This is a genomic window from uncultured Paraglaciecola sp. (assembly GCF_913020055.1).
In the GTDB taxonomy this organism is placed as follows: domain Bacteria; phylum Pseudomonadota; class Gammaproteobacteria; order Enterobacterales; family Alteromonadaceae; genus Paraglaciecola.
In genome coordinates, this window is record NZ_CAJWCF010000001.1 from 1 (window position 1) to 57,671 (window position 57,671).

Genomic DNA, 57,671 nt, shown 5'->3' on the forward strand with positions numbered 1-57,671 from the left:
ATTGTTGCTGCCACGTTAAAAAGCTTGCTTCTGGCATGTTCATGACTATGTCTGCCCATACAGTGTGTTTGTATATATAGCATAGTTCAGTCCTGAGTTATCTGCACAGGCATGAAAAACAATGATAATTGTAGTCCATAGAATATTTGTTTATCACTATCCCAAGTGTCCCCATCAATCTGACGGGCTTTGACAAACCCTTCTACCCGCATATTATTTGTGTTGATACCTGCGCCTAAACCAGCGTAGCCATCCACTCTATTATTTTCTAGCGAATCATAAAAATGATCATCATCTTTAGAATCATCTACAATAATTTCAAATGCATCAAAACCCGCCTCAATATAAACAAAAACTTTATCGTAAACGCCTAGTCTTACACCTGTATCTAATGACAAAAACTCACGCATGATCCCAGTATCATCTAAAACTTCAGCGTAATTAAGTGACGAGATAAACTCTCCTTTGACCAAGCTGTGAGCAGGACCAAATGCAGCAGTTGCTCCAAAACCGCTAATAGAATCTGTTCCATTAAATTCTCGTTTTACGAAAACGTTGAATGGTTGGTTGGCATAACTAAACGAACTGAAGAATATGACACCTAAGAGAATGATTTTAAACATGGTTGTTTTCTAATGAATTTTACAAGAATGAGAAGTATCCTATCCGGGCTTTCCTTAATCAAATATGAATTAATTTTATTCAGCGTACAAAATGTTCGCTTTAGGTGTCTGCCCCTTATCCTGCTATGATCTAAGCCTAACTATATTAGGGTAAAAAAATGCATAAGGTTTTCTTCAAGGGTCGCATTGAAGTGCGAGAAAAGTATCAACGTTTTGGTTATAACACCAACAGACAAGTGAAATTGGGCAGTGCAAATTCGCCTTTAACACTAGTGGTCAATTCAATTCAACGTAAAGAAGAAATTGAACAAATGCTGCTAGAAAATTCACTTGTTGCCAACATCGAAATAAATGAACAAGAACCAGAAAATACGCTTGAGTTAGACGTTTTTTTAAATAAACCAAAGACACAAACTTCGGCACTGAAGCCTAATCGGAATGCCCCTTGTATTTGTGGCAGTGGGAAAAAAGTCAAAAAGTGTTGCGGTATCAAAGTGCTATAGGATAGATATTTAGCCATAGAATGTTAGTGTTACTTAAAATAAGAAGCCAAAAATTGATTGTTCTGGACTTTATAAGGTAGGAAATGAGCGTATTAAATAAAGGTAAAATGTCTAAGCTTAAAGCCTCTGCATTTTGTATCACCTTGGTACTGGTCCTATTTTATGATTATTTCCCTAAGCGCACTATAGATTTACACCCCCAGCTAACCGAATATATTGACGAATCGATAGATTCAACTGTGGGTGGGAAGTCTGAATTAACCTGGTTAGATAAAGAAAACCTGCACTGGGTGTGTGAACTAAAAGCTGGCGCTCCTTATCCCTATTGTGGAATTTCACTCGCATGGTCTAATCAACCATTTAAGCAATTAGACTTTTCAAACTATGGAGAGCTACAAGTTGACTTAGAATATAATGGCCAAGCCAAGTACATTAGGATTTTTCTACGTAACTATTATCCTTTGCCAAACCTGCAGGATGTTATTGGTAAAGCAAAATTTAATAGTATGTCTAAGGCCGTCTAAGATTTTAAACAAGTGACTAATATCCCATTTGATCAACTAAGAGTGGCTGACTGGTGGATAGACGATAATCAAATTCCTCCCGAAGAAACCAAACCTGATTTAGATAAAGTTGTTGCGGTGGGCATAGACATTCCCTATCCAAATACTTTAGGAAAACACGAGTTTAAATTACATTCATTAAAAGTTGTTGGGGAAGTATTATCAAAAGAATCACTTTACCTAGCCATTATTGTTTTTTGGGCGATTCTCCTATTGGCAGACATGTTCATAACCCACATAAAAATGCGAGAGAAGTCACACCTTGATGAAAAACAGCTTAAAAAATTAGCTGCAAAAAGTGCTATTTATCAAGATAAAGCAGAACATGACAAGTTAACTGGCATTCTAAATCGCGAAGGATTAAGCAGAATAGTAGATGAGCTGCACTCAACACAACTTTTGCAGCAGTACACTTTATTAGTTCTCGATCTTGATTTTTTCAAGAAAATTAATGATGCACACGGGCATGCCATTGGCGATCAAGTATTGCAAGAAACGGCTAAAGCGCTAATAAGTTGTGTTCGTTCTTACGATATTGTATCTCGTTGGGGAGGAGAAGAGTTTGTTATTCTGTTTAACTGTATGGATACATCCAACATTCTAAAGTTTGCTGAAAAAGTACGAAAATCAATTGAATCCACCTCTTTTTTGAATGGCAAACTTGGCAAAATCACAGTCAGTGTGGGCGCCACAAGTTTGGCTAGGTCTGAATTGTTTGAACAGGCTTTTGTGCGCGCTGATAAGGCCATGTATGAAGCAAAAGAAAAAGGCAGAAATAGGTCAGTGGTTATTTTATAACTAAATCATCATTCACTTTTAGTCTAACAAGACGATTGTAATTAGCTAAAATATGCTGGCTTATGTTTAATACCGTTCAGCGTAAAAAATCACCCACTCACACAACAACCAAAACACGAAGCTTAATTGGTGGATTACGAGTACTAGACCAACAACTAGAACCGATTAATGCTCAGGTATTAATATCTCTATACTAACTTACAGTGTAATGTACATAACAAGTTATGCGCTAAAACAGAGGAACATAATATTCCTAATATATTAGTAGTTTTCATGCTGGTGTTTGTATCGTTACCAGCACTTGCTAAGCAAGAACTCAAGATTGCAACATCAATAACAACTAGTTCTCAGCGCGCTGCGTTTTACAATTTAGTTCGAGCGTTTGAAAACGACCACCCTGATTCTAAAATCACCATTACCTCCTATACAAGCGAAATATACAAAGCAAAATTTCCACAAATGTTAATAGCAAATCAATTCGATATTTTGTATTGGCATGCAGGTGAGCGCCTATTTGAATATATTGAACAGAACAAAGTTTCACCAATAAACGATATTTTATCTGCAAAAAAAATGGCTAGCATCTTTGATAAGGTAATTATTGATTCCATTTCTTTTGAACAACGCGCTTATGCATTACCAATATCTTATTACCAACTAGGCTTCTACTACTACAAACCTCTGTTTTCCAAACTCGGCCTAACAGAACCGAATACCTGGGACGAATTCATATTGGTTTGTGAAACTCTAAAACAGAATAACGTAACACCTATTTTTATAGGTACTCAAAGTAATTGGCCTGCCACTGCATGGTTTGACTATTTAAATCTGCGTCTAAATGGAATCGAATTTCATAGGAGCCTAGTTCAGGGTAAAGCCTCTTATTTGGATAAAAGGATCTACGACGTATTAGACAAACTTAAAGATCTGAGTAAAGAAGAATACTTTATTCAAGATCATCAGGATCTGGATTGGAAACAAGGTCTACCGTTATTATTTAGAGGTCTTACAGGTATGTCTATGTTGGGCAATTATGCTATTCAAAATATGCCTGTAAAAATAAAAGACCGTATTGGATTTTTTAAATTTCCGATGTTTAATGACCAAACCACTTATTATGAAGAGGCACCCTTGGATGTATTAATTCTGCCAATCACATCTAAACATTCAAAATTGGCAAAATCATTCATTCGATATGTAGCTAAAAGTGCTATACAAGAAAAATTCAACACTCGATTGGGCACATTATCTCCTCACAAAGGTGCACAACAAAACAACTCCAGTTTAGTTCAGGAGGCCTACAACACAATTGCCAATGCAAAAGGTACGACCCAGTTTTTCGACCGCGATAGTAAACAAGATTATGCAGACCAAATCATGCCACTTATTGATGAATTTATGCTGACGTTAAACATCAATGACAGTCAGAAAGCATTAGAAAAAGTCAGGATTGCTTTATTCTCCTCGCAACCTAGTAACAAATATTAAATAAAATTTAAGGGATACCAATGGATAAATTCATGCAAGCTGCAATAGAAGAAGCTCAAATAGGCTTAGCTGAAGGTGGGATTCCTATAGGTTCAGTCATCGTGCATAACAACAACATTATCGGACGCGGCCACAATCGTCGAGTACAAAACGGCAGTCCGATTTTACATGGCGAAATGGACGCATTTGAAAACGCTGGTCGTCAATCAGCGCAGACATATCGCGAGTCAATTATCTACACAACATTATCACCCTGTGCAATGTGTTCTGGGGCAATTATTTTGTATGGAATAGGCCAGGTAGTAATTGGAGAAAATCACACTTTTATGGGTGAAGAAGCGTTACTTAAATCCAAAAACATTACTATCGAAGTATTACAAAACCAACAGTGTATCGACTTAATGCAGAACTTTATCAGTGCAAGCCCCCAGCTGTGGAATGAAGATATTGGTGAATAAAGGTTAGAAATAACAACCTCAAAGAACAAAATCTTTAACTAAATGTTAAAAATACCATACATACAGTTTGATTTACTTTACTCTTGCGTTACTAATAAAGAGGGAATGTTATGAATATGTCTTTTAGAGAAAAAAGTATTTGGATTTCATTAATCAGTACTTTAGTAGTTTTTGGTGATTATTTTTTTAATATAATATCTTTAGTTGGTATGCCTGAAGAACTCGCGAAAACAATAGCGCTAGAACTATCTATCCGTGCGCTCTTTCTTATCATTTCAATCGAGATAATATTTCAAGGTTTGCTAGCAGTGAGCAATCACAAAGCAGCTAAATTTGGTACCGATGAAAGAGATAAGCTGTTTGAATATAGAGGTAACAATATTGGTTATGCTGTATTGGTGATTGGTGTGTTTCTGACATTAGGAAGTATTGTGGTTTTGGAAATAAATCCAAGTTTAATTGAGCAATTTAAAGTGATGAAAATTCCTCTTTTCACAGCGCATGTTTTGTTATTCAGTTTTATTTTTTCTGAAGTAATTAGGTTTTCTTCTCAACTGTATTATTACAGAAGTAGTCACTAACTTGGCTACTCTTCCTATTAAAAACAAAATCAGAGAACTTCGTTTTTTTGCTGATGAAATGACTCAACAAGAGCTAGCAGAACTAGTCGGTGTTACACGGCAAACAATTATGGCCATTGAAAAATGTAAGTACTCACCAACTCTAGAAATTGCCTTCAAAATTGCCGAAGTATTTGGGCAATCTATTGATGAAGTGTTTCAATACCATTCAGTTTAATACTCTAAATTTTCTATGTTTAGAGCGACTATTGGTTTATCAAATTCCAGGCAAAAAAATACCGCATGTCATGCGGTATTTTTTACACGGCTTAGAAGAAGATGTAATCGCTTACTTACTTGCCAGTCCAGTCTACCTTGTATAAATCACGTCTTCTGTCGAGGTAATTTCTGACTGAACCTTCATTTCTAAGTTGGGTTAATCGGTCTAAATCCAAGTCAACAATTAATGTCATTTCAGTATTTGGTGTGGTTTCTGACACGATTGCATCATGTGGAAAAGCAAAGTCAGAAGGTGAAAAAACAGCCGATTGTCCATACTGAATATCAACATTATCCACCTTAGGAAGATTACCCACACTGCCCGCAATAGCCACATAACATTCATTTTCGATTGCCCTAGCCTGCGCGCAAATTCGCACTCTAAGGTAGCCATTTTTAGTGTCTGTCCAGAAAGGAATAAACAACACCTGTATTTCTTGTTCTGCTAGAATTCTACCCAATTCTGGGAATTCAACATCATAACAAATCAGAATACCTATCTTGCCAAAATCTGTATCGAAGGCTTGCAGTTTGTCGCAACCTTGCATGATGCAATCCTTCTTTTCATGAGGAGTTGGGTGCAACTTATATTGGCTGTCAATTTGACCATCTCGATGGCATAGATAACTAATGTTATACAACTCGTCATCCTCAACAACCGGCATTGAACCCACTATGACATTAATATTATATGACACAGCCAGTCGAGACATCTCAGTTAATATTTCTTCGCTATAAATCGCTAAGTTCCAAATAGCATCGATTGAGGTTTCTGCCGGTTTGATCCCCATAAGCGGCGCATTAAAAAACTCTGGAAAAAGTGCCACGTCACATTTGTAATCAGATAGGGCATCAATGAAATATTCGGCTTGTTGCAATAGTTCAGCGACATCATGAAAATAGCGCATTTGCCATTGTACACAACCAATTCGCGCAGTATTTCTGTGTCCACCAAACAGTTTAGGGGATTCAGAATTATAATAAATATTATGCCATTGCAGCAAAGTAGCATAACCTTTCGAGGCTTCATCTTCTGGAAGATAAGCCTTAAGTATTTGTTTAACCTCGAATCCATTTGATATTTGAAAGCTTAAGATTGGGTCGTATAAATCTTTAGACTTAACCGCTTCTATATATTCATAGGGTGTCATAGTATCTGCGTGTTTAGCGTAGTTTGGGATCCGTCCACCAGCCATAATCGATTTTAGGTTAAGATTTTTACACAGCTCTTTTCTTGCTTCATATAAACGTCGACCCAATCTTAAACCTTGATATTCTGGCGATACAAATACATCTACACCATACAACACGTCACCCTTGGGATCATGAGTACCTAGGCATCCCCAGTAATCTCATCGTAGGTATGTTTATCACCAAATTTATCATAATCAACTATGACTGAAATCGCTGCTGCGATGACCTTGCCTTTGTCCTCAATACAAATCTGTCCCTCAGGAAAAGTATTAAGCTGGGCCTGATAATTTTTTTGCGGCCAAGCTCCACCTACTTGAGCATAAACGACATCCATTAGCTCTTTCACATCATCATAATCTTCGAGAGTAAGGTATCTCAACTCAAAAATATGTGTGGGGTCATCAATGCTAGGAGCCGGATTGGTTTCTCTATCTTGCATAACTACTTCTCTAAAATATTGGTTGTAACGCACTTAATTAAGTGGGATTTGGACTATCTGAACTGGATGTTTACTGTGACATTAAAAACTTGCAATAAGATACACCAAAAAACTTAATAATCTAATAAAATGACTAGGGCTTAATTACCTTTTATCGATACCATATACACAATGAGATTAGCCAGTAAGGAGATTTAAGTGGTCAGTCAAGAACAACGAGAAAATGCATTTTTATGGCTCCTTGATACGCTTAAAGAAGGTCAAATAGCAGTACCTATTATTGCCAGAGATTTCAGCTCTGAGGATTGGGCCTTTGTATTTGAAGGTTTACCTAAAGACCTTCGGTTTGAATTGTGGCAAACACTTGGTGAAGAAAAAAAGTCTCCAATATTAGCCGCGATGCGCGACGACTCGCGCGAACAACTTATGTCGTTGTTATCCAATCAACATATTGAAGACGTTGCGCTTGCCAGTACCACAGAACACTTAGTTGAAATACTTGATGCATTACCCAACCGGGTAGCAAAGGGATTAATTAAAAAACTAAGTGCCCAAGAATCAGGCTTAATCGAAGAAGCACTTAACTACTCTGATGCACAACTAGGCCGTTATGTTAATCATGATGTATATACGGCCAATAAAAACGTGTCTGTAGGGGCGCTACTCAAAGAGTTGAAAATAGTCGGCCTGCCCGCCTATACAGATAGTATTTTAGTCGTAGATGATACAGAGCACTATTTAGGTCAAGTCGACATTAACCAATTGTTTACCAGTAACGAAGACACACCTCTGATACAAGTTGCAGAATTTTCGGACCATGTTTTAGCTGCAGATTTAGAACTGTTTGAAGCGTCGGAGGCGGTAAAAAGTAGTGGTCGTTCAATGTTACCTGTCATCACCAAAGAAGGCCGACTCCTCGGTCGTTTCTCGGTTAAAGACGCCATTGATGTTTACCAAGAGTATTATGAAACTCAGTTATCACATATGGGCCGTGTTAGCGACGAAGACTTATTTGCACCAGTATTCACCAGTTCAAGGCGTAGAGCAGTTTGGTTGGGTATCAATCTACTTACAGCATTTGCTGCTTCTATTGTCATCGGCATCTTCGATGAAGTTGTTGCCCAAGTAGTCGCGTTGGCTGTTCTTATGCCAATTGTAGCAAGTATGGGCGGCATAACCGGTAGTCAAACTCTAACGCTAACCATAAGAGGGTTAGCTACCGGGCAATTGGCCACATCCAATCTAAGAGCGCTAGGCAATAAAGAAGTATTAGTGGCGTTTTTTAATGGCTTACTCTGGGCTTTAGTTGTCTCTGCCGTGACTTCATTGTGGTTTGATAACCCATGGCTGTCAGCCATTATTGCAGCAGCATTAATTATCAACATGCTTATCGCCGCAATATCAGGAATACTTATTCCTGTAATGCTCGATAAGATGGGCATCGACCCGGCTCTTGCTGGCTCAGTGATATTAACAACAGTAACTGATGTAGTTGGCTTTTTTGTGTTTTTAGGCTCAGCATCACTATTATTGATTTAATAGTGATTAAACTTTCTAGCCAGCACAATTGTTGTTGATTATAATCCGCCGCTCCAACCCTTTTGATAGAAAGTAAATAGCTATGCCAAGAACTAAAAAGTGGACCATTGATGACTCGGAACATATCTACCGAGTAAAACGTTGGGGCGCTGGTTATTTTGAAATTGGTCAAAATGGTAATTTGCATATTACCCCCGACCCGTCAAATACCAACATACGAATTGACTTCAAGGCAGTGTTAGAAGAAATCCAACAAGAAGGCATTCAATTTCCAGTAGTGGTGAGATTTCACGATATTCTGCGTTCGCAAGTAGCCTTATTAAATAAAACGTTTCAAGAAACGGTTAAAGAAGCTGAATATAACGGCGAATATATGGGTGTTTACCCCGTTAAAGTCAATCAAATGCGAGAAGTGGTAGAAGAAATAGTTGATGCTGGGTCGCCGTTCAATTATGGCTTAGAAGCCGGTTCAAAAGCAGAACTACTGGCAGTTATGGCACTTAACACTAATACAGACTCTCTTACCATTTTAAACGGATATAAAGATCAAGAATTTATGCGCTTAGCGCTGTTAAGTCGTAAATTGGGTAGCAAAACTATTGTTGTTATTGAGAAGTTTTCTGAGTTAATCCTGCTAGTAAAAACGGCTAAAGAACTGGGCGTAGAGCCAATAGTTGGTATACGTTCTAAAATGACGGTCAAAGGTCGTGGCAAGTGGGAAAGTTCAGGCGGTGACAGAGCAAAGTTTGGTTTAACCATCAGTGAAATGATCAATGCTGCCCGTTATCTTGAAGAACACGGCATGGCCCATTGTTTGAAACTATTACATTTTCATATTGGCAGTCAATTGACCGACATCCGTGCGGTAAAAGAATCCATCACAGAGGGGGCTATGATCTACTCTGAGTTGCACCGAATGGGCTTCAAATTAGAATACGTTGATGTAGGCGGTGGCTTAGGCATTGATTATGACGGTAGTCAGTCAACTAATGACTCTTCGCGCAATTATAGTATGCAAGAGTACGTAGCTGATATTGTTTACGGCATGAAGCAGGTGTGTGATTTAGAAGACGTGCCTCACCCTACCTTAGTCAGTGAAAGTGGCAGAGCTATTACGGCACATCATAGTTGTGTGGTAACACAAGTAGTTGGAGAAATAAAAGCACATGGAGCAGGTATAGCAACAGATGTTGCAGATGGGGAACATATCTTAGTTAGCGATATGCGAGAACTAACAGACATCATTGATAAACAAAATAACTTACAAGAAATATTTAACGACGCATCACAATTTAAAGAACAAGCATTAAATGCCTTTAAGTTACGGGTAATTTCACTCGAAGAACTGGCCAAAATTGAGACCCTGTACTGGTCAGTGATGGAAAAAGTACAACTTCGCCTCAAAGACGCTGAGTTTGTACCCGAAGAAATGCAAGAATTAGACTTTGCGTTATCTTCGCAGTATCTATGCAACTTTTCAGTATTTCAATCTGCGGCTGACACTTGGGCTATAGACCAAATATTGCCCGTAGTCCCGTTAACCCGTATGAATGAAAAACCAGCCATAAACTGTTCGCTGGTAGATATAACCTGTGATAGCGATGGCAAACTAGATCAGTTTATTAGCGAACATGGCACTTCAGACATTGTACCTATGCATAATTTAAAACCGGATGAAGACTACTTTTTAGGTTTGTTTTTGACTGGCGCTTACCAAGATGTCATGGGCGACATGCACAATTTGTTCGGTCGGTTAAACGAAGTGCATATATTCAGCCATGACGATGAGCCACAAGGCTTTTATATCGAAGAAGTAGTAAACGGCTCTTCTGTCGATGATGTACTATCGATCATGCAATATCACCCAAGCTCAATGGCCAAAAGCGTTAAGAAAATGATCGATGGTCGTGTTGCCCAAGGTCAAATGAAACCCAGAGAAGGGGTAAAATGGACGGACTTCTATGAAGATTGCTTGAAGGGTTATACCTACCTAAAAACCTCATAATTGAGTTAGTTGATAATAACCCCTGTTTTTAATGAGCCAGCAACTAAGCTGGCTTGTTCTAAATGTTTGAAGCATCTCTCCCAAAAATCTGGTGTAAACTCATTAATTAAATTCGACTCAGCATTCATTAACATCACATAACCTACGCCATATTCAGGTGAAAATGCGATATCTGCACGATAGCCCTGCACCCAACCACCATGATAGTTAAGAGTATGTCCGTTAAAGTCATAGATACGCCAACCCAAGCCGTAATGGGCATCTGACAAAAATTTACGCCACTGGCGTCGATACACTTCTTTTTTACTTTTAGTCAGCGCAGTCGTCACCTGAGTAATCAACTCAGGAGAAACAATTTCTGGCGCCTCTCCCAGCAGTGCACGCATCCAAATAACCATATCCCGCATGCTGGCATTTACCCCTGCTGCTGGGGAATATTTATAATAATCATCACGTACTTTAGTCGTTCGCCATCTATTTTTTGAGATCGCCACATGGGGTTTTGCCCACTTATCAGAAGACTGTAACCCCACTTTCCCAACGCTTGCATGGGGCATATTAAGTGGTTCAATAATTGTATGTGTTAAGGCCTGCCCGAAAGATGAATGATGTTGCTGAAAGTATCCATCTACTACGGCAAATAAGGCGTTTTGATAAGTATAACATTGTCCAGGCTGGCACAGAGTTTTAAGGTCAGAAAGCATAGTAAGCACTCGCTTCACTGAATAATTGGCCTCGATCAAGTTGTCGTAAGCATTAGGCGTATATCCACTGGTTTGGCCTATTACATGCTGCAAGACTAGATCGCCTTTTTTGCCTTTTGTAGTAGAAAACTCTGGCACTAATTGCGCGACAGGCACTTGCCAGTCTAGTTGATTTTGCGCCACGTATTTGGCCATTAACATTGAGGTAAACGTTTTAGATACCGACGCCAAACGGAATACTGTATCTACCGCTATAGGGTTGCCTGATTTACTCTCTTTGCCATACAAAACCACCGAAGCTGGTTTACCTTTTTCAATATATGCAAAGGTATAACCTGGCAAATTTTGTTTTTTCGCCTTTACTTGAATATCGTTCGCAAAGTCTGTCAGCCACTTATCAGCAGCCAAGCTTTGCTCACTGCACAAAATAAAAAACAGTATAAAACTTAAGAAAAACTTAAACATGTAACAGATGAAGTTGCATAGACTTGGTTAATATTCCCAATAAGCTCAAAGTTAAATAAACAAAAGAAGTCACATTATTCCTATTTTTTGATTGAATCGGGTAGGTTACATTTAGCACTAATCGACCTCATTATCCTATTTGTTTGTACCGAGAATCAACAACCATCAAATCTTGTTTGTTTAACGTACAGATTATCAACTATTGACTACCGCTTTTGTCGCACTAAATTGATAGAAGTCGTTAGAATAACAATAACGATGGCATTAAAGCACATAATAATGAATACAAATTATCAACAAGCTCGGTTAACAAGAGATCCTCGATTTGACGGCACTTTTTTTATCGCTGTTAAAACAACCAAAATTTTTTGTCGGTCAATATGCCCTGCTAATCCTCCACTTGAAAAAAATGTCGAATACTTTCAGCTCGCGCAACAGGCTATGACCGCGGGTTACCGGCCTTGTTTACGTTGTCGGCCCGACAGCGCACCACAATCCTATGCATGGCAAGGAGTGAATACTACAGTTCAACGAGCAATGCGTTTACTCAGGCAATACAGAGAACTTAGCATCGAAGAAATAGCCGAAAAGTTAGGTATAACAACCCGTTATTTCCGGAAGTTATTTCAGCAGCATTTAGGTTTAAGCCCAAAACAATATCAACTATTTGATAAAGTCTTATTTGCTAAACAATTACTCCACCAAAGTGACTTACCGATTGAACATATTGCCCATGCCAGTGGTTTTGCTAGTGCCAGACGTTTACAACATAATTTCAAAAAAGTGACAGGATTAACCCCCCAACAAATAAAGCAAGGCACGCGTAATCAGAATCAACTTATTTGCCTGACGTTATCTTTCCGCCCCCCTTTTAATTGGCAACATATGCAAGCTTTCTTAGCTTTGAGAGCCATTCAAGGGGTCGAGAGTGTCACAGAGAATAGTTATTCTAGGACATTTATTATTGGATTAGACAAAGGATGGTTTAGGATTTCCCCTATCCCGGATAAACATTATTTGCAGGTGGAGATAAGACTAACCAATATTGAAAACTTGACGACTGTATTAAATAACATCGAACGAGTCTTTGATCTCAGTGCTGATACCGCTTCAATACAGGCACAATTGATAAAAAGTGGTATACCAAAAGACAATATGCTGAAAGGTTTAAGAATACCTGGTGTATGGGATACATTTGAAGCTGGCTGTCGAGCCATTCTTGGCCAGCAAATATCCGTTAAAGCGGCAATTAACTTATTGTCATTGCTAACTAAGGAATTAGGAGAAACCGAAGGTGAGAAATATTACTTCCCAACAGCTCAAGCCATAATTAATAGTGACCTTAGTTTTCTAAAAATACCTAATAGCCGCAAACAAACCTTGCGCCTGTTCGCACAACATCATATCGAAAACACTGATTCTTCTTTAGATGATTGGCTAAATATAAAGGGCATAGGACCTTGGACTATTGCCTATGCAAAAATGCGGGGTTTATCGTCTCCTGATATTTGGCTTAATACCGATTTGATAATTAAAAAACAACTGGAAAAATTTGCGGTCGATGCTGAACTAGCAAGTCCTTGGCGAAGCTACTTAACCTTTCAACTTTGGAGTATGACGTGACTAATAATAATGATTGTGTCGAATACTTAGAATCTGCTTTTGGCACAATAGAAGTGTGTGCCGGGCAAGCAGGAATTACATCTATAGGTTTTGTGCAAGATAGATTGAAAACAACCAACAAGTGTTTCAATACGCAACAAGCCGTTAGCCAGTTAGAAGAATATTTTGCAGGAAATAGGGTGCAATTTGATTTGAATTTAAACGCCGCTGGCACCGAATTTCAGCAACAAGTATGGCAACAACTAATGACCATACCTTATGGGCATACATGCAGTTATGCTGATATTGCAAAAGCAATTAATAATCCAAAGGCAGTAAGGGCGGTAGGTGCAGCAAATGGCCGCAATCCACTTACTATTGTGGTGCCCTGTCATCGTGTTATCGGCAGTAATGGCAAGTTAACTGGTTATGCTTGGGGTACATCAATCAAAGCAGGTTTGTTGGAACTGGAACAGAGCGTTGTGTAGTCAAACACTCTATTTTGGTCAGTCAGATTCAATCAACTGCATCCTAACCATGTTTCTACCATCTCGTTTAGCGGAAAATAACGCGTCATCTGCGGCGGTAATAACTTCAGACAAAGTACGTGGCGTGGCGGTAAAAGACACACCAAAACTACCAGTAATTTGAATGGATGTGGTGCCAGTGGTGATAGTCATAGCTGCTAGTTTTTTACATAATTCCTGACATAATTCGACTGCTTCATGTGGTCCAGTATCTTGCATCAATAGGAGAAATTCTTCTCCGCCCCAGCGACCTAAAATATCAGTGTCACGGATATTGCTTTGCAACATTTGAGCAACTTGACGCAAAACTATATCACCGGCTTTCCTGCCGTGAGTTTCATTAATCGGTTTAAAGTTATCTAAATCAATTAAAACCAAACTGACTGATTTTTTCTCATACATCAGTTCTTCAAATTTTAAGGTGATATTACTTCGATTAGCCAGTTCGGTCAGGATGTCAATTTGTTTGATTTTTTGAATGTCTTTTTTAAAGTAATACAACAAGTTGTATATCAATAAGAACAACCCAAATATGACGGCTAATAAGGTCACGATACTGATAATAAAACCACGACTTATCTCAGTTTGCCTAGATTGAAGTGGTGTGATGATGTACAAAGTCCAGTCAAATGGCTGAATATTTAGTTCTGCAATAAGGGCTTCTTGACCGTTAATTTGTAATAGTAAATTATTCAGAGATGCCTGTTGTTGCTTAGGATTTAGTGCTTGGAACCATGGCAGATCGGCAAGATTTTTGAATGTTACTCCTTTAATGAGTAACTCGGGGTCAGAAGTGAGGGTGATATCTTTATTTTGGTCAACAAAGATAAAATCATATCCGTAGGTTTTTTTGTATTCACTAAACACTTGAGTAAACGCCTTGAGGCTTTTTCCTACACCAAATACTCCAAGAAATTTATTTTCGTCATCGTAAATTTTTAAATCGATATAAAACTGAGGATTTTGCCACTGTCCAATATCTGCCATTGCATCTTCGGGTTGGGCTTTATATCTGAAATACCAGTCCACTTTTCCCTCGGTTAACTCGATTTTTTTTCCTTCTGAATCATATTGAGTACGACTAATCTCACTAGCAATAAAAAAGTTTAATGAAAATTCTGAGTTTAAACGTTTAAGGGTCGTGAATATTTGGTCTTCATTATCCACTGGGTTGCGCATTAGGTCTTGAAGTTCTTTGGCTTTAGCCAATGTCTGTGAAATATGCAAAGGTTGCATAAGCTGTTCAACAATCAATTGTAATGCGGGAGAATGGGATTGTTGTTGCGCTCTGCTTTGCTCTGCAACTATATTCGAAACGCTTATGTGGACTAAGGTGACAATAGATACCACAACCACAGCAAACAACATTAAGATACTTCGATGTAACGTACGAAAAATATTCACGGCAACCCTGCTCTAAATTTTATCTAACCTGTTTTCCGACAAAAAATGCCAAAACGGAAACAGGCCCTATCATAACGGAGAATTGCCTATAGAGTAATCAAGCATAGTGATTATTTTGCTTAATTGATTACAAACTGACAATAATTACCTATGTAGAATATCCATTCTAATATTTTATACCCCTGCCTTAAGTATTCACCCTTTATCGATTGCTAAAAGGATTGACATAACAAGGTATTTTTCAAATAAAGTTTATTCAAACACTATTACTGACACACAACTACTGACAGTAGATTAGCAAATAAGTAGAATGTATGAATGTTCAGCATGTTGCGTCAATTTATGGCAGCCACCTCACCTTTCAAGGAAATTGAATGACTTTTTCAGTAGTAGTTTTAGCGGCAGGCAAAGGCACTAGAATGAAATCTTCTTTGCCTAAAGTATTACACCCAGTTGGTGGTAAACCTATGGTTCAACATATCATCGATACCGTGAATAAATTAGGCGCCACAAATATACATTTAGTATACGGCCACGGACGAGAGCAACTACAAAATCAACTGAGCCATAATGACTTATCTTGGTGTCTCCAAGATCAACAATTGGGTACCGGTCATGCAGTTCAACAAGCCGCTCCGCATATTCAAGATAATGAAGACGTGTTGATATTGGTAGGTGATGCGCCGTTGATTAAAGAGTCAACATTGCAACAATTAATAGCAGTGAAGAAAGATGCCGACCTCGCTTTGCTTACCGTAGAACTAGAAGACCCTATTGGCATGGGCCGAATCATCAGGCAAGGTGAACAAGTCACGGCCATTGTTGAACACAAAGACGCATCAGAACAACAGCAACAAATCAAAGAAACCAATACCGGCATGATGATTATGGGCGGAAAAGATCTCAAACGTTGGCTAGCGGCGTTAAACAATAACAACGCCCAGGGTGAATTTTACTTAACTGACGTAATCGAGATGGCAGCCAAAGAAGGCAAGTCTATCCATGCTTCGCAGCCCAGTTCCGCCATCGAGGTGGAAGGGATTAATAATCGAGCCCAACTTTCGTCAATCGAACGAGCCTACCAAGCTGAAAAAGCCACAGAGTTAATGATGCATGGCGTATCCCTTCTAGATCCATCACGCTTTGATTTAAGAGGTGAGATGGAAGTTGGCCAAGATATTACCATTGACGTGAATGTCATCATTCAAGGCAAAGTGAAAATTGGTTCAAACACTTCTATTGGCGCAAATTGCACGCTTATCGATTGTGAAATTGCTGAAAATGCCGTTATCCATGCCAATTCCATAATTGAACAAGCTAAAGTAGGCGAAAATTGTAGTGTGGGCCCCTATGCTAGATTGCGCCCAGGCTCTGTGATGAAAGAGAAATCACGGGTGGGTAACTTTGTCGAAATGAAAAAAACCACATTAGGTAAGGGTTCAAAAGCTAACCATCTTAGTTACCTTGGCGATACCGAAGTAGGCGAAGGTGCCAACATAGGTGCAGGCACCATTACTTGTAATTACGATGGCGTGAATAAATTCAAAACCATCATTGGTGATGGCGCTTTTATTGGTTCAAACAGCGCGTTGGTAGCTCCTGCGAATATTGGTGCTAACGCTACTGTTGGAGCTGGCTCTGTTGTGACCAAAGAAGTCAATGATAATGAATTGGCGATAGCCAGAGCGAAACAAAGAAACGTAAGTAATTGGCAAAGACCGAGTAAAAAATAACTTAAGCCTAAGTGTTGTTCAACTTGGAATTAAATTACAGAAAAGACGTACGTTTTATTAGTCCAATAAATCCTGTCTGTTCAAGCTAATTATCTAGTTTGTATTGTGATGTAAATCACTCACAAAAATGCTGAGTACTAAAATAAAAAACCCCGTGAGACATTGTCTCACGGGGTTTTTATTTGAAGCTATTTATATTGGTCTATAACTGACGCTGAAGGGCAAACTCTGTCTATATGCGTGACCATACTTACAGTGAGAGCCTCAGAACGTTATTCAACACCTACTACTGCTTCAGAGGTTGAGAAATTATAAGGAGACACCGCATTGTCTGTATCAAGCGAGTCACCATCAACATAAGACTCAAAGTCATCAGAGAATACTTCTGTTGTGCCCGCTGTATCAGAGTAAATTGCAAAGTTATCAACAGAAACTATACCCGTGGCTTCCCTTGTGCCTCCGTTATCACCAAACCGAATCGATACGTGAGTCAAGCCACCAATAGAACTGTTGTCTGGCGTAAAGCCATCAGTCGTCAAACGAACCCCGTCAATCTCAACTTTCACTAGTGGATTCACTTCTAAGTTACCGTCAGGATATTCCCAAGTCACCACAACATTCATAAATTGGTCGAGAACAACCGTAGCGGCAGACGTATCAATGTCACTCGGACTACGCACACTAAAACTGTCATCTTTGATACGCAGGTCTAAAATAGCACCATCATTATTGGTAGCCGAGTTAAACAGTGTAATGAAAGCGTCACCATTACCAAGATCGTCATCCAAACGTTTTATCGCGACTTCAAATCGACCTGCGGCTAAAGGACCACCGTCACCGAGGGCATAACGTAACTCACCCGTATCAGAGTCTAGTGTGTCAGTAATTGCTGCAAATTTATTACCATCTGTTCCAGGACCGCCCACAGAACCAATCGTTTCTATTGTCGCTTCCGATGTATTTGAGTGATATGGAGATGCCGCATTGTCAGTATCTAGTGACTCGCCATCAGCATAAGATTCAAAGTCATCAGAAAACACTTCCGTTGTGCCAGCGGTATCAGAGAAAATAATTAAGTCATCAATAGTAAACTTAGCAGTAGCGTCAGTTACGGCGCTATTCCCACCCAATCTAAACGATACGTGGGTGACACCACCAAATGAATTGTTATCAGGCGTAAACCCTTCAGCGTCAAAACTAACACCATCCACTTCAACTGTTACTAAAGGATTAAGCGCAGTATCGCCACCTGGGTATTCCCAAGTAATCACTACATCCATGAACGTATCTAACACTACCGTAGCGGCAGAAGTATCAACATCACCTGGACTACGAACACCAAAACTGTCGTCTCTTATACGAAGGTCTAGAATTGCACCATCATTGTTTGTGTTTTCGTTAAACAATGTGATAAATGCATCTGCACTGCCAAGTTCATCGTCAAGACGCTTGACCATTACTTCGGTTCTACCAGTAGCAAGAGGACTACCATCACCCAGTGCATAGCGCAATTCACCAGTGTCTGAATCAAGCGTATCAACAATCACTGCTACATTGTTTGCACCGGTATTAACCACTACTGTACCTGTAATTGTGATTGACACTTCAGCTGTAGAGCCATCAAACGATTCAATCGTAAAGGTATCTGTTTCGCGCTCACCTACAACAAGTGCTGCAATAGTTGAGTTGTTGGTATCGAGGGTATAAGTCCAAGAACCATCTTCCAAAATGTCTAGCGTACCGTATGTACCCGTTAAGGCTGACTGTAAAACAAAAGCTTCACCATCATCTGGGTCAAGCACACTTACTGCGCCTGTTGAGGTAGTTTCATTACTCGCAATAGCGCCTGTTAAACCAAAGAATACTGCTGGCGTAGGTTCAACCGAACCATCACCCACATCAAACACAACCACCTCAGAATAGACAGATTCACCGTAAAGGCTGTTATCTCCGTCTAAGGTTTCACCTTCATTATAACTTTCAAAGTCATCTGCAAATACACTTGCCGTACCAGCAGTATCTGAATACACCATAATGTTATCTACAAAGAAATTACCAAAAGGAATCGTTCTGTCGTTATCACCGAACCTGAATTGAACCCTTTGGATACCGTCAACAAACCACTGGTCTAAGTTTTCAAAATCAGAATCTACTACTGCTGCAGTTGAGAAGGCACCACCGAAAAGCACTTCACCATCAAGAGTAATGGTTATTTGCTCAGAGGCGTCTAAATCCCATACAATTTCCACATTATAGAATTGTTCTTCGACGAATGGTGCAGTAAGCATGTCACCCGGGTAAGCGTCGCTATCTGTGTTTCGAACAAAGAATCTTGGCTCAATTGGATTGCCTTGAATACGCAAATCGACTAATGATTCACTCGAGCTACCTGAGGATCCATATAGGGTAATATAAGCGTCTTTAACGTTTCCATCACTTCCAAGCGAATTTTCTTTAGAGAAAGACGCACTTAGCTTACCTTGCCGTAAGTTATCTACGTCAATTCGTATCTCACCTGTATCACCACCTATGTCTGAAATTTTTACGACTTGTGTCAGTGCTGCAACACGAACTTCAATTTCAGCTGTAGTGCCATCGATTGATGTAATGGTCACTGAATCGTTGACCGAGTTTCCTAATTCAAGGCTCACAACAGCCTCGTTTGTTACGTCTACTGTGTATGACCAATTTCCGTCAGCAGCGATGCTAAAAGTACCATAGTCGAGGGCTACATCAGTTTGAATAACAATAGCGTCTTCTTCAAAGTTTGGATCGGTAACCGCTACTGAGCTGGTTAATGGGCCGGTTGCAGTGTTTTGAATGGTACCGCTCAATACGCCTTCAATAATGGCAGCTACTGGATCATTGTTATAACCAACCGCCGCACCAATAGCGTCAAGCAAAGATTCATTTACATCACCGGCGACTGCTGAAGTAGTTTGCAGGTTGGTTTGTGCCAACTCAAATGCATCCAAAATAGTATCCGTAAATGAACCATCCGCTAAATCTTCAGCGATATCAGCGATCACTGTCGCTATATTCTTAGCTATATCATCAGCATTTAGCTGTGAGATAAGAGCTAGAGCAGAACCATATCTATCCGCATTTTCGGCACCATCAGCCCCAAGAACATCAACACCTACTAAGGTAGGGAGCACTTCTGTTGTATCAAAGCGTATGCCAAATCTTAGATTGATCGCTTGTGCCTCGGTTGCGAAATTATTTAAATTTGCACCAGAAGCTTGCACTGCCATTTCAGTCAAGGGTGAAACAACATAGGATGGGCCTGGTGTTTCCGAATCACCTTCTACCACATTCAATACAGCCCGCAACTCCGGTGCATCTAATGTGTCGCCAGTTGATTCATCGGTATAGGTTCCGCCAGTACAAGAAACTAAACCAACCCCCTCAAAATGAACATCGCTAAATATCATTGCGCCTGTTGTGTCTGACGTCGCACTTGCTTGCGCGGGAGCAGCTGCAGCGCCGCTATCATCGACCGCGAAAAGCTCACAGCTTGCACCGCTAACTGGCCTTTTCACTACATTGGCGGTAACGTCTAGTGTTGGGAGTACAACAGTTGTTGATGCACCAAGCCCTTGCATGAAACCAGCTTGGTCAGTATAAAACGCAGAGCCAGTTATAATTGAACCTTCGTCCGCTTCGGTAATAGTATAAGAAGTGCTGGTCGCAATATCCTCAGCTGTGCCGTTTGTATTTTTTGACCATAAATAACTCACCGTTCTATCGACAATACCGTCAGGGTCGCTTAGCGATAAAGTTAATGTTACTCCAGCTAGAAAATCGCTACCCAAGATTTCAATGGTTCCGTTACTATTACCTTCCAACTTACTAGTGTCATCGCTGCCACACCCAGATAAGGCTGTCACAACGACTATGGGTATTAGTGATTTCTTAAACATGCTTTCAACTCCTGAAACTTTTACTTATAAAATGGTCTTAAATAGCAAACCAATCGGTAAATGTATCTATAATGCAAACCAAATTGGTATGGCAGAAAAGTAGTTTGTTAACTTTTTTGGTATTACCAATATATTATTTAAAGCAAATTTAACTTTTAAAAAAACTGGTTGCCAGTATCGAAGGGCTCAGCAGCAAGGCTACTGACTAAATGCAAAACGCGATAACTATTAGGCTAATAACACTTTAAGCCTTGCAGTTTAATGTCACCAAAAACAAAATATTACCAATGCCCAGCAAATCCAACCTTTCTAATTGATTACAGGTCAGCTTAATAATTAAAGAGCAATTTTGACTCATCTAAGACACCGCAGTCCGGCGATCTCACTTATGATTGGCAAACTTCCATGGTGGCAGTTGCTCAGTTTCTTGGTCGGCTTGGCAGAGTTGCTCTAGAAAATACATTACATAATTGAATGACGTCAGGCATTTTTCTTTAGCGGTTTTGATGATGTGAAAGAGTATGGTGCTGGCTTATACATCTTTGGTTGTTTGCCTAAACAGCCAATTTTTGCGGCCAATTACGAAGAATTTAACAACAAAGACTTAATCAACTTGTCAGTGGCTTTTAATGTGAACAAACAAATGATTTACATTATTAACAGGCGATAAGCCTTGGTTGTTTTAAAAATGTTAATAAAATTAAAGGCTTGGAAACCTTCACCAGTGTAATACCAATTTCAATCGAAAACATAACCAATTAGAACTAAATTGAAAGAATTTGGTCTGAACTGCGTACTTTCGCAAAAAATCAAAAAAAGATAGTATTGCGTCAAACACTCATAATCCAATTTACCGTCCTAAAAGGTTCTAAACTATGTTTTCAACATTACCAAGGTTGTTATTTAGTATCCTATTAAGCTTACATTGCCTAAGTACGGGCGCGAACCAGCTTAACCCTAAAGCAGCTCCTGGAATTAATTTCGATCTTCTCGATTGGAATCTAACCGTGCCTACCGATGCTAATAACGATGGGAAAATCGACACCATACCGGAAGCGTTTCTCGCAAAAGGTTTTTCCTACGAACCCTATTTTTATACCGCTGCTGATGGTGGAATGGTTTTCACCTCCTTTGTAGAAGGTCCAAAAACCTCTAAAAACACAAAGTATACCCGCTCTGAACTACGCGAAATGTTAAGACGCGGAAATAATCGTATAAAGACTCAAGGCGTAAACAAAAATAACTGGGTGTTTAGTAGTGTTAGAGGCAAAGAACAAAGAAAAGCAGGTGGTGTAGATGGGCGTCTTGAAGCAACATTGGCGGTCAACAATGTCACCATTACAGGCAACCCTAAACAATTGGGTAGAGTGATTGTTGGGCAAATACATGCCAAAGACGATGAGCCCGCTAGAATTTATTACCGAAAGTTGCCCAACAATACCAAAGGTTCAATTTACTTAGCCCATGAGCCGCGTGGCGGTGATGATCAATACTACGAATTTGTTGGCTCCCGAGCCAGTAATGCCAAAGACCCAGAAGATGGTGTCGCTCTTGATGAAAAATTCAGTTATGTCATCGACGTAAAGGGAGATATTTTGACTGTGACATTAATCAGAGAAGGGAAAGACGACATTACTCATGTTGTAGATATGAAAGACAGTGGTTACCACAAAAGAGATCAATACATGTATTTTAAAGCCGGTGTCTACAATCAAAATAGTACGGGCCAGCCCGAAGATTACGCTCAAGCTACGTTTTACCGTTTAGTTAATACCCATAACGGTTACAACCACTAAACTAAATATTGCTTAAACTTGCCGTTGAAAGTCATTTCAAAACTTTAACTTGCATTTCGTAAGATTAAATCTAGAATAAGTTTCAAATCGAAACTTATTCTAGATTAATGCAAAAACGAAATACCCAACAAAGACGACGCGCTATAGTAGAACAACTGAATCGCTGTGGCGAAGTGGCGGTTGACGAGTTGTCTAAGTTGTTTTCCACTTCAGAAGTCACCATTCGCAAAGATTTTGCCGCACTTGAAAACAGTGGTTTATTACTCAGAAAATTTGGCGGAGCGATTTTACTGCCAACTGGTTCCTCAGAGTTATCTAGTGAAAAAGTATCCATTCGCAAAAAGGCGATTGCAGCTATGGCTGCTTCTCTGATTAAAGACCACAATCGAATAATCATAGACAGCGGCAGCACTACAGCAGCATTATTACCAGAGATAACCGCTAAGGCAGGACTGCTAGTGATGACTAATTCACTGCAAGTAGCCAATTATTTACTTGAGCAGGAAAATGAACACAAAGTATTAATGACTGGCGGTACATGGGATACTCAGTCCCATTCTTTCCAAGGAAAAATGGCCGAGTTTGTGCTCCAAGAATACAATTTTGATCAAGCATTTATAGGTGCTGCGGGATTAGATCCACAAAAAGGTACGACTACTTTCAATGAATTGACACAGCTGAGCCAAGTGATGGCAAAGGTATCAAATCAAGTAATTGTTATGGCGGAATCTGAAAAATTACAACGTAAGATACCAAATGTAGAGTTGCCATGGAGCGCAATTTCGGTTCTAGTAACCGATGATCAAATACCAGTAGATGTAAAACAACAAATTGAACAACATGGCGTAGACGTTATCTGTGCCAAAACAACAGAGATTGGAGCTTAATATGTGTGGGATTGTAGGGGCGATTGCCGAACGTAATGTAGTTGAAATATTGTTAGAGGGATTACGACGCTTAGAATATCGTGGATACGACTCTTCCGGGGTTGCCCTTTTAGATAACCAAGGTAATCTCACACGTACCAGAAGAATTGGCAAAGTAAAAGAGCTCGCAGAAGCGTTAAAAAATCAGCCTATTAAAGGTGCTACAGGCATCGCCCATACACGCTGGGCAACACACGGTGGCGTAACTGAAGCCAATGCCCACCCACACTTTTCATCTGAACGTATTGCTGTAGTTCACAACGGCATTATCGAAAACTACCAAACATTACGCCAAGAACTGACTCAAGCCGGTTATGGTTTTAGCTCAGACACCGATACCGAAACCATTGCCCATCAGGTCCACTTAGAACTAGATAAATGCGGAGATTTACTTAAAGCCGTACAAAACGCTGTGACTAAGTTTCACGGCGCATATGGCACAGTAATCATGGATAAAGATGATCCAGAACGTATTATTGTCGCGCGATCTGGTAGCCCATTAGTCATCGGTTTAGGCATAGGTGAAAACTTTATTGCCTCAGATCAAATGGCGTTGTTACCTGTTACCCGTCGTTTTATGTTTTTGGAAGAAGGTGATGTAGCCGAAATTTCCCGTACTAGCATTAAAGTTTATGACGAAACTGGCGCACCAGTAGAAAGGGAAGTTGTCGAGTCTGATGTTGAGCACGATGCCGGTGACAAAGGCGGTTATCGCCATTACATGCTAAAAGAAATCCACGAACAGCCAAGTGTTATCCGCAACACATTACAAGGCCGTTTAAGTGAAACCGGCATAAGCCCAAATATATTTGGCCATGGTGCAGACGAAATTTTAGCCGGTATCAAACATGTGCAAATAATCGCATGTGGCACCAGCTACCATTCAGGTATGACCGCACGTTACTGGTTGGAACAATATGCCAATGTATCCTGTAACGTAGAAATTGCTTCAGAATTTCGTTACAGAAAATCCTTTGTGCACCCCAACAGTTTAATCGTCACCATCTCACAATCCGGTGAAACAGCAGACACACTCGCCGCACTTAGGCTTGCCAAGCAGCAAGGTTACTCTGCCAGTTTAACTATCTGTAACGTACCTGGTTCATCATTAGTAAGAGAATCTGACTTAGCCTTTATGACCCTAGCCGGTGCAGAAATTGGTGTTGCCTCAACTAAAGCATTCACCACTCAACTTACTGGATTTTTAATGTTGACCTTAGCCCTTGGTCAACACAATGACATGAGTCAAACAGACCACGACGATATTGTTAAAGCATTACATAGCTTACCGGCTAAGTTAGAAGAAACACTGCAGTTAACCGCAGGAATTAAAGAACTTGCGAAAGAGTTTGCCGATAAACATCACAGCTTATTTTTAGGTAGAGGCGATCAGTACCCTATCGCCATGGAAGGAGCCTTAAAGCTCAAAGAAATTTCCTATATCCATGCTGAAGCCTATGCATCTGGTGAACTTAAACACGGTCCATTGGCACTGATTGACGACGAAATGCCAGTCATAGTGGTTGCACCCAATAATGAATTGCTAGAAAAACTGAAATCAAACGTTGAAGAAGTACGCGCTCGTGGAGGCATTATGTATGTCTTCGCTGATAAAGATGCGCATTTTAAAAGTGACGACACGATGCGTGTTATTAATGTGCCTCATTGCGAAGCTGCGGTAGCGCCCATCGTCTATACCTTGCCCCTACAGTTACTGTCATATTACGTAGCAGTGATCAAAGGCACAGATGTTGATCAGCCTAGGAATTTGGCGAAAAGTGTGACTGTGGAATAGTCATTGGCGTATTAAAAACGTAGATGTAAAGCGACAATAAAGTATCATACTAAACAATAAAGTATCATACTTTACAAAATAGTATCATACTATTAAGGCTTGAGTTATCCTGAAAAAAGTCAGAATAACTCGAGCCGTAAAATGAAAGATTTTCTTGTTCCTGCCTCTAGAGTAATTGTTGAATTAATAAAGCCGGCTATTATCAAACGTCTAACTATCGAAAAACGAGGGCAAGGCTCCGGTAAGTATTACAAGCCCTTTCTTACAGTTAGAGATGTTCCTAGCAAAGGTAGAGTTCACAGACGACCCGCATTAACTCATGGCCGAATCGTTCACCTCTTATCAGATTTAGAGCTTGCATATTCCGGCCCAACGTGAACACCTATTCCGGACGAACGTGAACACCTATTCTGTTTGATCGTGAACACTGAATCCGGCCCCAACGTGAACACTTTTCGGGTCATCACCGGAATGAGTGTTCACGTTCAAACGGAATGACTTTCCCTGCATTGATTTTGTAACTGCTAACCTATTTCCTTTTGTTTGAGGAGCAGGTTATGCCAGCACAGAGATTATCAATGCGTAAATTAAGAGATATATTGAGGCTGAAGCTGCAATCTGACCTCAGCATTCGTCAAATTAACCGGAGTCTGCGAATAAGCGTAGGCTTGGTGTCTAAAACAGTAAAAAACGCGCAAGTGCTAGGACTTGATTGGCCTGCTGTAGAAGCACTGGATGAGCGCGGTTTAGCTGACTTATTTTACCCTAAAGCGGATACAAGGCTGGCTGATCAGCGTGAAATTCCTGATTGGGTAGAAGTGCGTTGGGAGCTAACGAAACCTGGTATGACTAAATACCTGGCGTGGGAGGAATATGCAGAGCAATATCCGACCCGAAGCTTTGGTTACTCTCAGTATTGCCACCATTATTCAGTCTGGAGTAAAAAGCAAAAACGCTCTATGCGTCAGATACATATTGCGGGTGAAAAGCTGTTTGTGGATTATGCGGGGCAAACAGTGCCCATCGTCAGCACCACCACAGGGGAGGTGCGAACCGCGCAGATATTCGTCGCGGTGATGGGCGCATCGAATTACACCTACGCGGAAGCCACTTACACACAAGCCTTATCCGATTGGGTGCAAAGCCATGCGCGTTGCTTCTCGTTTTTAGGCGGCGTCCCGCAAATAGTCGTGCCTGACAACTTAAAAAGCGGTGTCACACGTGCATGTAAATACGACCCTGATGTCAATCAAACCTATCAGCAAATGGCGGCGCATTATGGCGTGGCGATTATCCCTGCAAGACCCTACAAACCCAAGGATAAATCCAAGGCAGAAGTCGGTGTGCAAATCATTGAACGCTGGATATTAGCGCGTATACGAAACATCACCTTCTTCTCGTTAGCGGAGCTTAATCAGACGGTTAAAGCCCTGCTTGAAGATGTGAATAATCGCCAGTCAAAACATCTAAAAGGGAGCCGCAAACACTGGTTCGAGACCATTGATAAACCCAACCTAAGCCCGCTACCCATGCATGCTTATGAATACACTGATATCAAACCCGTAAAAGTGAATATCGATTACCACGTGCAATACGATGACCACTTCTACTCGGTGCCTCATCATTTGGTCGGAGAGCGCATTGATCTGCACGCTAAGTTCAACATGATTGAACTCTACTTCCGCGGTAACTTAGTCGCTAATCATGCACGGCAATATCGCTACGGCATGACCACCACACCCGCACACATGCCCAAGCAACATGAGGTTTATCATAAATGGGATAAAGCTAAGCTGGTGAGCTGGGCTAAAAACGTTGGCCCTGCCAGTCTTGATTGGGTGGAAGCCCAGTTCCAACGTAAGTCCCACAAGGAACAGGCGTTTAGAGTCTGTTTAGGTATGTTGAATCTCGGCAAGAAATATCCGCACAGTCGGCTTGATAAAGCCTGTGCCATTGCCAATCAGCACAAGTTATACCGACTCAAACAAATCAAAGACATCTTAAAAAGCAATCAAGATAAATTGCATCAAGATGCGTCTGAAATCACCTCTACCTTGCCACAAGTTCACGAAAACATCCGTGGCCCACAAAGCTTCCACTAACAGGACAACAACATGATAAATCACACCTTAAGCCAACTGCGTCAACTGAAACTCAACGGCATGGCAAGTGCACTTCAACTGCAAGGCGAACAACCTGGCAACTACGATAATCTTAGCTTCGAAGAGCGTATTGCCATGATGGCCGACAGCGAACAACACGAGCGTGAAATACGTAAACAAGAAAGGCTATTGAAAGCCGCTAAACTAAAAATACATGCCAATGCACAAGATATTGACTACAGCCAGCCACGAGGCCTTAAGCAATCTCAAATGGCATCATTACTAAACTGTGAATGGGTAAACAAACATCAGAACCTATTACTCACAGGTCCTTGTGGTAGCGGTAAAACATACTTAGCGTGCGCTGCCGCGCACACTGCTTGCACCAAAGGCTACAGCGCCAGATATTACCGAATCTCTCGTCTGATGATAGCGCTGACACAGGCTAAGGCCGATGGCACTTACACCAAAGCGCTAAACCAACTCGCCAAGATCGACATGCTGATACTGGATGATTGGGGGCTAGAGCCGCTTAAACCTGCACAACGCAACGATCTAATGGAAATAATGGATGATAGAAATGGGAGCACATCTACAGTCATTATCAGCCAATTACCGACTGACCAGTGGTATCAATCAATCGGCGACAATACGCTTGCTGATGCAATATTAGATAGGCTCATGCACAACGCACATCGGATAAATCTAAAGGGAGAATCTATGCGAAAAATACGCTCTGAATTGACTTAACGTGAACACTTAGGGTACAAAACACACTAGCCCAATGCGGGGATGCTCAGGTGTTCACGTTCAGACCGGAATGGGTGTTCACAATCACCGGAATACGCACCCCTCAAGAGTTCTTCTGCGTAAGCCAAATTTATTTGATAAAGGTTATTATCCACTCCCAAAAAAGGCTTATCTATTTGACCGGGAGGGAAACAAATCGCAAAATTACCATTATGGCTGATTACCTTAATTCCAAGCTTATTTGCAATTAGTTGTGCATTCAGACTCTTTGGTACATATATTTTATTTATCTTGAACGTATGGCTGGTAATTGCTCTCATCAATTCAATAGTGTGTGCTACAACTGCCAATACTTGATGAGGATTAACGGGGACGCTACTTTCTGCGGCAACATATTCACAGTAAAAACTTGGCTCATTATCAATAAGCCTTTGATTAATATGGTAGCGGCCACTTTCGCTGATTAGGGTCTGAAATTTTTTAATATTTTCGATAACATCTCGAATAGTTGGGCTATGCCAAATCACAGGTGACAAAACGCCTAGCGCTCTATAATTAAGTAATCTGCCTACCTTAACTCCCAGAAGGGGGTCTTGAGCCAACCTGTCCGCCCGATGCCAAATTTTCCTAACGATACTGACTTCTAGTCTTTGATTGGTAAACACGCGATCATTTTCAATTCCATCGAGATCTTGAGTGATTGTTTTAAGGTTTAATCCTAATTCAGTAAAAGTATTGAGCAGAGAATTAACCCACTCTCCCTCGATGTAGAGATATTTCATGGTTACCTTGAATGCGCAACTTACGAAGAATATAAATGATAAAAATGTCACATATTGTCAATTTTTAGACCTTAGTGTCAATGACTATAAGACTAAGTAGATAGATACTAAGGTGCATATAACAGCAGTTTTAAAGTGGAACATGTATGTCTGAATACAATATTAATGGTTTAGCCATCCCCTTATTTATGTTCTTCATGGCTATCGAATATATATTCCTGAGACTAAAAGGTAAGCACCTGCATCGCTATAACGACTCAGTCAATAGCCTGTCGATGGGAATGTGCCTATTGATATCAGATGCCTTATTAAAAACCTTCACATTTGCGGCTTATTTGTACTTATGGGAAAATCATAGGTCGTTGGATTTAAGTATGCGCGAGCCGATTACTTGGGTTGTATTCTTTTTTGTTTTGGATCTTTGTTATTACGCTTTCCACAGAGCGGCCCATGAAATAAATTTTTTATGGGGCGCCCATGTTGGGCACCACCAAAGTGAAGAATACAACCTCACCACAGCTTTAAGACAGAGTGCCTTCCAATATGCTTTTTCTTGGGCTTTTTATTTACCTTTAGCCCTTTTAGGTTGCCCTCCTCAAGTATTCCTAATTTTATTTATTCTGCTAAAGCTTTATCAATTCGGGCTACACACTCAAGCCATAAACAAAGTACCGCTAATCGAGGGCATATTTTCAACCCCCTCCAGCCACCGCGTTCATCATGCTAAAAACCCCATATATATTGACCGAAACTACGGGGGTACGTTAGCCATATGGGATCGCATATTTGGCACATGGCAACCAGAATTAGCTCAAGAGCCATGTCATTATGGCACCACACAACCGCTCAATACCTTAAACCCAATTAAAGCGAATTTGCAGCATTGGCAGATGTTAGCAAAAGACACGGTGAAAACAGCGTCGTGGCATGACAAATTTATATTATGGTTTAAACCAACTGGCTGGAGACCAAGGGATTGCAGAAAAGACGGAGGCTCAACAAGCAAACTACAAAGCACGGGCAGTACCAACATAGTCAAATATAACCCCCAAGTATCAAACTTAGTGAAAATTTACACTGCGATTAATTTTCTATTACTCATAGCTATCACAGTTATGTTTTTATTTATGTCGCCAAAATTATCGGCTTTAATGCTAGTACTTGGCACACTCATTGTTGTTTATGGTTTTGTTGCTATTAGTCACTTTTTAGAGGGCAGTAAAAGCCTGACATTTTTTGAGCTTATTCGCTTACCTGTTACATTTTGGCTAGCTTCAAATTTATGGTTTAGCACGTCGACTACTCAGATTATCAACACTATAGTGATGGATAAACCAGCGGCACAGGCACTATCCTATGCTAGCTCGCCTGGATTATGGCCAGACTGGCACCCGCAATCATCAAAAGTGTATGTGAGTTCATCACAGCCCTTAATTAAAGGTGACACATTTGAAGAAGATATACAGACAGTCTTAGGTAAAAATCATTTATCTTGGAAAGTCATTCAAAGCACAAACGACACTTGGATTGCCGAAGCCTACAACCAAACTAATGGCTCGACTATTCGACTTCAATATCAGGTACGTGCATTGGGCAATCAGTCCAAATTCAAAAGAACATTGCACTACACTATGCCCAACTTTGCTTTTGTAACCGTAAATGCGCTGTTTTTTAAGTCAAAAGTTGAACAAAAATCGGAAGACTCGTTGCTGCGTTTAAAAAACGCAGTAAACGCAAAATTTACTGATTAAATATGTTGAGCCTTTTATCCAAGGTAAAAAGCGAATGTTTGAGTATAAGTTCGCAAACTCCCTTATATTTGCCATGCTTTTGGCTGACTAAAAGATAATGTAGGTAGATATTCTTATCCAACGTTTAAAAAAACGAATAGATTACGCCTAAGTTAAGACTGTTGAACAAACTGAATGAGACTCTGGCTAGTGCTCTTGCAGAGTGTTCCCAACATTATTTAGCTTGTTGTAGTAGGTCACCATCAGCTAACAACACACTTATTTCACTATCGTCTACACCAGCCTGTTTCAAAATATCAATGCTATCCTGACCTAATCGACTGCCGACTTTGGCTGAAGGAGTTTCATCGACAGGACTCAAAGGTGAGCGAATTTGTGAGATAAGCTGCCCATCCTCGGTTTTGTTGTTATATACCATATTGCGTGCTTTTAATTGCGGATGTTGCGCAGCTTGATGCACAGACAGTACAGGCTCAACACACACGTCAGTATCTGCGAACAAATCAAGCCAATGTTGCAATGGACGACTAGCAAATAAATCGGCCAAGTCTTGTTTTAGCTTTTCCTGTTGACCAGCAGGGGCCATACATTGAGCCAGCCATTGGGGGTGTTCAATAAGAGTAAAGAAGCGCTGAGCAAATTGTGGCTCTAACCCACCAACAGACAAATGCTGACCATCTGACGTAACGTAATAGTCGTAAAAAATCCCACCATTGAGGATTTCCGCACCTAACTGCGGATCCTCACCTGTCCCCAAAGCTGCGGCACCAAACATACCGTTCATGGCAAATGCACAATCGAGCATACTAATATCTATATAGCTGCCCACACCATCTTGCTGACGTTTTATTACAGCAGCTAAAATCGCCATTACCGCATGATGCGACCCACCGGCTAAATCGGCAATTTGAGTGCCACTCAAGACGGGGCCAGTATTGGCTTTTCCGCTGTAACTGGCCAAGCCAGATAAGGCCAAATAATTAATATCATGACCGGCTTTGTCCTTGTTTGGTCCCGTTTGACCGTAGCCAGTAATAGAGCAATATATAAGCTGCGGGTTAATGGTTTTTAGCGCCTCATAATCCAGGCCCAGCCTAGCCATAACCCCTGGTCTAAATTGCTCAACCACCACATCATAACTTTGAATCAACTTATGAATAATGCCTTGTGCCTTGGCAGATTTTAAATTTAGCGCTATTGAACGTTTGTTGCGATTGATCGAAAGGTGTGCAAACGATCGTTCATCTAACATAGGTGGGCTGACGCGTAATAAATCAGGACGTGTAGGTGACTCGACTCGAATAACATCAGCCCCCATATCCGCCAAGATCATAGTGGCATAAGGCCCCGGTAACAATGTACTAAAATCCAATATTCTTAATTGTGACAAGGGCCCCATTTTTATCGCTCCATCAAAGAACGGGCAATAATCACTTTCATTATTTCATTGGTGCCCGCATAAATTTTCTGCACTCTGGCATCGGCATAGGCTCGTGCTACTGGGTATTCCCACATGTATCCATAACCACCGTGCAGCTGTAAACACTCATCTATTGCGCGGCATTGAATTTCAGTGGAAAGTAGCTTGGCTTTAGCCGCAGTCGCTGCGTCCAGTTCGCCGGCTATGTGTAATTCAAGACACCTGTCGATAAAGACCCTAAGCATGGTCAAATCAGCGTCAACCTCAGCAAGTTTAAATTGGGTATTTTGAAAGCTCGCAATACTGCTGCCAAATGCCTTTCGGTCTTGCACATAATCAACAGTATGTTGCAATATGCCCTCTGCGCTGGCAACCGCTCCAAGTGCTACCGACAGTCGCTCCTGTGCCAACTCGCGCATAAGGTAGGCAAATCCCATGCCCTCCTGCCCTAGCAAGTTTTCCTTAGGCACTCTTACATTGTCAAAAAAGAGCTCAGATGTGTCTTGCGCCTTCATGCCAATCTTTTTAAGGTTTTTCCCCTTATCAAAACCTGGTGTACCGGCTTCAACAAGCAACAAACTCGTGCCTTTGGCACCAGCAGCCGGATCCGTTTTAACCACCACAATAACCAAATCAGCCATTTGCCCATTGGTAATAAAAGTTTTAGAACCATTGATTACATATTCATCTTTGTTCAAAACCGCGTGAGTTTTGACACCTTGCAAATCGGACCCTGTGCCAGGCTCGGTCATTGCAATCGCGGTAATGATTTCACCGCTAATACAGCGTGGAAGGTATTTTTGTTTTTGCTGCTCGGTACCATAACTTTCCAGATAAGGTACAGCTATGTCCGAATGCAATCCCCAGCCAATGCCGGTTAAACCTAAGCGAGCAATTTCTTCGGTGACGATAGCGTTGTAGCGAAAATCCACTCCAACACCACCATATTGCTCTGGCATAGTAGGACACAACATGCCTTGTTGACCGGCTTTTAGCCATACTTCACGACTGACTTGTCCTTGCTCTTCCCACTCTTCATGGTAGGGAACGGCTTCCGTTTTTAAAAATTTTATAACCATGTCGCGAAACTGTTCATGGTCGCTATCGAATACCTGCCGTGGGATCACAAGTTTTCTCCTAATTGTGCTTTATCGATAAGTAATTGAGGCGGAGCGAAACGTTCGCCGTAAGTGTCACAAAATACTTGTGCTCGGCTAATAAACGACGCTATCCCATATTGATTAATAAATTGAATACAACCCCCCGTCCAAGGTGGATAGCCAATCCCGAAAATCGACCCAATATTGGCATCCACTGTTGAAGTAAGTACTTGCTCTTGTAAACAACGCACTGTTTCAATGGCCATAATGAATAACAAACGCTCTTTAATATCTTCTAAGGGTATCTGCAGATCTGAATTGGCAAACTGACTTAGACCTGTCCATAGGTGTTTTCCACCTGTAGAGGGATAATCGTAAAATCCAGCTTGGGCGACTTTTCCAGAGCGTTCTAGCTCCAACATACGATCAACAACTTTGTCTGACGGATGGCCCGCATAATCCTTACCTTCGGCATTAAAGTCGGCAATGTTCTGGCGCTTAATTTTATCAATAAGGGTTAACGACACTTCATCAGTCACTGCCAGAGGACCTACAGGAAAGCCCGCCAAATAGGCTGCGTTTTCAATACTAGCTGCTGGTATACCTTCTCCCAGCATGGCCATGCCTTCACCGACAAACTTTTCAAATACACGAGAAGTAAAAAAACCACGACTATCATTCACAACAATAGGCGTTTTGCCAATCTGTTGAACAAAGTCAAAACACCTAGCGAGACTTTCATCCGAGGTTTGCTGGCCACAGATAATTTCTACCAAAGGCATCTTATCTACTGGTGAAAAGAAATGTAAACCGGCAAAATTACTGGGCCGACTGGAAGCTTTTGCTAATCCAGTTATCGGTAAGGTCGATGTATTACTGGCAAATAACGCACTCTCGGCCAACACAGCTTCCGCTTCTTTTGTGACCCGCGCTTTGAGAACTCGGTCTTCAAATACCGCTTCTATAACAAGATCACAATCAGCCAAATCGGCAACATCACCACTAGCAGTAATTAGACTCAATATTTGTTCAATTTGCTCGGTTGTCTTGCGCCCACTGCGTAATTGCTTATCGAGTAATTTGCGTGAGTAATCTTTGCCGTGCTCGGCGCGTTTGCTATCTGTGTCTTTGAGGACCACTGGGATCCCATTGATTGCACAAGTATAAGCAATACCCGCTCCCATCATGCCTGCGCCCAATACCGCTACTTTTTCCACTTTGTGCTTAGCAATATTGTTTGGACGACTGCTTCCGGCCTTAATTTGATTAAGTTGAAACCAAAAGGTGTTGATCATATTTTTTGCAACTTGCCCACAGGCCAATTCGACAAAGTATCGAGATTCAATCCTTGTGGCCGTATCAAAATCCACTTGTGCGCCTTCTACCATGGCTGACACTATGGCTTCAGGAGCAGGCAATACTCCCTTGGTTTTCGCTCTTAGCATTACGGGTAAGATAGCCAGTTTTTGTGCTACTTTTGCATGACTGGGCGCCCCACCCGGTATTTTGTAACCTTTTTCATCCCAAGGCTGACACACATTAGATTGTGCCAATATCCAATCTTGGGCCATGCTAAACATTTGTTCCTGCGACTGAGCTAAGTTATGGATCAAGCCCGCTTTCAAACCTGCCTCAGGATGAAATTGTTTACCTTCAGTTAGATAGGGTAACGCGCCTTCCAATCCTAATAACCGCACCATACGCGTCACACCGCCACCTCCGGGTAACAAACCCAAGGTCACCTCAGGCAATCCCATTTTTAGTGCTCGATGATTTAAAGCAATTCGATGATGACAAGCCAGTGCCAATTCCCAGCCACCGCCCATAGCGGCCCCGTTGATACAAGCTACTACGGGCTTTCCACAAGTTTCCAAAGTACGCATTGATACTTTGATTTTTTCTAACATGTGAAAAACTTCACTGGCGTTTTCTTCGCTTACCTGCGAGAGCATAGTGAGATCGCCTCCTGAGAAAAAAGTTGATTTTTCAGAGCGTAAAATAACTCCTGCATATTTATCATTGTGCAAAGTAGCGATTACCTTGGCAAAGTCTTCAGCAAAACGCCCATCCATCAAATTGGCTGAGTTGTCTGGCCGATCGAGTATAAGGTGCACTATGTCTTTTTGATCTTTTTGATACTGAATTACTGGCATGTTGACCTCCTATACTCGTTCAATAATTGTGGCAATACCCATGCCTCCGCCCACGCAGAGCGTAGCCAAACCGAAGCGCTTATTACGTACTTCAAGTTCATCTAATAAGGTACCCAGTATCATCGCGCCGGTAGCGCCAAGGGGATGTCCCATTGCAATGGCACCACCATTCACATTAATTTTGTCAGGATCGATTTTCATTTCTTTTTGGAAACGCAGCACCACTGAAGCAAAGGCTTCATTCACTTCAAATAAACCAATATCGGCGGCATTCAACCCAGCTAACTTGAGTGCCTTGCGGGCAGCTGGAGCGGGTCCGGTCAACATGATAGTGGGGTCTGTACCAACCAACGCAGTCGATACAATCCGCGCTCGTGGATTCAAATCGTAACGCTTAGCCATTTGTTCACTGCCAATCAACAATGCCGCTGCACCATCTGCAATTCCGGAAGAGTTACCAGGAGTGTGCACATGGTTTATGCGCTCGACCCACGGGTATTTTTGTTTTGCTACAGCATCAAAACCTAGTTGTCCAGGCTGCAAAAATGACGGTTTCAAGTTAGCCAGTGTGGCCATGCTGCTGTCACCACGGATAGTTTCATCTTGTTCAAGAATGCTCAGGTTGTTTCTGTCTTTAACCGGAATAATAGACCGAGCAAACGCTTTACGTTGCCATGCCTTGGCTGCTTTGTGATGAGAGTTCATGGCAAAATGGTCAACCTCTTCACGGCTAAAGCCTTCTAAAGTGGCAATTAAATCGGCACCGATACCTTGCGGCATAAACCCAGTATTGATGTTTGTTTCGGGATCCATGGCCCACGCACCGCCGTCACTGCCCATTGGTACTCTAGACATTGACTCAACGCCACCAGCGACAACCAAATGTTCCCAACCGGAACGGATTTTCATAGCAGCCATATTCACCGATTCAAGTCCGGATGCACAAAATCGATTGAGGGTCACGCCGGCTACATCGTCTTCCCAACCGGCCACTAGCGCTGCAGTTTTAGCAATGTCAGCACCCTGGTCGCCAATGGGTGTGACACAACCCATGACAATGTCGTCTACTGAATGGGTGTCAAATTCATTGCGTTGCTGTAAAGCCTTAAGCAATTGACTTAATAAGTTGATGGGCTTCACTTCATACAGCGACCCAGATGCCTTGCCTCTGCCGCGTGGCGTGCGCACAGCATCAAAGATAAACGCTTCGCTTGTCATAAATTTCCTCTCTAATCTAAGGTTGCCAACAGGCGAAGCTCTTCGCCCATGCAATGTTAGTCATACACTAAGCAATCAGCCGCTAAAAAAACATGATGATTATGATCGCAAAACCTGACATTTTTAATCATCTCATCAAGGTACGAAAAGTGGAAAAAATACTGGTCCGAACTATTGGTGGGAAATACGATAGGATTTAGGGGTCTGCCCTGTCCATTTTTTGAAGGTGCGATAAAACACTGCATCTTCTGAAAAGCCCAGTTGTGAGGATATTTGACTGATGGACAAATCAGTATTTAATAACAAATGTATGGTACGCGCTCTGCGCACTTTGTCCTTGATTTGCTGAAATTGATGGCCTTCTTGTCTGAGTCTTCTAGCAAGAGTAGGAGCAGAACAATCAAAAGTATTTGCCACTGACTCAAGACTGGTACTTTCAAAATCCTCTAACTCGCCAATTCGGGCCTTAACCTTTGCCGACCAACTTGTTTGCGGTTCATAGCGACTCAAAATATTCTCTGGTGCGTTGGCGAGGAATTGCCCCAGGCTATGAGTATCTTGCTTGATAACCTGATTCAAATAGGATTCTGGGAAGATAATGGCATTTTGTTTTCGCTTAAAAAATACTGGGCAGTTAAACACCGACTGGGTACTTTGCGGCCAACCTTGCCCATCAAATGCAAAATAACAGCGGTTCAACAACAATGGGGCATCCATCAACCAGGCTAAATAACGCCAGAAAATGGTAAACAACATGGCAATAAAATAGTCATTGTTAGTACCAGGTTTTGGCTGATGATTGATCACGAAAGCAGCTTCTTCACCATGTTCTTGCAATTCAAAATGAAACTCATCACTTAATAAGCGGAAAAACTCTGCGATACGTAAAATTGCCCGCCGCACATTGCCACAACCTATAGTGGCGTGGCACATCATACGAAAGGTACCAACACGCATAGGTTTATGGGTGAAACCCATGGCTTCATCATCAAGCTGGTCGAAACAAATTCGCATGAGGCGAGCAAAATCGGTCGCATCCAGCTGTGCTGGCTGATTGTCGAGTAACGGCTCTTCTATACCTAAACTCTTAAGAAATTTGCTACGCTGAACCGGATCAGCAATGGCGCTGAGTTGGGCGTTGACAATGATATTAACAATTCGATGTGACATAGGTTTATTGTATCGTTATTACTAGTAGATTTCCTCAATGAAGATTATTTTTGAAACTGCAAAACCAAGGGGTCGCAAATGGCGTTGATGCAAAATATGGCTTTATGCTAGCAACAGGCTTTACAGCCTTTCTTTTTGCCGGGCTGCTATACAATTTTTTATTCAATCCAACTGAAAAACGATTAGCTGAGATTGAAAAAACTGAATATTCTAATTAAGTCTTGGAGTCACAAATCATATGCCAAACTATTACGCGCTAATTGAAGCCGGCGGCACAAAGTTTAACTGTGCTATTGCTGACGAAAATCGCAATTTACTGGTACAAGATCGCTTTGACACTTCCACACCTAACGAAACCATAACGGCGGTTATCAATTTTTTTGTCCAGCAAAAAGCCCAAGGCTATCACTTTGAAAAACTTGGTTTAGCCTGCTTTGGCCCTCTAGATCTTAACCCCCACTCAGCCAGCTTTGGTAATATAACAAGTACACCTAAACCTCATTGGTCAAACGTAGACATAAAACAGCAGTTAGAAAAAGCACTTAACTGCAGCGTAGGAATTGATACCGATGTTAACGCAGCAGCATTAGCCGAGTATAAATGGGGCGCAAGCCAAAATACCGAGGTTAATGTTTATGTGACAGTGGGTACTGGTGTAGGCGGTGGTGTAGTCATCAACGGCAAAACTCTTAAAGGTTTAGTGCATCCTGAATTAGGGCATATGTTGATTTCTGGCGTGACTGAAATAGAGGGGGTTTGTCCGTTTCATGGGAATTGCGTAGAAGGATTAGCCGCTGGAAAGTCAATGGCAAAAATTTGGCAACAACCAGCGCAAAATTTATCAGAAGACCATCAAGCATGGGATATTCAAGCCAAAGTATTAGGAAAACTTTGTCACAACTTGATGGTGTCCTTCAGTCCACAAAGTATTGTTTTTGGCGGTGGTGTGATGTCTAAAAATGGCTTACTGGCAAAAACAATTGAATATGCCGAGCAGTCATTAAAAGATTATGTTGTATTTCCTGACGGCCATAGAGGTTTAAAACAAATTATTACTTTACCTGGCTTAGATAGCCATTCCGGTATTTTTGGCGCATTAGCGTTGTTATTGGATTAATCGCGACCAAAAAATTCAGACTTACATACCCCCACCGACTGGTTTAGTAGGCAACCAACAATAAGATCAACTAAACTGATGTTGATTGGAGTATATTTAAAACAATCTCCGTCTTAAAGGACTGGGAAATTTGCTGTCATTGCAACACTTCTTCTTATTTTGACTGTGGCTAGATAGAATCATTACTGTATTATGTTGGTAGAAAAAAACTTGAAGCAAGTTTTTACCTCGCGATAAGTAATTAAAATTAACGAAAGTGGTATTTTAGATTTGGTCAAAATTAGTCAACGACTATATATCAAAGTAGCTCTGGCCATAGCATTTATAGCGGTGGCTGTATCGCTCTTTGCTTCAGCGTTATCCTACTACTTTGCTTTGGAAACTCGGCATCAAGCTAATTATTTGCTGGCAGAACAATTGTCAAAAACAGCAGAGAAAACAGCCGTTATTGCGGCATATGCAAATAATGTAGAATTGGCACAGGAAATTGTAAATGGCCTAAGCACCAATCAATCTATCAGTGGCGCTAGGCTTAATAATAACGCTGAACTAGATGCGTTATCAGGTGAACACACAAGCCACTCCCAACGCATCTCTACAGTTTTATTTCACCCTTTATTAGACGGTATACAAGTGGGTGTACTAGATGTTTATATAGATGAAAAGTTCGTCCAACAACAAACAAAAGACGCCACCCAAAAAGACATATTTATTTTATTATCTTTTTCGTTAATTTTGGCTTTTTTTGTATCCTTGCTGATTCGTCACATGCTCACTAAACCCATTCAGAAATTAATCGACAATTTTGAACATATGGATCCTCACAGCCCAGTGACTATGCGAATGCTGCCTTATAGGGGTAAAGATGAAATTGGAAAATTGGTTAAAGGCATTAACGCATTGATGCATGAGTTACATCATTCTTTTAATGTGGAAAGAGACTTACGTGTACAAACACAAACCCTCGAAAGCCAGTTCAGATTGATATTTGAACAAGCGAGTGCGGGGATTTGTTTAGTAGATGATAGTGACACTATCACCACATTTAATCCTGCTTTTGCTGCGTATTTTAAAGAAAATGATAACGATGAACTCAGTTCAATGCATTTCCCTACACTACTAACAAATACTGATAGGTTACATAAGCTATTCCGAGAGATACGTAACAAATCTAAAGTTGAACAAGTTGCATTGGATATTGAATGTAAAGTAGGCGATAAACAAAAATGGATGCACTGCCTGTTTGCTAAGGTGACTGATCAAAGAACGACACAACGAGATACACCAAGTTCCATTATTGAAGTCATCCTTTACGACGTAACCGAGCGAGCTGAACGAGAACTGCAGACTCGTTTCGAAGCAGATCACGACTTATTAACCCATTTACTGAATAGGCGTTCTGGCGAGAAAAAATTGCACAAAATGTTGTTTTTTAGCATTAAAAATCAACAACCTTTTGTTTTAATGATGATTGATTTAGATAGGTTTAAGCCAATCAATGATACCTATGGACATGATGCCGGTGACAAAGTACTGCGCGAAACTGCCAAGCGAATTAGAAGTAAATTTAACGCCGAATCTGACATTTGTGTTCGTTGGGGCGGCGATGAGTTTGTTGTTGCTTTTAACTTAAATAATGCCGATAAAGAAGAAATCAAAGAGAAAGCCGAAAAATTATTAGAATCACTACAACAACCAATTCAAATACAACAAGATGTCAAATGTAATGTAGGTGCAAGTATTGGTGTAGTGTTTGCCCCTGAGCATGGCAAAGTCTTACATGAATTATTGGTTAATGCTGACAACTCGATGTACAAAGTGAAAGAGCAAGGACGTGGTCACGTAGAATTTTATTCACCTTTGTAGACACTGCTTTTTCTCAATTTGATAATCAAAAAACGTCATTGCTTAAATGATGCCGAAAATGGCGCATGGTCAGACTCGGGATATTTAATATCGCTAGCAAATGGCAAACTCTCATCATGCAAGTTCTCATTAAAAATATCTGCTTTTACAAACAAATGATACATAGACTGAGAAATCAACATATGGTCTAACAAGTTGCCTTTACCGTGATGCAAATGACTAAATTTAACTGAGTCAGCAATGGCAGAACTGCACGGAAGTAAAACACTTGAGCGTAAATCTGGATTCCCCGTATTTTCAACTCTGCCGCATATAGCTTCTACCGGAACCTCCCCTGGCTCTGCATTAAAATCACCACAAACTATAATCTTGGCATCTGCAGTTTGACTAAATATTTCATCTATTAATATTCTAGTTTCAAGTGCTTGGCCTACTCGCTTGGTTGAAGATAGGAAATATCCTTCAGCCCAACCAGCGGCACTTTTCCATGTGTAATTATTCGATTTTTGACCGTTTACATTAGACGCAATGCGAGACTTTAAATGTAAATTCACTACATGTACTAACTCCATATCAGGCACCTGTACCTGCGCATACAAGATTGGCCTTTCCCAGCTGATATCTTTAGCCTCTTCCACAGGCAATGCGGTTGCTTTTCGATACGCTAATTTATCTAAATGATGGTGTTTATATTGCTCAGATAAACTAATTGGCCAACGAGACAAGATCACCAGATTCCGTTTATCGTAAGCTTCACCATCTGAAGTGACAGTATGCACTATGAAATAATTAGCATACTGGGTATCAGAAATTAACGTTTCTAACGCAGATAGTGCTCGTTTGGGATTATTGGCGGTATGCGCAGCTAGTTCTTGACCGTGGACTTCCTGCAAACACAGGATATCTGCATCTAATCTAGTCAAAGTACCCCGTAAGGTAGGAATACGCTCAAGTAAAGTGGGAGTATACCCACTACTCGACACGTCCAAATTTTCAATATTGAAAGTCGCAATTTTAAACATAATGAGTCCATATAATTAGTGTTCATACTAACAATAGAACAAAAATCGACCTATAGACTACAAAGTGCAAACTAGTACAATTTTACTGTTTTGTGAGTTAGTGCTAAGACGTGTTATACCCTTAGGGCAGGTATCAGTAACATCAGCAAATGGTTGCCAGCCTTGTACAGAATTTTCCTTATCCCACTGCATCAATATGCTGCCCACAGCTGCAATTGCATAGCCGTTTCCAGACCAAGCATAATAATAAGCACCTTTGGGTAATGTGGTTAACAGTTCGATTTTTTCTGTTTTAGAATGGTAACTTTTCAATTGCCACTGCATATCGTCCCCTTCACCAATAGAAGCGGTATAACTCATTAATGGCGTATAGGGTATCGAATACAAACTTGGGCCAATATTTTTGTCCAATACTTGGCTAGTCTGCTTTTGAATATGTGCCAACTGCAATGTATGGGGTTCTCCAAGCACAAACAAAATCACTCTACTATTATCAACCCAAGCGTGATATCCAACTGGGTTAATGTTAGTCAACAGTTCACTGGCAGGCTCAGCAGGTTGCTGTTCCGGATATAAAGGATAACGCCATAATTTTTGCTTATCATCAGTAGCACGTATAACAGAGAAGCTACGACCACTAGGCATAATAGTAGGTGAATACTCACTTTCTTGTGAGTTGGTAAGATTTAAAACCTGCCCTGATTTTAGAGAAACAAACATACTGTCAGTTTGTTCAACTTTGTTGGTTGTTAACGCAGCAGTATAAAGTAGTGAATTACCATCAGGCAAAAACAACGGCTGATTATCATAGTCTACTCGGTTAGTAAGGGCTTTAAGATGACTCACTACTAGTCGGTTTTCTTGTAAAACTAAATCACCGACGTAAATGTCAAAACCCGGCATTTTTGCCGATACCGAAAATACAATAAAACCTAACAACCCCGTTATTAACTTCATATTTTTCCTTCGCCGTTAGGCTCTAATCTAATTACGTTTCACCCGAATCTATTGGGTATGGATATCTTCGATAAATTGACAAATATACCTATTCAACTTTTAAGCTTAAGCCATTTTGGAGAAGTTGGAAAATAACAACACGCCGAATTTATTGCATTTATTTGCCGATTTTATCTTAGGTTAGAATGGGCACAATAAGCTAGTATTATTAACATAAAATTAACGTTTAGTTTTTTGTTTAAGCTACATAATTGGTAACACCATGGAACAACCTAAAAAAATTAGAATGGGAATGGTCGGTGGAGGCCAAGATGCATTTATTGGTACTGTGCACCGCATGGCAGCCAACCTAGATGGTAATATTGAATTGGTATGTGGCGCTTTCAGTTCAGATCCAGCTAGAAGTGTGTCTTCTGGTAGAAACCTGTATTTACCCGCTGAACGCTGTTATGCCGATTATAAAACAATGTTTGCTGAAGAAGCGAAGTTGCCTGAACATGAAAGAATGCAGTTTGTCTCTATAGTTACGCCTAATCATTTGCATTTTCCAGTAGCCAAAGCAGCGCTAGAAGCAGGCTTTCATGTACTAAGTGATAAACCCGCTACTTTTACACTCCAAGAAGCCTTAGATTTAGCTGATGTATTAAAAACATCCAACTATCTATATGGACTCACTCATACCTACAACGGTTATCCACTAATTAAACAAGCTAAACACTTAGCAACAACAGGCGTGTTGGGCAAGATCACTAAAGTGGTAGTGGAATACAGCCAGGGCTGGTTGGCGAACAAAGACGATGAAGGTAGCAAACAAGCACAGTGGCGTGTTGATCCGGCAAGAGCGGGTGTGAGCTGTTGCATGGGTGACATTGGGGTGCATGCTGCCAATTTGGCTGAATATGTTACTGATGCCAACATTTCAGCCATGTGTTCTGATTTAAACGCCGTAGTTGAAGGCCGTCAACTTGACGACGATGGTACCGTTTTACTGCGATTTGATAACGGCGCTCGTGGCGTACTATTGTCTAGCCAGATAGCTGTTGGCGAAGAAAATTACCTTAGACTGAGAGTCTACGGAGATCAAGGTAGTCTCGATTGGTCACAAATGGAACCCAATAGTTTATGGCTTAAATCTAATTCAAAACCAACCCAACTTATCCGCACGGGTGTGGGCGAGTTTTGCCCTGCTGCTCAAGCTGCCATGCGTACTCCCGCTGGACACCCTGAAGGTTATTTAGAAGCTTTCGCTAATATTTACCAAAATTTTGCGATTCAAATTAACGCTTTTGAGCAAGGTCTTCCCTGTTCAAATGAAGCATTTGATGTACCCGGTATTGAACAAGCCATTCGAGGCATGGCGTTTATCGAAAACACCGTGAAGTTTAGCCAATCAGAGCTGAAATGGCATGACTTCGATATATCCCCCTTTACAAATTCAGGAGAAACTCAATGAAACAAATCAAAGGTCCAGGCATATTTTTAGCGCAATTTGCTGACGATGCCAGTCCATTTAATTCTTTTCCTGAAATTTGCGCTTGGGCGGCAAGCTTAGGTTTTAAAGGTATTCAAATTCCTTCGTGGGATGGTCGACTGTTTGACTTAGAAAAAGCGGCAAACAGTCAAACCTATTGTGATGAAATCAAGGGCATAGCAAATCAAGCTGGTCTTGAAATCACCGAGCTTTCTACCCACTTGCAAGGCCAATTGGTGGCTGTTAATCCAGCTTATGACCAAATGTTTGACGGTTTTGCCCCAAGCCAAGTACATAATAATCCTAAGGCACGCACTGATTGGGCCATTCAACAAATGATGTTTGCCGCTAAAGCGAGTCAACGCTTAGGCTTAACAGGTCATGCTAGCTTTTCTGGCGCCTTATTATGGCAAACCATGTACCCATGGCCTCAGCGTCCTGCAGGATTAGTTGAACAAGGGTTTACCGAATTAGCTAAACGCTGGCTACCTATTTTAAATGCCTTTGATGAAGCAGGTGTAGATGTTTGTTATGAGCTTCACCCTGGCGAAGATTTACACGACGGCGTGACCTTTGAACGTTTCTTAGAAGCTGTCGATAATCATCCACGAGCTAATATATTGTATGACCCGAGCCATTTTGTGTTGCAACAGCTCGACTATCTTGCCTTTATCGACATTTATCATGAGCGTATTAAAGCCTTCCATGTAAAAGATGCAGAATTTACTCCAAATGGCAGATGTGGTGTGTACGGCGGTTATCAAGATTGGATAGACAGACCCGGACGTTTTCGTTCATTAGGCGATGGCCAAATAGACTTTAAGGCAATTTTCAGCAAAATGACTCAATACGATTTTGACGGTTGGGCTGTAATGGAATGGGAATGTTGCATTAAACATCCACTAGATGGTGCAGCAGAAGGCGCTAAATTTATTAGCGAACATCTGATTAGACCAACTGAAAAAGCGTTTGATGATTTTGCAGGTGTGGAAAAAGACGTTGAAATGAATAATAAAATACTTGGCATTAAATAAGGTAAAACAAAAATGAATGCAAGAACCGACATTTCTGATAAAAGCGCCAAACGCGTTTTTAATATAAGTTGTATAGCCTTAATCGTAACAGCAATGACCTTTGCTATTCGTGCCGGAATACTACCCGAGCTAGGCGAACAGTACGGATTAAGTGGTAAAGAACTTGGCTGGATTGCCAGTATGGCTTTCTTTGGTTTCCCATTAGCCATGATTTTTGGTGGAGCCTTGTATAACGCAGTAGGCGCTAAACTCATTGTTTGGTTAGCGTTTATTGGCCATGCTTTAGGCTTGGTATTAACCATAATCGCAGACGGCTTTTGGGGGTTAATGATATCTACCTTCTTAGTCGGTTTTGCTAATGGTTTAGTCGAAGCTGGCTGCAACCCTATCATTGCGCAACTGTTTCCTAATAATAAAACGGCTATGTTAAACAGATTCCACGTATGGTTTCCTGGTGGCATTGTAATTGGTTCGCTTGTTTCTGCTGGTATGACTCAATTAGGTTTAGGTTGGGAAGCACAAGTAGCGACTATGTTAGTACCTACCGCAATATATGGTGTGATGATGTTTGGCTTCGAGTTTCCGGCACTTGAAACTGAAGATGACTCTACTAGTGGTAACTTAAAAGCTCTACTTAACCCAATTTATATATTCTTATTTGTATGTATGACGATGACCGCAGTAAGTGAATTTGGACCAGGTCAATGGATTAACAAAATCCTAGAAGCGTCTGGTGCCACACCAATGCTTATTTTGGCACTTATTACTGGGATCATGGCCTTAGGTCGTTTCTATGCTGGACCACTAGTGCATAAACTAAGCCCTCCAGGTGTGTTACTCGTTTCTGCAATTTTGAGTACTTTAGGTTTATTCCTAATGACACAGCTACAAGGCAGTGCGGTCTATTTTGCTGCTGTTATTTTTGCTCTAGGTATAACCTACTTCTGGCCAACTATGATCGGTTGTACAACAGAATATACGCCTAAAACAGGTGCATTAGGTATGTCGTTAATGGGTGGTGCAGGAATGTTTGCCATGGGATGGTGGAACCCAATTATTGGCGGCTGGATAGATTCAGCAACCGCGAAAGCAGAAGCGGCAGGTCTAACAGGCAACGAATTGGCACTTGCTTCAGGGCAAGCAGCAATTAGCAACTTAATGTTGTTCCCTGCGGTGTTAATCGTGGCCTTCGGTGGATTCTATTTTATTATGCGTAAAAAACATTCTGAGTCGAGCGGAGATTAATATGCCCACTAATTCAAATAAAACCGAATTAGCCTACAGAACATACGACGAAGACAACCGTCGTATGTTTATGAAGAAGATGGCCGCTTTATTTGGTGCAACTACCGCGGCAGCTGTGCTGTCGGGGTGCAGTGAACCTGTGACTAAACAAATTGCAGCACAAAGACCTGACGGAAAGTTATTCTCAGAGCATCAAATGACGATTCTTTATAGTCTATGCGAAACAATACTGCCTAAAACAGATACACCTAGTGCGGTTGAAGTGGGATGTCATGAATTTGTCCCACATCAGCTGCAACACTGTCACTCCAAGCAGCAGCAAGATGACTGTATTCATATCATGAATAAAGTAGATTTAGTGGCGAATGGTGAATTTGGTAAATCATTTAGTTTGTTGCAAGCAACCCAGCAGCAGCAGTTATTGCTAGATTTTGAAACTAATAGTATGTCGACAAATAATGAAAAAGGCCAATTTAGGTTTCTAAAAGCACTCATTGTATTTGGCTATTTCACTTCTGAAATTGGGGTGACAAAAGTACTCGATTATCAACCTGTTCCAGGTGGTTTTGTCGGCTCTATCCCCGCTAATGCAGAGACAAAATCTTCGAGTCCACAGGCTTATTATTAACAATTTCATTGTGACTACGAACGTACAAAACCAAACAGAATTACGAGTAATTTAAATGACAACAGATTTATATATTCATGAAAGCGACCAGGTATACGATGCCATAGTGGTAGGTTCCGGTATCAGTGGTGGTTGGGCTGCCAAAGAACTTTGTGAACGTGGCATGCAGACATTAATGATAGAGCGCGGCCGGGTAGTCGAACATCGAAAAGACTATATTGGTGAGGGTAAGGGCCCTTGGGAATTTGCAAATAGAACCAAGGTAGATAATTTACTCGTTGAAGAAAAATACGCGGTACAAAAAAAATGTTACGCCTTCAATGACGCAACTAAACACTTCTTTGGTAATGACAAAGACCTACCTTACAGTACCGAAGAAGGCACAGGTTTTGACTGGATTAGAGCTAATCAATTAGGTGGGAAATCGCTACTTTGGCACCGTCAGTCTTATCGCCTTAGTGATTATGATTTTTCTGCCAATAAAGCAGATGGCCACGGAAATGATTGGCCTATTCGTTACAAAGATCTTGAATCTTGGTATAGCCATGTGGAAACCTTTGCTGGAATAAGTGGCAGTAATGAAGGTCTTGAACAATTACCGGACAGCGAGTTTTTACCTCCTTTTGACATGACTGCACCTGAGATACATGTTAAACAGAAAATCGAAGAACAGTTTCCCGACAGACATTTAATCATGGGACGCACCGCCCATTTAACACAACCTACACAACTACATTTAGAACAAGGGCGTGTTACTTGTCAGACAAGAAACGAATGTCAAAAGGGATGTTCTTTTGGGGCCTATTTCTCTACTCAAAGTTCTACTCTGCCTGCTGCAGCTAAAACAGGTAACTTGTCTATTGCTCCTAATAGCGTGGTACATAGCCTAATTTATGATGAAACAACCAAACGAGTCAAAGGTGTCAGAGTTGTAGACAATGACAACCTAAGCACTCGCGAGTATTTTGCTAAAGTGGTGTTTCTATGTGCCTCGACCTTAGGCTCTGCACAAATCATGTTGAACACAAAGAGTAAGTCATTTCCAAACGGTATTGCGAATAGCTCTGGTGTACTTGGACATTATTTGATGGATCACAATTACAATGCAGGTGCCACTGGCACTGTTGAAGGTTTTGATGATGAATATTATTCAGGTAGACGACCTTCAGGTTTATTAGTGCCTAATTTTCAGTACAAACCATCGTTATACAAGAAAAATTATGTGCGTGGTTACGGATTGGCTGGCGGTAGTCAGCGAGATAACTGGCAGGGTAACGCTCATCAAAATGGCATAGGTGCCGATTACAAAAATAAACTCAATAAGCCTGGAAAGTGGAGTATGGGTTTACATGCGCAAGGTGAAATGTTGCCTCGTTTTGACAATTACATGGCCCTACACCCGACTAAAACAGATAAATGGGGGATTCCACTGATTCATATTGATTGTACTTGGTCAGAGAATGAAAAATTAATGATGGCCGACGCCGAGCAAACCGCTTTTGATATGTTAACTAAAGCAGGATTAACAAACATTACTAGTTATAACTCGGTCGAGAACAACAACCCTGGCCTCGCCATTCATGAATTAGGCACAGTTAGAATGGGTCACGATCCTAAAGAGTCTGTGCTAAATGGCTTTAATCAATGTCACGACGTAACCAATTTGTTTGTGACTGATGGCTCGAGCTTTTGTTCGACTGCAGTACAAAACCCCTCGCTCACATTTATGGCATTGACAGCCAGAGCAGTAGATTATTGTGTGAATGAGATGAAATCGGGAAGAATCTAATTTATCCATTATTCGAGATAAATTACTTAACAGCAAGAAGGGCTATTCTTAGCCTTTCTTTCTGATTAATAAACGTTTCAACTTACTTTTAGCAGGAGTCCAAATAGTAAAGGGTTTTCTAGGCGCTACTGTGAGCACATGCGCGTAATCTCGTTCAGTTAACGTCACTTCTCTACCATGAGCCAACATCATAGACTCAGGTCCCAAAGCCTGTATTTTCATAATTGAATCGCGATATTGATTAGGGTAATTAACGGGTATAGGTGGAATAAACCGGTCTTTAACCTTCACTAACAAATCTCCAACATACACACGTTTTGTCGGTATGTGCCACACCGATAAATCCCTATCTGTGTGGCCTGGGGTACAAAACACACACCAATCGTCAAATCCGGGGAGTGTATCTTGATCGGTCAATGCATGATCAATTTTCAGGTGGGGTGAATACCATAAATTTTTTCTGTCTTTACCCATTCTACTTGCCACCCATGCCGCAAGTCCGATATCCACTAGATGCATAAATCGTCCACCCAAACCTTTGTACCATTGGGTAGACATATTGGCGCTAGCTATTTCACAACCGGTTTTTTTACGTAATTTGTGTGCTGCACCGGCATGATCTGGATGCATATGCGTGACAACGACCAATCTTAAATCATCGAATGGCCGGCGTAATTCAACAGTAATAAACTGCTCAAGCATTTCAATATCAGGGCGACAACAACCATCAAGTAGCAATAATTTTTCTGGGTATTCAACCAAATAAATCGATTGAATATGTCCTTGTAATTGATGGATTTTCAAAACAAAAAGACTTTATTTCTCATCAGAAGAATTAACTTGTTGTTCAATATACTTAATCGCATTTTGTATACTACCAAAAGCATTAATCAAATTTTTTCTACCTTTATTCATCAACTCTGGATCGTTGTTTTCGGACATCATCCACACCCAAGTGCGGATCAATGATTCTGGAGGAGTATTCTGCATAGCGCTCTGCGTATCTCTTACGAGTATTGATGAAACCATTTGCATTATATCGTGCCAAATCAAGGTTATCGAGTAGTGTTTTAGTGTTTAGTGTTACCATTTGAGCCTATTGGCCAAATAAACCGCTAATGCTTAACTGAGGAACAGAATGATAAAAGTTGTAGTTGGGTCAAAAAATCCAGTCAAAATTGGCGCTGCTAAAGCAGCAATATGTGAAATGTTTGCACTAAATGACGTGGAATGTGTCGGTATAAATGCCCCATCAGGCGTACCTGAACAACCCATGACTGGCGAAGATACACAACTTGGCGCTATCAACAGAGTTAAATATTGTCAGCAACACGCCCAAGCAGATTATTATGTCGCATTTGAAGGTGGCGTTGACCAATTCGAATACGGCCCAGCCACGTTCGCGTATGTCGCAGTCGCTAATCAAGAACACATGTCTATTGGGCGCAGTTGCCAGTTACCTTTGCCGCCTTTGGTTTATCAAGCACTCCAAAAAGGCGAAGAACTAGGCCATGTTATGGACAGATTATTTAATACTGACAACGTTAAACAAAAAGGTGGCGCTATTGGCCTTTTAACTAAAGGTTTAGCCACAAGGGAAAGTGTCTATCACCAAGCGACGTTACTTGCTTTGGCTCCTTTTGTTAACCCTGATTTATTTGGCCCTGCATAAGTAAATCAACCCTCTCTTCTTATTTGGTCTGTTAGTTGTTAATCTCAACATAGGCATGAATTTAGAATCAGGAAAATAGAGATTCAACTATGAAAAAAAAACCTGAAGAACCGAGATTTTTTATCTCTAAGTATTTGAGCAATGTTGAACTATTAGGTTGGGGAATATGTATTTTTTCCATGATGACAATAGTCTTCGCCAAACAACTTGCACCAGAAACTGAACCTTACGCATGGATTGGCGCGATAATCGGTGCTGGAATGATAGGTTGGGGAATGGCACGCAAACATAAAAGGGGTTAGGTAGAGCTAACCTTAAACATTAACGTCACCACCACGCCTGATTTATCTTTAAGATTATCTATTCTGATATCACCTAAATGATATTGTGCAATGATTTTGGCGATGTATAAACCTAAACCCAAATGTGGCTGAACGGTATTTTGTTGCTTACGAACAGACACCATCGAATCGAGTAATTGGTGCTGCATGTTTTCTGGTAACAAACTACCTTGGTTACCGATTGTCAGGACGTAACCTTGTTCACTATTCACCATCAGCAGGTTAATTACCGAATTTTCTTCACTAAATTCAACGGCGTTAGCAATTATTTTGTCTAACATTTGGGCAAAAAGCTCTGGCGCCCCTTGAAAAGTCGAGTTCGAAATCGACACTTGCACTTCAAATTGCCTTGAAGCGTAAGCTAATCTATATCCAGCTACACAACCTTTTAATAATTCCTCTAAATCAAAATTTTCGCGTTCGTTACTTTGAATTGCTTGTTCTAATCGAGTCGCTTCACTCATGTTTGACAATATTTTACTTAACCGCGTAATGCCCTGTTTTGCGCGATCGACATATTGTTTACTTTCTGCATTTTGCTCTTCAAGTAACAGGTTATCCAAAGAAGAATTAACAATAGCTACAGGCGTTCGTAATTCATGAGATAAACGAGAAGCCATATTCTCCAAATAAGTATTGTACTGACTGAGTCTACTTAACACATGAGTAAAGGTGCGAGATAAATCGCCTATTTCGTCTCGTGTGGTTGAAGGTACAATTTCGCCAATAATTTTACCTTGTTGATCAATCGCACTTTCTGTTTCATCTCTAAGCTTACGAATACGCCAAGAAATACGTGAAGCAATTAAAAATAGAGCTAATGTACTGATTAAAATAACCAACAAAATGTAGTGGAACTGCTGTTCGAGGGCCTTATTTCTGAGGGTACGAATACCATTAGTCGTTTGTTCTACTACGACGGCTCCCATCACCGTTTCGTCAAGATAGATTGGATGGGCAGCAGACATTATTACCGCTTTATTATCTGAACTTAAGCGCCATAAAGAGCTTGGCGTCCCCTTTAAAGCTTGGCTAATATCTTGACCTTGTAAGGCAAAGGCATCCCGTAGATCATCTACAAAATCTGCTGGAGGTTTAGTTAAAATTTGATAATAAAGGGGTAACAACCAGTTGTTTTCTATGTATTTCCACCAGCTATTTTTACCTTGTGGCGCATTCTCATCGCCGAAACCAATATGCGAGTTGTCCTGCATCCCCGATGCTCTTTGAATGTTGCCCGAACGAGCAAGTACTCGCATATGTTTATCCACTACCCAAACTCTCGCGTTTGAGTATTTAAGCCCTTTGAGTATTTGTTCTATTTCTGGTGAAGGCACTAACACCGTGCCCAGTGAGTCCAATTGGGATGGATTAGCGGTGCCTATTATATGTTCTACCGCCCTAGTACTCAACTCATCCACATCAACAATGGCAAAGGCTATTTTGCTCGACATCATAGCTAACGGAAAACGTAATTCGAGTTGATAACCACTTGTTGTATTGCGCCATTGCCCTTGAATTTTGGTTTCTAACCTTTCTGGTTGTAATGAGTCCAAATCATCTTTTAACAAATAGGCGTTCACCCAACCTGGTTGTGATGGTGCAATAATATATCGTTGAAACAACCCACTTTGATCTGTCATGGCTATTTGTAAGTGATCATTCTTATCAATACGTAAACTGTTTTTTGGTCTCAGTAATACACGGTTGTCCGTTACATCAAACATCGCATACAAGAATCTATCGTACTGCCCAACCATATGCCTAAAGTGCAAACTATCGAGTTTATAATCTTGGATAGGATCAATTAGGTTTTGTTGTCCGTAGGCTATGGTTAAATGTTGGTAATCTTGCCAGTCGTCTAGCTTGCCATCCAATTGAATTGGATAAGCAATTTTATGGGCATATAAATCAGTGCCCGGCTTAACGTCAGTTAAGTAGGCTGATTGGCTGTCAAATAAGGCGGGACGTTCATGTAATGCGGTTGCAACTGCGCGGGCGGTGCCTACCATGGTTTGCTCTTGACCTATGCGCAGATAAGTTTCCATTTCCCACACATATTGATAACCCAACCAAGGTATAGCCAGCAGAAACGAAGAGAAAAAAAGTAACTTAAGGCGTAAGCCAAAACGAAGACGACTCATCTATTTACCAACAACAATACAAAATTTGGATGGGTAAACATAGTTAACTACTTTTCCATCTGTAACCCATACCGTATACAGTCTCAACGCAGTCAAAATGTTCATCTAGCTGGATAAATTTCTTACGAATACGTTTGATATGGGAAGTGATAGTAGTGTCATCCACTACCATTTTCGATTCATCCATCAGCTGTTGACGACTTTTGACATGCCCTGAGAATTTAGCAATAGCGTGTAACATCCAAAACTCGGTAACGGTAAGTTCGATAGTCTGACTCTGCCAACTGACTGTCATTCGTTTACTGTCCATCACCAAATCGCCGGTTTGAATGAGATCTGTTTGTACCTGAGGTTTATCGAGTAACTCTGTACGTCTAAACAATGCCGCTATTCTGGCCAGTAAATGCGGCAAACTAATGTCCTTTGTTAAGTAATCATCTGCGCCCATTCGCAAGCCACAAATAGTGTCGTAGTCATTGTCTCGAGCGGTAAAAAAAATAATGGGTAGAGTCTTGGATAAACTTCTTAATTGCTGACAAACGGCAAAACCACCATCAATTTCATCCTCAAGACCAATATCGATGATTGCCAAGTCTGGTAATCTTTCAGAGAATCCTTGTTCTGCACTAATACGATTGGCATAAGGTTGCACCTCGTAGCCTTGCTTGCTGAGCGCTGCAATATAGTTTTCTCTAAGTGCTTGGTCATCTTCAACCAAGGCGATACGTTTTGACATAACTTGCGCCTGTTTACTTGTTGAATGCACTATATCGCAAAACTTCTTTAGGTTAAGTCGATAAATGGCTGAATCCGACAATTTCCATTTTTTCGCCACAATTGACCACTAGATTGCCATATTGTCTCCCTGAATTGGCCACACAGACTTTGTTTAATAAAAGAGGAATCAAAAACAAACCTCTTGGAGAAAACAATGAAACTAACCAACACTAAAATCACAACGGCTCTAACATTCGCCTGTCTTTTGTCAACCAATGCCATAGCTGAACAACGTAGTAAACAAGAAAAAAACAATGAAGTAATTGGACTTAGTACCGGCGTTATAATTGGCTCGGCCATCGCAGGGCCATTAGGCGGATTCATCGCTGGTATCTTTGGAGTGATGATAGCTGAGGATGTTAATTCTGATAAAAAACTTGAAACAGCCAACAATGCACTGAAACAAAAAGACCAACAATTGCTGGTGATGCAACAGAACTTCGAACAAGCAAAAGAACGTTCAATGCTACAAATTGCTTCAATGGATAATGCCTTAGAACAGAGCGTTCCAGAAATTGAAAGTAACATTCAATTTAAAACAGCCTCTTATGATTTGGAAGAACACTACAAGTCACAACTAGACTTGATAATCCGAACTCTGCAGAAAAACCCTAAGTTGAATATTTCCTTGTCGGGCTACGCTGATAAACGTGGCGACAGTACTTTTAATCAAGCGCTTTCCGAACAACGAGCATTAACAGTCAAAACATATCTATTAAATAAAGGAGTTAGAAAACAGCAAGTAATCACTAACTCATTTGGGGAGTCGTCATTGGTAAGTGTAGGTGAGAATTATGAAGACGATTTTTTTGACCGCCGAGTCATGCTTAAAGTAACGGGCAATCAAATGGGAATGACTGCGGCCAATCAATAGATTCGACTGTTATACCACTCACAAGGAAACCAATTATGTCATCACTTTCTAAACTTGCTGTTGTTAGTTTAGTGGTTGTTGCGATAGGGGCACTACAATATGCAGTGCCCGCTTTTACTAGTCAAAAATCCACAATTGCCCATGCAAAAACAACAGAATCACAAAGCAAACAACAAACCAATACCCTCACTAACCACGCTGTAAGCGATGACCAAATTGCTCAAAGTGGCACCTTGTATTTTATACAGGAACAATCACAACAAGGCGAAAAACAACAACACTTACTTAGCCCTATTCTTAAAAGCAAAGTTGACATTAAAATCACCGGGATCATAGCGCGCACCAAGCTGACTCAAACATTTAAAAATGCCGGCAAGGATTGGGTAAATGGCTTATATGTATTTCCGCTGCCCGAAAATGCAGCGGTAGATCATTTATTAATGACAGTAGGTGAGCGAAAAATAGAAGGGATTATTAAGGAAAAAAGCGAGGCAAAAAAGATTTATCTTCAAGCTAAAGCTGAGGGTAAGAAAGCCAGTTTGGTAGCACAGCAACGACCTAATATGTTTTCAAATTCGATTGCTAATATCGGCCCTGGCGAAACGATCGTAGTGAGTATTGAATACCAGCAAAAACTAAATTTTGATCAGCAACAATACAGTTTGCGTTTCCCGATGACCATTACTCCTAGGTATTTCCCCAACAGTACAAAAACAGAATCACTATTACAGCCCGAATTTTCTCAACCCCAATCTAACCAAGCAAATTCAGATATTGATTTACAGGTCAACCTGCATGCAGGTTTTGAGGTGGATGCTATCGAAAGTGAATTCCATCCTATCACCGTTAAGCAGTTATCAGATGGTAGTCATCACATTCAGATAGCAAAAAATAGTGTTAGCAACCAAGATTTTGTATTGAACTGGCGACCAGAATTAGGCGCTGGACCTCAATCTGCTCATTTTACACAGCAGGTAAATGGCGATGAATATGGCTTAATCATGTTACTACCTCCCGGCAAGCCTGAACAACATACACTGTCACCTCAGCGCGAAGTGATTTTTGTGCTTGATACGTCAGGCTCAATGGAAGGCGACTCGATCAAACAAGCAAAAGCAGCTCTGCTTTTAGCGATAGACCAACTAAAGGCAAAAGATAACTTCAATATTATTGAATTTAATAGTTACGCACAGAACTTATGGAAATTGCCAAAACAGGCAGATGCAAACAATAAAGATGACGCCAAACACTTCGTTAATAGTCTATCCGCTAATGGGGGAACAGAAATGGAAAGCGCACTTAAACTAGCCTTTTCACAGCCTAAGCTTGAAGGTGTAGCCTCATTGAGACAAATAGTTTTTATTACCGATGGCAGTGTGGGCAACGAAGAATCTTTAATGCAATTGATTAGTAATAAGCTGGAAAATTCGCGCTTATTTACTGTGGGGATTGGTAGTGCTCCTAACAGTTATTTTATGAGTGAGGCCGCCAAGATGGGCAAAGGTACATTTACCTATATTGGCTCGGTTGATCAAGTTCAAGAAAAAATGCTGAGCTTATTAACCAAGTTACAATATCCTGCAATAACCGATATTGAATTACAGCTAAACACCGGCACTTTACAATCCAATCAACAGTTAGAATTTTATCCTAATGTTATAGGCGACCTATATAAAGGCGAGCCTCTCGTGCTTAGTTACCGACTAACTGATGACAAAATTGAATCAAACAATACTAACCACTTTTTATCAAAGGTTAATCTCTCAGCTAAGTATCAAGGAAAACCTTGGGAAACCCCGTTAGAACTCAATGCTCACACTAGACAATCAGGACTGCATGTTTTATGGGCCAGAGAAAAAATAAGCCAACTTACCAGAGATAAACGCCGTGCAAGTATGCAATCCAATAGCTCCGCATCTGAGCAAGACGAGTTTAAATCTCTGATCACCAATACTGCTCTTACACATCATTTAATCAGTCAGTACACCAGTTTAGTCGCCGTGGATGTAACACCTACTCGACCGAAAGAAGCACCACTAAATAATCAAAAAGTGCTAAATCAACTACCCAAAGGCACATCAAATCAGCTTATTCAATCACCAGGTAGTTTGCCAAAAACAGCAACGCCAGCGCAACTTAAAATATTAATGGGTTTATTTTTAATAGGATTAGCAATATGTATGCACTTACTTACAAAAAGAAAAACTTCTTGTCGAAGCTTGTATTCCTAGTTAATAAACATAAATGGGTTACTTTGCTTTTGTTGCTCGGTGTGTATCAATTTTCCGGCGGGTTATATATATATGGTAAAGCAGAGTTAGCACAATATTTAATAGCCCATGCTTGGCATAAAAACCTGCAATCAGCAGAACAACACAAACCTTGGCCTTGGGCAGATACTCAACCCATTGCGCAACTCATCATCAAGGAAAAAAATTGGTATGTATTGGCTGGAGCAAGTGGTAGAAACCTAGCCTTTGCACCAACCCACGTTAGTTCAACACCTAAGCCGGGAGAAAAAGGTAACAGCGTAATAGTTGGTCACCGCGATACACAATTTAACAGCCTAAAACACCTACAAAAGGGCGATATTATTGAGGTTAAAACTAAACATAACCGTCAACGGTTCAAAATTACGATGCTCCGTGTTGCCCAGCAGTCACAAACTGAATATATGCATAGTAATGTTAACAACAGTACATTTGATGTTGACCAAGCCTACCTAACACTTATCACCTGTTACCCCTTTGATAGCCTTGTGCCGGATCCAACACATAGATATATTGTGCGAGCTGTAGCAATATAACTGTATCTAATAACAGACAAAAATAGTGACTTTTCCAAATGAATTTAGCGTAAACTTTACAAACTCTATATGCATCAACGTATTAGAAACATGGAACGGAATTCGCTAAGCGTGAAGTATCCAAACAATAATTATTTATAACACAACAAGGAATAATG

The 57,671-nt window shown here is 40.8% G+C and carries 46 protein-coding genes and 3 pseudogenes; 32 read left to right on the forward strand and 17 right to left on the reverse strand.

The window, feature by feature from the left end:
* Nucleotides 1-86: 86 nt before the first annotated feature.
* The gene (locus QZ488_RS00005; protein WP_293745536.1) at nucleotides 87-623 is read right to left on the reverse strand and encodes a hypothetical protein; all 537 of its coding nucleotides are present in this window, start codon (nucleotides 621-623) and stop codon (nucleotides 87-89) included.
* Between the two features lie 158 nt (nucleotides 624-781).
* Between QZ488_RS00005 and QZ488_RS00010 the strand changes: the two genes are divergently transcribed.
* The 7 genes from QZ488_RS00010 to QZ488_RS00040 all read left to right on the forward strand — a co-directional run bounded on the left by QZ488_RS00010 (nucleotide 782) and on the right by QZ488_RS00040 (nucleotide 5,231).
* Nucleotides 782-1,126, forward strand: a complete 345-nt coding sequence (locus QZ488_RS00010) for a PBPRA1643 family SWIM/SEC-C metal-binding motif protein (RefSeq protein WP_293745537.1) — start codon at nucleotides 782-784, stop codon at nucleotides 1,124-1,126.
* A gap of 83 nt (nucleotides 1,127-1,209) precedes the next feature.
* Nucleotides 1,210-1,650: a hypothetical protein gene (locus QZ488_RS00015; RefSeq protein ID WP_293745539.1), complete on the forward strand. Its 441-nt coding sequence runs from the start codon at nucleotides 1,210-1,212 to the stop codon at nucleotides 1,648-1,650.
* 12 nt (nucleotides 1,651-1,662) lie between these two features.
* Entirely contained in the window at nucleotides 1,663-2,487 is an 825-nt protein-coding gene (locus QZ488_RS00020) for a GGDEF domain-containing protein (protein WP_293745541.1), read from the forward strand.
* 273 nt (nucleotides 2,488-2,760) lie between these two features.
* Nucleotides 2,761-3,975 carry an extracellular solute-binding protein gene (locus QZ488_RS00025; RefSeq protein ID WP_293745543.1) on the forward strand — a complete coding sequence of 405 codons (1,215 nt, stop codon included), beginning with the start codon at nucleotides 2,761-2,763 and terminating at the stop codon, nucleotides 3,973-3,975.
* 20 nt (nucleotides 3,976-3,995) lie between these two features.
* Entirely contained in the window at nucleotides 3,996-4,433 is a 438-nt protein-coding gene (locus QZ488_RS00030; RefSeq protein WP_293745546.1) for a nucleoside deaminase, read from the forward strand.
* Nucleotides 4,434-4,543: 110 nt separating this feature from the next.
* Entirely contained in the window at nucleotides 4,544-5,014 is a 471-nt protein-coding gene (locus tag QZ488_RS00035) for a hypothetical protein (protein ID WP_293745547.1), read from the forward strand.
* A gap of 1 nt (nucleotide 5,015) precedes the next feature.
* Nucleotides 5,016-5,231: a helix-turn-helix transcriptional regulator gene (locus QZ488_RS00040; protein ID WP_293745549.1), complete on the forward strand. Its 216-nt coding sequence runs from the start codon at nucleotides 5,016-5,018 to the stop codon at nucleotides 5,229-5,231.
* 115 nt (nucleotides 5,232-5,346) lie between these two features.
* Here QZ488_RS00040 and QZ488_RS00045 read toward each other — a convergent pair.
* A pseudogene (locus tag QZ488_RS00045) lies at nucleotides 5,347-6,905 on the reverse strand (bifunctional GNAT family N-acetyltransferase/carbon-nitrogen hydrolase family protein).
* 198 nt (nucleotides 6,906-7,103) lie between these two features.
* Between QZ488_RS00045 and QZ488_RS00050 the strand changes: the two are divergent.
* Together QZ488_RS00050 and speA are read left to right on the forward strand one after the other, a co-directional pair.
* Nucleotides 7,104-8,444, forward strand: coding sequence for a magnesium transporter (locus tag QZ488_RS00050; RefSeq protein ID WP_293745551.1), 1,341 nt, complete (start codon nucleotides 7,104-7,106; stop codon nucleotides 8,442-8,444).
* 82 nt (nucleotides 8,445-8,526) lie between these two features.
* Nucleotides 8,527-10,449, forward strand: a complete 1,923-nt coding sequence (gene speA / locus QZ488_RS00055; protein WP_293745553.1) for a biosynthetic arginine decarboxylase — start codon at nucleotides 8,527-8,529, stop codon at nucleotides 10,447-10,449.
* Nucleotides 10,450-10,454: 5 nt separating this feature from the next.
* On the opposite strand, the gene QZ488_RS00060 is transcribed toward speA, so the two are convergent.
* Entirely contained in the window at nucleotides 10,455-11,618 is a 1,164-nt protein-coding gene (locus tag QZ488_RS00060) for a serine hydrolase domain-containing protein (RefSeq protein ID WP_293745554.1), read from the reverse strand.
* Nucleotides 11,619-11,897: 279 nt separating this feature from the next.
* Here QZ488_RS00060 and QZ488_RS00065 point away from each other — a divergent pair, with 279 nt between their 5' ends.
* A complete protein-coding gene (locus tag QZ488_RS00065) occupies nucleotides 11,898-13,241 on the forward strand; it encodes an AlkA N-terminal domain-containing protein (RefSeq protein ID WP_293745556.1) in 1,344 nt (447 codons plus the stop codon).
* Nucleotides 13,238-13,708, forward strand: a complete 471-nt coding sequence (locus QZ488_RS00070; RefSeq protein ID WP_293745558.1) for a methylated-DNA--[protein]-cysteine S-methyltransferase — start codon at nucleotides 13,238-13,240, stop codon at nucleotides 13,706-13,708. Before QZ488_RS00065 ends, QZ488_RS00070 begins: the two co-directional genes overlap by 4 nt.
* Nucleotides 13,709-13,726: 18 nt before the next feature.
* On the opposite strand, the gene QZ488_RS00075 is transcribed toward QZ488_RS00070, so the two are convergent.
* The gene (locus QZ488_RS00075) at nucleotides 13,727-15,151 is read right to left on the reverse strand and encodes a sensor domain-containing diguanylate cyclase (RefSeq protein WP_293745560.1); all 1,425 of its coding nucleotides are present in this window, start codon (nucleotides 15,149-15,151) and stop codon (nucleotides 13,727-13,729) included.
* A gap of 374 nt (nucleotides 15,152-15,525) precedes the next feature.
* On the opposite strand from QZ488_RS00075, the gene glmU reads away from it, so the two are divergent.
* The gene (gene glmU, locus QZ488_RS00080; protein WP_293745562.1) at nucleotides 15,526-16,884 is read left to right on the forward strand and encodes a bifunctional UDP-N-acetylglucosamine diphosphorylase/glucosamine-1-phosphate N-acetyltransferase GlmU; all 1,359 of its coding nucleotides are present in this window, start codon (nucleotides 15,526-15,528) and stop codon (nucleotides 16,882-16,884) included.
* Nucleotides 16,885-17,156: 272 nt separating this feature from the next.
* Here glmU and QZ488_RS00085 read toward each other — a convergent pair whose 3' ends face one another.
* Nucleotides 17,157-20,807: a VCBS domain-containing protein gene (locus QZ488_RS00085; protein WP_293745563.1), complete on the reverse strand. Its 3,651-nt coding sequence runs from the start codon at nucleotides 20,805-20,807 to the stop codon at nucleotides 17,157-17,159.
* Nucleotides 20,808-21,682: 875 nt separating this feature from the next.
* On the opposite strand from QZ488_RS00085, the gene QZ488_RS00090 reads away from it, so the two are divergent.
* The 6 genes and pseudogenes from QZ488_RS00090 (at nucleotide 21,683) to istB (ending at nucleotide 28,176) form a co-directional block, all read left to right on the forward strand.
* Nucleotides 21,683-22,603, forward strand: a complete 921-nt coding sequence (locus QZ488_RS00090; protein WP_293745564.1) for a polysaccharide lyase family 7 protein — start codon at nucleotides 21,683-21,685, stop codon at nucleotides 22,601-22,603.
* Nucleotides 22,604-22,710: 107 nt separating this feature from the next.
* On the forward strand, nucleotides 22,711-23,490 hold the full coding sequence (locus QZ488_RS00095; protein WP_293745565.1) for a DeoR/GlpR family DNA-binding transcription regulator: 780 nt from the start codon (nucleotides 22,711-22,713) through the stop codon (nucleotides 23,488-23,490).
* A 1-nt stretch (nucleotide 23,491) separates the two neighbouring features.
* Nucleotides 23,492-25,324 (forward strand): glutamine--fructose-6-phosphate transaminase (isomerizing), encoded by a 1,833-nt coding sequence (gene glmS, locus QZ488_RS00100; protein WP_293745566.1) that lies wholly within the window; start codon nucleotides 23,492-23,494, stop codon nucleotides 25,322-25,324.
* Nucleotides 25,325-25,465: 141 nt separating this feature from the next.
* Nucleotides 25,466-25,684 (forward strand): annotated as a pseudogene (locus tag QZ488_RS21450) (heteromeric transposase endonuclease subunit TnsA); the annotation flags it as partial.
* A 197-nt stretch (nucleotides 25,685-25,881) separates the two neighbouring features.
* On the forward strand, nucleotides 25,882-27,426 hold the full coding sequence (gene istA / locus QZ488_RS00105) for an IS21 family transposase (protein WP_293745567.1): 1,545 nt from the start codon (nucleotides 25,882-25,884) through the stop codon (nucleotides 27,424-27,426).
* Nucleotides 27,427-27,438: 12 nt separating this feature from the next.
* Complete coding sequence (gene istB / locus QZ488_RS00110) at nucleotides 27,439-28,176, forward strand: IS21-like element helper ATPase IstB (RefSeq protein ID WP_293745569.1); 738 nt, start codon at nucleotides 27,439-27,441, stop codon at nucleotides 28,174-28,176.
* A gap of 26 nt (nucleotides 28,177-28,202) precedes the next feature.
* On the opposite strand, the gene QZ488_RS00115 is transcribed toward istB, so the two are convergent.
* Entirely contained in the window at nucleotides 28,203-28,958 is a 756-nt protein-coding gene (locus QZ488_RS00115) for an AraC family transcriptional regulator ligand-binding domain-containing protein (protein WP_293745570.1), read from the reverse strand.
* 146 nt (nucleotides 28,959-29,104) lie between these two features.
* Between QZ488_RS00115 and QZ488_RS00120 the strand changes: the two genes are divergently transcribed.
* Nucleotides 29,105-30,709, forward strand: a complete 1,605-nt coding sequence (locus QZ488_RS00120) for a sterol desaturase family protein (RefSeq protein WP_293745572.1) — start codon at nucleotides 29,105-29,107, stop codon at nucleotides 30,707-30,709.
* 214 nt (nucleotides 30,710-30,923) lie between these two features.
* On the opposite strand, the gene QZ488_RS00125 is transcribed toward QZ488_RS00120, so the two are convergent.
* The 5 genes from QZ488_RS00125 to QZ488_RS00145 form a co-directional block, all read right to left on the reverse strand.
* Complete coding sequence (locus QZ488_RS00125) at nucleotides 30,924-32,108, reverse strand: CaiB/BaiF CoA-transferase family protein (protein ID WP_293745574.1); 1,185 nt, start codon at nucleotides 32,106-32,108, stop codon at nucleotides 30,924-30,926.
* 2 nt (nucleotides 32,109-32,110) lie between these two features.
* Nucleotides 32,111-33,256, reverse strand: a complete 1,146-nt coding sequence (locus tag QZ488_RS00130; protein ID WP_293745577.1) for an acyl-CoA dehydrogenase family protein — start codon at nucleotides 33,254-33,256, stop codon at nucleotides 32,111-32,113.
* On the reverse strand, nucleotides 33,253-35,382 hold the full coding sequence (locus tag QZ488_RS00135) for a 3-hydroxyacyl-CoA dehydrogenase NAD-binding domain-containing protein (RefSeq protein ID WP_293745578.1): 2,130 nt from the start codon (nucleotides 35,380-35,382) through the stop codon (nucleotides 33,253-33,255). The genes QZ488_RS00130 and QZ488_RS00135 overlap by 4 nt, the downstream gene beginning before the upstream one ends.
* A gap of 9 nt (nucleotides 35,383-35,391) precedes the next feature.
* Nucleotides 35,392-36,600, reverse strand: coding sequence for an acetyl-CoA C-acetyltransferase (locus QZ488_RS00140; RefSeq protein WP_293745580.1), 1,209 nt, complete (start codon nucleotides 36,598-36,600; stop codon nucleotides 35,392-35,394).
* Between the two features lie 171 nt (nucleotides 36,601-36,771).
* The gene (locus tag QZ488_RS00145; RefSeq protein ID WP_293745582.1) at nucleotides 36,772-37,770 is read right to left on the reverse strand and encodes an AraC family transcriptional regulator; all 999 of its coding nucleotides are present in this window, start codon (nucleotides 37,768-37,770) and stop codon (nucleotides 36,772-36,774) included.
* An 86-nt stretch (nucleotides 37,771-37,856) separates the two neighbouring features.
* Between QZ488_RS00145 and QZ488_RS00150 the strand changes: the two are divergent.
* From QZ488_RS00150 to QZ488_RS00160, 3 genes and pseudogenes are all read left to right on the forward strand, one after another.
* Nucleotides 37,857-37,988, forward strand: a pseudogene (locus tag QZ488_RS00150) (MFS transporter); the annotation flags it as partial.
* A gap of 20 nt (nucleotides 37,989-38,008) precedes the next feature.
* Nucleotides 38,009-38,887: an ROK family protein gene (locus QZ488_RS00155; protein WP_293745584.1), complete on the forward strand. Its 879-nt coding sequence runs from the start codon at nucleotides 38,009-38,011 to the stop codon at nucleotides 38,885-38,887.
* Nucleotides 38,888-39,157: 270 nt separating this feature from the next.
* Nucleotides 39,158-40,753, forward strand: coding sequence for a diguanylate cyclase (locus QZ488_RS00160; protein ID WP_293745586.1), 1,596 nt, complete (start codon nucleotides 39,158-39,160; stop codon nucleotides 40,751-40,753).
* A 35-nt stretch (nucleotides 40,754-40,788) separates the two neighbouring features.
* Here the strand turns inward: QZ488_RS00160 and QZ488_RS00165 are convergent, their stop codons facing one another.
* Together QZ488_RS00165 and QZ488_RS00170 are read right to left on the reverse strand one after the other, a co-directional pair.
* Nucleotides 40,789-41,775, reverse strand: a complete 987-nt coding sequence (locus QZ488_RS00165; RefSeq protein WP_293745587.1) for an endonuclease/exonuclease/phosphatase family protein — start codon at nucleotides 41,773-41,775, stop codon at nucleotides 40,789-40,791.
* A 57-nt stretch (nucleotides 41,776-41,832) separates the two neighbouring features.
* Nucleotides 41,833-42,732 (reverse strand): hypothetical protein, encoded by a 900-nt coding sequence (locus QZ488_RS00170; RefSeq protein ID WP_293745589.1) that lies wholly within the window; start codon nucleotides 42,730-42,732, stop codon nucleotides 41,833-41,835.
* A 262-nt stretch (nucleotides 42,733-42,994) separates the two neighbouring features.
* On the opposite strand from QZ488_RS00170, the gene QZ488_RS00175 reads away from it, so the two are divergent.
* Genes QZ488_RS00175 through QZ488_RS00195 form a run of 5 tightly spaced genes read left to right on the forward strand, consistent with a single transcriptional unit; the run spans nucleotide 42,995 to nucleotide 48,899 of the window.
* Nucleotides 42,995-44,185: a Gfo/Idh/MocA family oxidoreductase gene (locus tag QZ488_RS00175; protein WP_293745591.1), complete on the forward strand. Its 1,191-nt coding sequence runs from the start codon at nucleotides 42,995-42,997 to the stop codon at nucleotides 44,183-44,185.
* A complete protein-coding gene (locus QZ488_RS00180) occupies nucleotides 44,182-45,237 on the forward strand; it encodes a sugar phosphate isomerase/epimerase (RefSeq protein WP_293745593.1) in 1,056 nt (351 codons plus the stop codon). Before QZ488_RS00175 ends, QZ488_RS00180 begins: the two co-directional genes overlap by 4 nt.
* Nucleotides 45,238-45,249: 12 nt before the next feature.
* A complete protein-coding gene (locus tag QZ488_RS00185) occupies nucleotides 45,250-46,482 on the forward strand; it encodes an MFS transporter (protein ID WP_293745594.1) in 1,233 nt (410 codons plus the stop codon).
* Between the two features lies 1 nt (nucleotide 46,483).
* Nucleotides 46,484-47,110, forward strand: coding sequence for a gluconate 2-dehydrogenase subunit 3 family protein (locus QZ488_RS00190; RefSeq protein ID WP_293745596.1), 627 nt, complete (start codon nucleotides 46,484-46,486; stop codon nucleotides 47,108-47,110).
* 55 nt (nucleotides 47,111-47,165) lie between these two features.
* On the forward strand, nucleotides 47,166-48,899 hold the full coding sequence (locus QZ488_RS00195; RefSeq protein WP_293745597.1) for a GMC family oxidoreductase: 1,734 nt from the start codon (nucleotides 47,166-47,168) through the stop codon (nucleotides 48,897-48,899).
* Between the two features lie 48 nt (nucleotides 48,900-48,947).
* Here the strand turns inward: QZ488_RS00195 and QZ488_RS00200 are convergent, their stop codons facing one another.
* The gene (locus QZ488_RS00200) at nucleotides 48,948-49,703 is read right to left on the reverse strand and encodes an MBL fold metallo-hydrolase (protein ID WP_293745598.1); all 756 of its coding nucleotides are present in this window, start codon (nucleotides 49,701-49,703) and stop codon (nucleotides 48,948-48,950) included.
* Nucleotides 49,704-49,715: 12 nt separating this feature from the next.
* A complete protein-coding gene (locus QZ488_RS00205) occupies nucleotides 49,716-49,934 on the reverse strand; it encodes a hypothetical protein (RefSeq protein WP_293745681.1) in 219 nt (72 codons plus the stop codon).
* A 91-nt stretch (nucleotides 49,935-50,025) separates the two neighbouring features.
* Here QZ488_RS00205 and yjjX point away from each other — a divergent pair, with 91 nt between their 5' ends.
* Complete coding sequence (gene yjjX, locus QZ488_RS00210) at nucleotides 50,026-50,571, forward strand: inosine/xanthosine triphosphatase (protein WP_293745678.1); 546 nt, start codon at nucleotides 50,026-50,028, stop codon at nucleotides 50,569-50,571.
* An 89-nt stretch (nucleotides 50,572-50,660) separates the two neighbouring features.
* Nucleotides 50,661-50,873: a hypothetical protein gene (locus QZ488_RS00215; protein WP_293745600.1), complete on the forward strand. Its 213-nt coding sequence runs from the start codon at nucleotides 50,661-50,663 to the stop codon at nucleotides 50,871-50,873.
* Here the strand turns inward: QZ488_RS00215 and pdsS are convergent.
* Nucleotides 50,870-53,056, reverse strand: a complete 2,187-nt coding sequence (gene pdsS / locus QZ488_RS00220; RefSeq protein ID WP_293745602.1) for a proteobacterial dedicated sortase system histidine kinase — start codon at nucleotides 53,054-53,056, stop codon at nucleotides 50,870-50,872. The two genes, QZ488_RS00215 and pdsS, sit on opposite strands and share 4 nt — an antisense overlap.
* 43 nt (nucleotides 53,057-53,099) lie before the next feature.
* Complete coding sequence (gene pdsR, locus QZ488_RS00225) at nucleotides 53,100-53,792, reverse strand: proteobacterial dedicated sortase system response regulator (RefSeq protein WP_293745604.1); 693 nt, start codon at nucleotides 53,790-53,792, stop codon at nucleotides 53,100-53,102.
* 195 nt (nucleotides 53,793-53,987) lie between these two features.
* Here pdsR and pdsO point away from each other — a divergent pair, with 195 nt between their 5' ends.
* From pdsO to QZ488_RS00240, 3 genes are read left to right on the forward strand one after another with little or no spacing between them, the layout of a single operon-like run.
* Nucleotides 53,988-54,707 (forward strand): sortase-associated OmpA-like protein PdsO, encoded by a 720-nt coding sequence (pdsO, locus tag QZ488_RS00230; RefSeq protein WP_293745606.1) that lies wholly within the window; start codon nucleotides 53,988-53,990, stop codon nucleotides 54,705-54,707.
* 35 nt (nucleotides 54,708-54,742) lie between these two features.
* Nucleotides 54,743-56,938 carry a marine proteobacterial sortase target protein gene (locus QZ488_RS00235; RefSeq protein ID WP_293745607.1) on the forward strand — a complete coding sequence of 732 codons (2,196 nt, stop codon included), beginning with the start codon at nucleotides 54,743-54,745 and terminating at the stop codon, nucleotides 56,936-56,938.
* The gene (locus tag QZ488_RS00240) at nucleotides 56,917-57,513 is read left to right on the forward strand and encodes a class GN sortase (protein ID WP_293745609.1); all 597 of its coding nucleotides are present in this window, start codon (nucleotides 56,917-56,919) and stop codon (nucleotides 57,511-57,513) included. The genes QZ488_RS00235 and QZ488_RS00240 overlap by 22 nt, the downstream gene beginning before the upstream one ends.
* Nucleotides 57,514-57,671 lie beyond the last annotated feature (158 nt).

Excerpts from the sequence above, each read along its gene's own strand:
- QZ488_RS00215 (WP_293745600.1), top strand. The coding sequence starts at position 50,661 with ATGAAAAAAAAACCTGAAGAACCGAGATTTTTTATCTCTAAGTATTTG.
- QZ488_RS00205 (WP_293745681.1), bottom strand. The coding sequence starts at position 49,934 with ATGCAAATGGTTTCATCAATACTCGTAAGAGATACGCAGAGCGCTATG.
- QZ488_RS00030 (WP_293745546.1), top strand. The coding sequence starts at position 3,996 with ATGGATAAATTCATGCAAGCTGCAATAGAAGAAGCTCAAATAGGCTTA.
- glmU (WP_293745562.1), top strand. The coding sequence starts at position 15,526 with ATGACTTTTTCAGTAGTAGTTTTAGCGGCAGGCAAAGGCACTAGAATG.
- QZ488_RS00035 (WP_293745547.1), top strand. The coding sequence starts at position 4,544 with ATGAATATGTCTTTTAGAGAAAAAAGTATTTGGATTTCATTAATCAGT.
- QZ488_RS00185 (WP_293745594.1), top strand. The coding sequence starts at position 45,250 with ATGAATGCAAGAACCGACATTTCTGATAAAAGCGCCAAACGCGTTTTT.
- pdsS (WP_293745602.1), bottom strand. The coding sequence starts at position 53,056 with ATGAGTCGTCTTCGTTTTGGCTTACGCCTTAAGTTACTTTTTTTCTCT.
- QZ488_RS00175 (WP_293745591.1), top strand. The coding sequence starts at position 42,995 with ATGGAACAACCTAAAAAAATTAGAATGGGAATGGTCGGTGGAGGCCAA.
- speA (WP_293745553.1), top strand. The coding sequence starts at position 8,527 with ATGCCAAGAACTAAAAAGTGGACCATTGATGACTCGGAACATATCTAC.
- glmS (WP_293745566.1), top strand. The coding sequence starts at position 23,492 with ATGTGTGGGATTGTAGGGGCGATTGCCGAACGTAATGTAGTTGAAATA.
- QZ488_RS00190 (WP_293745596.1), top strand. The coding sequence starts at position 46,484 with ATGCCCACTAATTCAAATAAAACCGAATTAGCCTACAGAACATACGAC.
- QZ488_RS00155 (WP_293745584.1), top strand. The coding sequence starts at position 38,009 with ATGCCAAACTATTACGCGCTAATTGAAGCCGGCGGCACAAAGTTTAAC.
- QZ488_RS00120 (WP_293745572.1), top strand. The coding sequence starts at position 29,105 with ATGTCTGAATACAATATTAATGGTTTAGCCATCCCCTTATTTATGTTC.
- QZ488_RS00085 (WP_293745563.1), bottom strand. The coding sequence starts at position 20,807 with ATGTTTAAGAAATCACTAATACCCATAGTCGTTGTGACAGCCTTATCT.
- istA (WP_293745567.1), top strand. The coding sequence starts at position 25,882 with ATGCCAGCACAGAGATTATCAATGCGTAAATTAAGAGATATATTGAGG.
- QZ488_RS00140 (WP_293745580.1), bottom strand. The coding sequence starts at position 36,600 with ATGACAAGCGAAGCGTTTATCTTTGATGCTGTGCGCACGCCACGCGGC.
- QZ488_RS00005 (WP_293745536.1), bottom strand. The coding sequence starts at position 623 with ATGTTTAAAATCATTCTCTTAGGTGTCATATTCTTCAGTTCGTTTAGT.
- QZ488_RS00195 (WP_293745597.1), top strand. The coding sequence starts at position 47,166 with ATGACAACAGATTTATATATTCATGAAAGCGACCAGGTATACGATGCC.
- QZ488_RS00060 (WP_293745554.1), bottom strand. The coding sequence starts at position 11,618 with ATGTTTAAGTTTTTCTTAAGTTTTATACTGTTTTTTATTTTGTGCAGT.
- pdsO (WP_293745606.1), top strand. The coding sequence starts at position 53,988 with ATGAAACTAACCAACACTAAAATCACAACGGCTCTAACATTCGCCTGT.
- QZ488_RS00235 (WP_293745607.1), top strand. The coding sequence starts at position 54,743 with ATGTCATCACTTTCTAAACTTGCTGTTGTTAGTTTAGTGGTTGTTGCG.
- QZ488_RS00170 (WP_293745589.1), bottom strand. The coding sequence starts at position 42,732 with ATGAAGTTAATAACGGGGTTGTTAGGTTTTATTGTATTTTCGGTATCG.
- QZ488_RS00115 (WP_293745570.1), bottom strand. The coding sequence starts at position 28,958 with ATGAAATATCTCTACATCGAGGGAGAGTGGGTTAATTCTCTGCTCAAT.
- QZ488_RS00095 (WP_293745565.1), top strand. The coding sequence starts at position 22,711 with ATGCAAAAACGAAATACCCAACAAAGACGACGCGCTATAGTAGAACAA.
- QZ488_RS00090 (WP_293745564.1), top strand. The coding sequence starts at position 21,683 with ATGTTTTCAACATTACCAAGGTTGTTATTTAGTATCCTATTAAGCTTA.
- pdsR (WP_293745604.1), bottom strand. The coding sequence starts at position 53,792 with ATGTCAAAACGTATCGCCTTGGTTGAAGATGACCAAGCACTTAGAGAA.
- istB (WP_293745569.1), top strand. The coding sequence starts at position 27,439 with ATGATAAATCACACCTTAAGCCAACTGCGTCAACTGAAACTCAACGGC.
- QZ488_RS00010 (WP_293745537.1), top strand. The coding sequence starts at position 782 with ATGCATAAGGTTTTCTTCAAGGGTCGCATTGAAGTGCGAGAAAAGTAT.
- QZ488_RS00145 (WP_293745582.1), bottom strand. The coding sequence starts at position 37,770 with ATGTCACATCGAATTGTTAATATCATTGTCAACGCCCAACTCAGCGCC.
- QZ488_RS00165 (WP_293745587.1), bottom strand. The coding sequence starts at position 41,775 with ATGTTTAAAATTGCGACTTTCAATATTGAAAATTTGGACGTGTCGAGT.
- QZ488_RS00135 (WP_293745578.1), bottom strand. The coding sequence starts at position 35,382 with ATGCCAGTAATTCAGTATCAAAAAGATCAAAAAGACATAGTGCACCTT.
- QZ488_RS00125 (WP_293745574.1), bottom strand. The coding sequence starts at position 32,108 with ATGGGGCCCTTGTCACAATTAAGAATATTGGATTTTAGTACATTGTTA.
- QZ488_RS00025 (WP_293745543.1), top strand. The coding sequence starts at position 2,761 with ATGCTGGTGTTTGTATCGTTACCAGCACTTGCTAAGCAAGAACTCAAG.
- QZ488_RS00015 (WP_293745539.1), top strand. The coding sequence starts at position 1,210 with ATGAGCGTATTAAATAAAGGTAAAATGTCTAAGCTTAAAGCCTCTGCA.
- QZ488_RS00065 (WP_293745556.1), top strand. The coding sequence starts at position 11,898 with ATGAATACAAATTATCAACAAGCTCGGTTAACAAGAGATCCTCGATTT.
- QZ488_RS00180 (WP_293745593.1), top strand. The coding sequence starts at position 44,182 with ATGAAACAAATCAAAGGTCCAGGCATATTTTTAGCGCAATTTGCTGAC.